54 protein-coding genes and 2 pseudogenes (2 of these 56 only partly in view) are annotated in these 56,001 nt (G+C 71.5%); 34 read left to right on the top strand and 22 right to left on the bottom strand.

Going from position 1 to position 56,001, the window contains the following annotated elements; translation table 11 throughout:
• Positions 1-682, bottom strand: partial view of a hypothetical protein gene (locus IF78_RS0108715; RefSeq protein WP_031480327.1) — the 5' portion only. It extends 59 nt beyond the left edge of the window; 682 of the gene's 741 nt are visible here — the first part of the coding sequence; it begins with the start codon at positions 680-682; the stop codon falls past the left edge of the window.
• A gap of 59 nt (positions 683-741) precedes the next feature.
• Between IF78_RS0108715 and IF78_RS0108710 the strand changes: the two genes are divergently transcribed.
• The gene (locus tag IF78_RS0108710; RefSeq protein ID WP_031480325.1) at positions 742-1,092 is read left to right on the top strand and encodes a DUF488 domain-containing protein; all 351 of its coding nucleotides are present in this window, start codon (positions 742-744) and stop codon (positions 1,090-1,092) included.
• 40 nt (positions 1,093-1,132) lie between these two features.
• Here the strand turns inward: IF78_RS0108710 and IF78_RS0108705 are convergent, their stop codons facing one another.
• Positions 1,133-2,806, bottom strand: coding sequence for an FAD-binding dehydrogenase (locus tag IF78_RS0108705; protein ID WP_031480323.1), 1,674 nt, complete (start codon positions 2,804-2,806; stop codon positions 1,133-1,135).
• A gap of 16 nt (positions 2,807-2,822) precedes the next feature.
• Entirely contained in the window at positions 2,823-3,449 is a 627-nt protein-coding gene (locus IF78_RS0108700; RefSeq protein WP_031480321.1) for a TetR/AcrR family transcriptional regulator, read from the bottom strand.
• 113 nt (positions 3,450-3,562) lie between these two features.
• Between IF78_RS0108700 and IF78_RS0108695 the strand changes: the two genes are divergently transcribed.
• The 4 genes from IF78_RS0108695 (at position 3,563) to IF78_RS0108680 (ending at position 7,552) form a co-directional block, all read left to right on the top strand.
• A complete protein-coding gene (locus IF78_RS0108695; RefSeq protein ID WP_031480319.1) occupies positions 3,563-4,192 on the top strand; it encodes an alpha-ketoglutarate-dependent dioxygenase AlkB in 630 nt (209 codons plus the stop codon).
• Between the two features lie 109 nt (positions 4,193-4,301).
• Positions 4,302-5,483 carry an acyltransferase family protein gene (locus tag IF78_RS0108690; RefSeq protein WP_037639918.1) on the top strand — a complete coding sequence of 394 codons (1,182 nt, stop codon included), beginning with the start codon at positions 4,302-4,304 and terminating at the stop codon, positions 5,481-5,483.
• A gap of 49 nt (positions 5,484-5,532) precedes the next feature.
• Positions 5,533-6,279, top strand: coding sequence for an MBL fold metallo-hydrolase (locus IF78_RS0108685; protein ID WP_031480315.1), 747 nt, complete (start codon positions 5,533-5,535; stop codon positions 6,277-6,279).
• A gap of 40 nt (positions 6,280-6,319) precedes the next feature.
• Complete coding sequence (locus tag IF78_RS0108680) at positions 6,320-7,552, top strand: DUF4032 domain-containing protein (protein WP_031480313.1); 1,233 nt, start codon at positions 6,320-6,322, stop codon at positions 7,550-7,552.
• 1 nt (position 7,553) lies between these two features.
• Here IF78_RS0108680 and IF78_RS0108675 read toward each other — a convergent pair whose 3' ends face one another.
• Entirely contained in the window at positions 7,554-8,426 is an 873-nt protein-coding gene (locus IF78_RS0108675; RefSeq protein ID WP_031480311.1) for a universal stress protein, read from the bottom strand.
• Positions 8,427-8,488: 62 nt separating this feature from the next.
• On the opposite strand from IF78_RS0108675, the gene IF78_RS0108670 reads away from it, so the two are divergent.
• From IF78_RS0108670 to IF78_RS0108655, 4 genes are all read left to right on the top strand, one after another.
• Complete coding sequence (locus IF78_RS0108670; protein ID WP_031480309.1) at positions 8,489-8,842, top strand: VOC family protein; 354 nt, start codon at positions 8,489-8,491, stop codon at positions 8,840-8,842.
• Positions 8,843-9,001: 159 nt separating this feature from the next.
• Complete coding sequence (locus IF78_RS0108665) at positions 9,002-10,678, top strand: NAD(P)/FAD-dependent oxidoreductase (RefSeq protein ID WP_031480307.1); 1,677 nt, start codon at positions 9,002-9,004, stop codon at positions 10,676-10,678.
• Positions 10,675-12,120, top strand: a complete 1,446-nt coding sequence (locus tag IF78_RS0108660; RefSeq protein WP_031480305.1) for an ATP-binding protein — start codon at positions 10,675-10,677, stop codon at positions 12,118-12,120. Before IF78_RS0108665 ends, IF78_RS0108660 begins: the two co-directional genes overlap by 4 nt.
• On the top strand, positions 12,117-12,470 hold the full coding sequence (locus IF78_RS0108655; RefSeq protein WP_031480303.1) for a UBP-type zinc finger domain-containing protein: 354 nt from the start codon (positions 12,117-12,119) through the stop codon (positions 12,468-12,470). Before IF78_RS0108660 ends, IF78_RS0108655 begins: the two co-directional genes overlap by 4 nt.
• Positions 12,471-12,485: 15 nt before the next feature.
• On the opposite strand, the gene IF78_RS0108650 is transcribed toward IF78_RS0108655, so the two are convergent.
• The 3 genes and pseudogenes from IF78_RS0108650 to IF78_RS0108640 all read right to left on the bottom strand — a co-directional run bounded on the left by IF78_RS0108650 (position 12,486) and on the right by IF78_RS0108640 (position 15,677).
• Entirely contained in the window at positions 12,486-13,679 is a 1,194-nt protein-coding gene (locus IF78_RS0108650; protein ID WP_031480301.1) for an SGNH/GDSL hydrolase family protein, read from the bottom strand.
• A gap of 20 nt (positions 13,680-13,699) precedes the next feature.
• Positions 13,700-14,478 (bottom strand): annotated as a pseudogene (locus tag IF78_RS0108645) (glycosyl hydrolase family 95 catalytic domain-containing protein); the annotation flags it as partial.
• A gap of 11 nt (positions 14,479-14,489) precedes the next feature.
• Positions 14,490-15,677 carry an ROK family transcriptional regulator gene (locus IF78_RS0108640; protein WP_031480297.1) on the bottom strand — a complete coding sequence of 396 codons (1,188 nt, stop codon included), beginning with the start codon at positions 15,675-15,677 and terminating at the stop codon, positions 14,490-14,492.
• Positions 15,678-15,884: 207 nt separating this feature from the next.
• Here IF78_RS0108640 and IF78_RS0108635 point away from each other — a divergent pair, with 207 nt between their 5' ends.
• The 7 genes and pseudogenes from IF78_RS0108635 to IF78_RS0108610 all read left to right on the top strand — a co-directional run bounded on the left by IF78_RS0108635 (position 15,885) and on the right by IF78_RS0108610 (position 24,006).
• The gene (locus IF78_RS0108635; protein ID WP_031480295.1) at positions 15,885-17,132 is read left to right on the top strand and encodes a serine hydrolase domain-containing protein; all 1,248 of its coding nucleotides are present in this window, start codon (positions 15,885-15,887) and stop codon (positions 17,130-17,132) included.
• A gap of 92 nt (positions 17,133-17,224) precedes the next feature.
• A complete protein-coding gene (locus tag IF78_RS0108630; RefSeq protein ID WP_031480293.1) occupies positions 17,225-18,604 on the top strand; it encodes a CAP domain-containing protein in 1,380 nt (459 codons plus the stop codon).
• 65 nt (positions 18,605-18,669) lie between these two features.
• Positions 18,670-19,347: an AIM24 family protein gene (locus tag IF78_RS0108625; protein ID WP_031480291.1), complete on the top strand. Its 678-nt coding sequence runs from the start codon at positions 18,670-18,672 to the stop codon at positions 19,345-19,347.
• A 203-nt stretch (positions 19,348-19,550) separates the two neighbouring features.
• Complete coding sequence (locus IF78_RS0108620; protein ID WP_051827555.1) at positions 19,551-20,645, top strand: tetratricopeptide repeat protein; 1,095 nt, start codon at positions 19,551-19,553, stop codon at positions 20,643-20,645.
• Entirely contained in the window at positions 20,642-21,712 is a 1,071-nt protein-coding gene (locus tag IF78_RS0108615; RefSeq protein WP_199921385.1) for a polyprenyl synthetase family protein, read from the top strand. Before IF78_RS0108620 ends, IF78_RS0108615 begins: the two co-directional genes overlap by 4 nt.
• A gap of 141 nt (positions 21,713-21,853) precedes the next feature.
• Positions 21,854-22,254 (top strand): annotated as a pseudogene (locus IF78_RS45845) (hypothetical protein); the annotation flags it as partial.
• A 156-nt stretch (positions 22,255-22,410) separates the two neighbouring features.
• Positions 22,411-24,006 carry a serine/threonine protein kinase gene (locus tag IF78_RS0108610; protein ID WP_031480285.1) on the top strand — a complete coding sequence of 532 codons (1,596 nt, stop codon included), beginning with the start codon at positions 22,411-22,413 and terminating at the stop codon, positions 24,004-24,006.
• On the opposite strand, the gene IF78_RS0108605 is transcribed toward IF78_RS0108610, so the two are convergent.
• Positions 24,007-25,443 carry a serine hydrolase domain-containing protein gene (locus IF78_RS0108605; protein WP_031480283.1) on the bottom strand — a complete coding sequence of 479 codons (1,437 nt, stop codon included), beginning with the start codon at positions 25,441-25,443 and terminating at the stop codon, positions 24,007-24,009. It abuts the gene before it with no gap.
• A 116-nt stretch (positions 25,444-25,559) separates the two neighbouring features.
• Between IF78_RS0108605 and IF78_RS0108600 the strand changes: the two genes are divergently transcribed.
• Both IF78_RS0108600 and IF78_RS0108595 read left to right on the top strand, forming a co-directional pair.
• Entirely contained in the window at positions 25,560-26,531 is a 972-nt protein-coding gene (locus IF78_RS0108600) for an LLM class F420-dependent oxidoreductase (RefSeq protein WP_031480281.1), read from the top strand.
• A gap of 115 nt (positions 26,532-26,646) precedes the next feature.
• Positions 26,647-27,690 (top strand): hypothetical protein, encoded by a 1,044-nt coding sequence (locus IF78_RS0108595; RefSeq protein WP_031480279.1) that lies wholly within the window; start codon positions 26,647-26,649, stop codon positions 27,688-27,690.
• A gap of 27 nt (positions 27,691-27,717) precedes the next feature.
• Here the strand turns inward: IF78_RS0108595 and IF78_RS0108590 are convergent, their stop codons facing one another.
• Both IF78_RS0108590 and IF78_RS0108585 read right to left on the bottom strand, forming a co-directional pair.
• On the bottom strand, positions 27,718-28,200 hold the full coding sequence (locus IF78_RS0108590; RefSeq protein ID WP_031480277.1) for a DUF6328 family protein: 483 nt from the start codon (positions 28,198-28,200) through the stop codon (positions 27,718-27,720).
• Between the two features lie 82 nt (positions 28,201-28,282).
• On the bottom strand, positions 28,283-29,266 hold the full coding sequence (locus IF78_RS0108585; RefSeq protein WP_031480275.1) for an aldo/keto reductase: 984 nt from the start codon (positions 29,264-29,266) through the stop codon (positions 28,283-28,285).
• 136 nt (positions 29,267-29,402) lie between these two features.
• On the opposite strand from IF78_RS0108585, the gene IF78_RS0108580 reads away from it, so the two are divergent.
• Positions 29,403-31,094: a cholesterol oxidase substrate-binding domain-containing protein gene (locus IF78_RS0108580; RefSeq protein ID WP_031480272.1), complete on the top strand. Its 1,692-nt coding sequence runs from the start codon at positions 29,403-29,405 to the stop codon at positions 31,092-31,094.
• 7 nt (positions 31,095-31,101) lie between these two features.
• Here the strand turns inward: IF78_RS0108580 and IF78_RS0108575 are convergent, their stop codons facing one another.
• A complete protein-coding gene (locus IF78_RS0108575; RefSeq protein WP_031480270.1) occupies positions 31,102-32,313 on the bottom strand; it encodes an FAD-dependent monooxygenase in 1,212 nt (403 codons plus the stop codon).
• 342 nt (positions 32,314-32,655) lie between these two features.
• Between IF78_RS0108575 and melC1 the strand changes: the two genes are divergently transcribed.
• Positions 32,656-33,030, top strand: a complete 375-nt coding sequence (gene melC1, locus IF78_RS0108570) for an apotyrosinase chaperone MelC1 (RefSeq protein WP_031480268.1) — start codon at positions 32,656-32,658, stop codon at positions 33,028-33,030.
• 32 nt (positions 33,031-33,062) lie between these two features.
• Positions 33,063-33,887, top strand: coding sequence for a tyrosinase MelC2 (gene melC2, locus IF78_RS0108565; protein ID WP_031480266.1), 825 nt, complete (start codon positions 33,063-33,065; stop codon positions 33,885-33,887).
• Positions 33,888-33,910: 23 nt separating this feature from the next.
• On the opposite strand, the gene IF78_RS0108560 is transcribed toward melC2, so the two are convergent.
• Together IF78_RS0108560 and IF78_RS0108555 are read right to left on the bottom strand one after the other, a co-directional pair.
• Positions 33,911-34,591, bottom strand: a complete 681-nt coding sequence (locus tag IF78_RS0108560; RefSeq protein WP_031480264.1) for a ribonuclease H family protein — start codon at positions 34,589-34,591, stop codon at positions 33,911-33,913.
• 47 nt (positions 34,592-34,638) lie between these two features.
• The gene (locus tag IF78_RS0108555) at positions 34,639-35,442 is read right to left on the bottom strand and encodes a VOC family protein (RefSeq protein WP_031480262.1); all 804 of its coding nucleotides are present in this window, start codon (positions 35,440-35,442) and stop codon (positions 34,639-34,641) included.
• 150 nt (positions 35,443-35,592) lie between these two features.
• Here IF78_RS0108555 and IF78_RS0108550 point away from each other — a divergent pair, with 150 nt between their 5' ends.
• The 5 genes from IF78_RS0108550 (at position 35,593) to IF78_RS0108530 (ending at position 41,351) form a co-directional block, all read left to right on the top strand.
• Positions 35,593-36,600 (top strand): zinc-binding alcohol dehydrogenase family protein, encoded by a 1,008-nt coding sequence (locus tag IF78_RS0108550; protein WP_199921389.1) that lies wholly within the window; start codon positions 35,593-35,595, stop codon positions 36,598-36,600.
• Between the two features lie 290 nt (positions 36,601-36,890).
• Positions 36,891-38,333, top strand: coding sequence for a family 2B encapsulin nanocompartment shell protein (locus IF78_RS0108545; protein WP_031480257.1), 1,443 nt, complete (start codon positions 36,891-36,893; stop codon positions 38,331-38,333).
• A gap of 16 nt (positions 38,334-38,349) precedes the next feature.
• Entirely contained in the window at positions 38,350-39,396 is a 1,047-nt protein-coding gene (locus tag IF78_RS0108540) for a family 2 encapsulin nanocompartment cargo protein terpene cyclase (RefSeq protein WP_031480255.1), read from the top strand.
• Between the two features lie 50 nt (positions 39,397-39,446).
• The gene (locus IF78_RS0108535) at positions 39,447-40,325 is read left to right on the top strand and encodes a geranyl diphosphate 2-C-methyltransferase (RefSeq protein WP_031480253.1); all 879 of its coding nucleotides are present in this window, start codon (positions 39,447-39,449) and stop codon (positions 40,323-40,325) included.
• A 117-nt stretch (positions 40,326-40,442) separates the two neighbouring features.
• Complete coding sequence (locus tag IF78_RS0108530) at positions 40,443-41,351, top strand: SGNH/GDSL hydrolase family protein (RefSeq protein ID WP_031480251.1); 909 nt, start codon at positions 40,443-40,445, stop codon at positions 41,349-41,351.
• A gap of 22 nt (positions 41,352-41,373) precedes the next feature.
• Here IF78_RS0108530 and IF78_RS0108525 read toward each other — a convergent pair whose 3' ends face one another.
• A complete protein-coding gene (locus tag IF78_RS0108525) occupies positions 41,374-41,856 on the bottom strand; it encodes a VOC family protein (RefSeq protein ID WP_031480249.1) in 483 nt (160 codons plus the stop codon).
• A gap of 122 nt (positions 41,857-41,978) precedes the next feature.
• On the opposite strand from IF78_RS0108525, the gene IF78_RS0108520 reads away from it, so the two are divergent.
• From IF78_RS0108520 to IF78_RS0108510, 3 genes are all read left to right on the top strand, one after another.
• Complete coding sequence (locus IF78_RS0108520; RefSeq protein WP_031480247.1) at positions 41,979-43,184, top strand: epoxide hydrolase family protein; 1,206 nt, start codon at positions 41,979-41,981, stop codon at positions 43,182-43,184.
• A 110-nt stretch (positions 43,185-43,294) separates the two neighbouring features.
• Positions 43,295-43,933, top strand: coding sequence for a ClpP family protease (locus IF78_RS0108515; protein WP_031480245.1), 639 nt, complete (start codon positions 43,295-43,297; stop codon positions 43,931-43,933).
• A 1-nt stretch (position 43,934) separates the two neighbouring features.
• The gene (locus tag IF78_RS0108510) at positions 43,935-44,537 is read left to right on the top strand and encodes a ClpP family protease (RefSeq protein ID WP_031480243.1); all 603 of its coding nucleotides are present in this window, start codon (positions 43,935-43,937) and stop codon (positions 44,535-44,537) included.
• 15 nt (positions 44,538-44,552) lie between these two features.
• Here IF78_RS0108510 and IF78_RS0108505 read toward each other — a convergent pair whose 3' ends face one another.
• From IF78_RS0108505 to IF78_RS43440, 3 genes are all read right to left on the bottom strand, one after another.
• The gene (locus IF78_RS0108505) at positions 44,553-45,014 is read right to left on the bottom strand and encodes a helix-turn-helix domain-containing protein (RefSeq protein WP_031480241.1); all 462 of its coding nucleotides are present in this window, start codon (positions 45,012-45,014) and stop codon (positions 44,553-44,555) included.
• Between the two features lie 61 nt (positions 45,015-45,075).
• Positions 45,076-45,531, bottom strand: a complete 456-nt coding sequence (locus IF78_RS0108500; RefSeq protein WP_031480238.1) for an ATP-binding protein — start codon at positions 45,529-45,531, stop codon at positions 45,076-45,078.
• Positions 45,532-45,630: 99 nt separating this feature from the next.
• Entirely contained in the window at positions 45,631-46,938 is a 1,308-nt protein-coding gene (locus IF78_RS43440; protein WP_234439791.1) for a DUF6777 domain-containing protein, read from the bottom strand.
• 179 nt (positions 46,939-47,117) lie between these two features.
• Here IF78_RS43440 and IF78_RS0108490 point away from each other — a divergent pair, with 179 nt between their 5' ends.
• Positions 47,118-48,413: a streptophobe family protein gene (locus tag IF78_RS0108490; protein WP_031480233.1), complete on the top strand. Its 1,296-nt coding sequence runs from the start codon at positions 47,118-47,120 to the stop codon at positions 48,411-48,413.
• Between the two features lie 12 nt (positions 48,414-48,425).
• On the opposite strand, the gene IF78_RS0108485 is transcribed toward IF78_RS0108490, so the two are convergent.
• The 4 genes from IF78_RS0108485 to IF78_RS0108470 all read right to left on the bottom strand — a co-directional run bounded on the left by IF78_RS0108485 (position 48,426) and on the right by IF78_RS0108470 (position 52,800).
• Entirely contained in the window at positions 48,426-49,424 is a 999-nt protein-coding gene (locus IF78_RS0108485) for a serine/threonine-protein kinase (RefSeq protein WP_031480231.1), read from the bottom strand.
• Entirely contained in the window at positions 49,414-49,959 is a 546-nt protein-coding gene (locus IF78_RS0108480; RefSeq protein ID WP_031480229.1) for a hypothetical protein, read from the bottom strand. The genes IF78_RS0108485 and IF78_RS0108480 overlap by 11 nt, the downstream gene beginning before the upstream one ends.
• A 10-nt stretch (positions 49,960-49,969) precedes the next feature.
• Positions 49,970-52,318 (bottom strand): FHA domain-containing protein, encoded by a 2,349-nt coding sequence (locus IF78_RS0108475; protein ID WP_031480227.1) that lies wholly within the window; start codon positions 52,316-52,318, stop codon positions 49,970-49,972.
• Between the two features lie 71 nt (positions 52,319-52,389).
• Complete coding sequence (locus tag IF78_RS0108470) at positions 52,390-52,800, bottom strand: hypothetical protein (protein ID WP_031480225.1); 411 nt, start codon at positions 52,798-52,800, stop codon at positions 52,390-52,392.
• Positions 52,801-53,137: 337 nt separating this feature from the next.
• Here IF78_RS0108470 and IF78_RS0108465 point away from each other — a divergent pair, with 337 nt between their 5' ends.
• A complete protein-coding gene (locus tag IF78_RS0108465; protein WP_031480223.1) occupies positions 53,138-53,539 on the top strand; it encodes a nuclear transport factor 2 family protein in 402 nt (133 codons plus the stop codon).
• A 71-nt stretch (positions 53,540-53,610) separates the two neighbouring features.
• Positions 53,611-53,898: a DUF1905 domain-containing protein gene (locus IF78_RS0108460; protein WP_031480221.1), complete on the top strand. Its 288-nt coding sequence runs from the start codon at positions 53,611-53,613 to the stop codon at positions 53,896-53,898.
• Here IF78_RS0108460 and mgrA read toward each other — a convergent pair.
• Positions 53,888-54,883 carry an L-glyceraldehyde 3-phosphate reductase gene (gene mgrA, locus IF78_RS0108455; RefSeq protein WP_031480219.1) on the bottom strand — a complete coding sequence of 332 codons (996 nt, stop codon included), beginning with the start codon at positions 54,881-54,883 and terminating at the stop codon, positions 53,888-53,890. The two genes, IF78_RS0108460 and mgrA, sit on opposite strands and share 11 nt — an antisense overlap.
• Before the next feature lie 136 nt (positions 54,884-55,019).
• Between mgrA and IF78_RS0108450 the strand changes: the two genes are divergently transcribed.
• On the top strand, positions 55,020-55,907 hold the full coding sequence (locus IF78_RS0108450) for a LysR family transcriptional regulator (RefSeq protein ID WP_031480217.1): 888 nt from the start codon (positions 55,020-55,022) through the stop codon (positions 55,905-55,907).
• Positions 55,908-55,932: 25 nt separating this feature from the next.
• A protein-coding gene (locus IF78_RS0108445; RefSeq protein ID WP_031480215.1) for a mycothiol transferase crosses the window boundary here: on the top strand, positions 55,933-56,001 show its start. Its footprint extends 438 nt past the window's final position; 69 of the gene's 507 nt are visible here — the first part of the coding sequence; the start codon lies at positions 55,933-55,935; the stop codon falls past the right edge of the window.

Raw genomic sequence — 56,001 nt, 5'->3', positions numbered from 1 at the left:
GCGCCAGGAGCAGCTCCCTCATGTGCTCCCGCGCGATGCTCACGCAGCCCTGCGTCGGCCCGTCGTGGTCGACGTGCAGCCATATGCCGCCGCCGCGACCGGCGCCCAGCGGGCGGGTCCAGTCGAGCGGTGACGTGCCGGGCTTGCGGTTGTAGTTGATGGCGATCACGTAGTCGAACGAGCCCGCGAGGGGCTCGCCCTCGAAGCCGGTGCCGGTGGCGGTGAACCCGGAGCCGTGGTCGTACGGCAGCTTCGTGCCGGGGTCACGGAGCAGGCCTCCGGCGTCGGTGAGTGTGAAGACCCCGACGGGTGAGCGCAGATCGCCGGCGCGGTGGTGGTCGGTCCACCCGCGCAGGGCGTTGTGGGCGGGCCAGCTGCCGCCGGCCTCCCAGCCGATGTCGCTGCGCTCGTACAGGACGACGGTGGACTGTGACGAGTTCCTGCCGCGCCCGGTCACGACGACGGCCTGACGCGCCTCGGAGGGCACCTTCGCCCAGGTCTCGGGCCCCAGACCGGGCAGCTGCTGCGGGGCCACCTCAAGGGCGACCTCCGGCAGCGGCGTGCTGGTCGTGGGCCGGGTGGCAGCGGGCTCGTGGTCCGGTGTCGCCACGGCACCGCCACCGCAGCCGGTGAGCAGCAGGGAGGCGGCGAGCAGGGCGACACGGGGCTTGTGCGTGATCATGCGTCGACCTTGGCCGAGACTTGTGAGGAACTCGTCAGGTCCACGAGAAAGGCCCGGCCATGAGCGTTCGCATCCGGCGCGTCTATGAAGCACCCGAACCCGAGGACGGCGTGCGTGTCTTGGTCGACCGGCTGTGGCCGCGCGGCCTGTCGAAGGACGCGGCGCACGTGAACGAGTGGCCCAAGGGGCTCACCCCGTCCACCGAACTGCGGCGCTGGTACCACGCGGGCGAGAGGTCGTACGAGGAGTTCGCCGACCGGTACGAGGCGGAGCTGGCCGCGCCCGAGGCGGCAGAACTCCTTGATCAGGTGAGGGAGTTGACGAGGAAGGGCGACGTGACGCTACTGACCGCGTCGAAGTCGCCGGAGCAGAGTCACGCCGCCGTGCTGGCCCGCCTCCTCCAGGCGTGAACCCCGATGCCGGCGTGAGGAGACGGGCCGCACGTCACCGTCAGCCCGTCTGCCGCGCCGCGGCCCGTCCCGCCGCCCGGCCCGAGAAGAGGCAGCCGCCGAGGAAGGTGCCCTCCAGGGCGTTGTAGCCGTGGACGCCGCCACCGCCGAACCCGGCGACCTCGCCGGCCGCGTACAGACCGTCGACGGGCGTCCCGTCGGCTGCCAGCGCTCGGGAGTCGAGGTCGGTCTGGATGCCGCCGAGGGTCTTGCGGGTCAGGACGTGCAGCTTGACGCCGATGAGAGGCCCGGCCGCCGGGTCCAGGACGCGGTGCGGGGTGGCGACGCGGCCGAGGCGGTCGCCGATGTAGCGGCGGGCGTTGCGGATGCCCTGGACCTGGGCGTCCTTGCTGTACGGGTTGGCGATCTGGAGGTCGCGGGCCTCGATCTGGCGCCGGATGTCCGCCGCGTCGAGGAGCGGCTTGTCGGTCAACTGGTTCATCTTCTCGACCAGTTGCTCCAGGTTCGGGGCGGTGACGAAGTCGGCGCCGTTGCGCAGGAACGCCGCCACCGGGCCCGGGGCGCCCTTGCCGAGCACCCGCTCCCTCAGGAATCCTGCGCGGTCCTTGGCGGTGATGTCGGGGTTCTGCTCGGAGCCCGAGAGTGCGAACTCCTTCTCGATGATCTTCTGGGTGAGGATGAACCAGGAGTGGTCGTACCCGGCGATGTCCTCGTCGGTGCGCAGGTACTTCAGGGTGCTCAGGGTGTCGTAGCCCGGCAGGCACGGGTCCGGCAGACGGCGGCCCAAGGCGTCGAACCACAGGGAGGACGGGCCGGGCAAGATGCGGATGCCGTGGCCGGGCCAGATCGGGTCCCAGTTCTGCAGGCCCTCGGTGTAGTGCCACATGCGGTCGCGGTTGACCAGGCGTACGCCCGCCTCCGCGCTGATGTCGAGCATGCGTCCGTCGACGTAGGCGGGGACGCCGGTGACCATCTCGGTGGGTGGGGTGCCGAGCCGCTCGGGCCAGTAGCGGCGGACGATGTCGTGGTTGGCGCCGATGCCGCCGGTCGTGACGATGACGGCCTGGGCGGTCAGCTCGAAATCGCCGACGCGGTCCCGGTTGGAGGCGACGCCCCGGGGCGAGTTGTCCTCGGTCAGGACCGTGCCGCGCACCCCGCGCGCTGAACCGTCCTCGAGGACCAGCTCGTCCACCTGGTGCCGGTGGTAGAAGGTGAGCAGCCCGTCGCGCGCGGCCTGCTTGGCGTACCGGACGAACGGCTCCACGACGCCCGTGCCGGTGCCCCAGGCGATGTGGAACCGGGGAACGGAGTTGCCGTGGCCGTGGGCGCGCAGGTCGCCGCGCTCGGCCCAGCCCACGGTGGGCAGGAACTTGATGCCGTGCGTGTCGAGCCAGGACCGCTTCTCGCCGGCCGCGAACTCGACGTACGCACGCGCCCAGCGCACCGCCCAGGAGTCCTCGTCGTCGACCCGGTCGAACTGGGCGCTGCCCTGCCAGTCGTTCCAGGCCAGGTCGAGGGAGTCCTTGATGCCCAGGCGCCGCTGCTCCGGGGAGTCGACGAGGAACAGTCCGCCGAAGGACCAGAACGCCTGCCCGCCGAGGTTGGCGGCGTTCTCCTGGTCCACCAGCGCGACCCTGCGGCCCCGGCTGGTCAGTTCGCTCGCGGCGACCAGGCCCGCGAGTCCCGCTCCGACGACGATGACGTCGGCATCCATGGCGACCGTCCCTTCCTCATACGGTGGTGTCGCTGCCGTCGGTGAGCAGCGCGGTGAGTATTTGTTTCAGCCAGGCGCGGGCGTGCTCGACGTCCTTGTCCAGCAGAAGTTGGGTGGTCACTCCGTCGTAGGCGGCGACCACGGCGTGGGCGGCACCGTCGATGTCGCCGAGCACGGCGGGCAGTGCGGTGTGTCCCCGCGCGCGGGCGAGCCGGTCGGCGATCGCGCCGCGCAGCCGGGCCCGGTGTTCCAGCAGGGTCTGGGCGACGGCTGGTTCTCGGGCGGCGTGCACCAGGAAGTCCGTCTTCACCAGCAGCCAGTCGCGGTCCAGGAGCAGCACGTCGGTCACCCGGTCCACGGCGGCGGGCACGTCCAGGTCCGGCCCGTCGAGGGCGAGCGCCCCGGACACCTGCTCCGCGATCAGGTCCGCGCGCTGCTGGTAGAGGGCGAAGAACAGCTCGTCCAGGCTGTCGAAGTTGGAGTAGAAGGCGCCCCTGCTGTAACCGGCGGCCTCGCAGACCTCCTCGATGGAGACGCGCCCGAAGCCCTTCGCGGCGAACACGGCGAACGCGGCGTCGAGAAGGTTGGCCCGCGTGCGGACGCGGCGCCTGGTGACGCGCTTGGTTGTGCTCTCGACCGCCATGCTTCGCCTCCATTCGATACATGAATGTATCCGATACAGCAATGTATCCAACAGGCCGGCCGAGCGGAAACCCAAATAGGAACAGACTTTCGATTCAGGGCTACGCTGGAACCATGGCCACGCACCTCCAGGGCTCCCTGTTCGACCAGACCGACGAGCTGCGGCTGGGCTCCCTCACCGGGGTCCGCCGCACGCGACTCACCCATGGCGCCTGGATCGACGTCCTGCCCGGCTGGCTCAGCGGGGCCGACGCCCTGTTCGAACAGCTGGCCGCGGAGGTGCCGTGGCGAGCCGAGCGGCGCACGATGTACGACCACGTCGTCGACGTACCGCGCCTGCTCGCCTTCTACGGCGCGGACGACGCACTTCCCCATCCCGTGCTCACCGACGCCCGCGACGCGCTGACCGCGCACTACGGCGAGGAGCTGGGCGAACCCTTCACGACGGCCGGGCTCTGCTACTACCGCGACGGCCGCGACAGCGTCGCCTGGCACGGCGACCGCATCGGGCGCGGCGCGCGGGAGGACACGATGGTGGCGATCCTCTCCGTGGGCGCGCCCCGGGATCTGCTGCTGCGCCCGATGCGGGGCGGCGGCGAGACGATACGGCGTCCGCTGGGGCACGGCGACCTGATCGTGATGGGCGGCTCGTGCCAGCGGACCTGGGAACACTCCGTGCCCAAGAGCACGCGCGCCACGGGACCGCGCATCAGCATCCAGTTCCGCCCGCACGGCGTGCAGTGAGGCGGAGAGGCGGCCGCTTCGGCTGCACGCGGGGGCTGCCTCCGGCGGACGGTGCCGGAGGCAGCCCTTCCTCTGGGCGAAGCCCTGTCCTGCCCCCACACTGGGGCGGGTGAGCGCGGAAACGCAGGCACCGGCCACCTCACCCCGACGCGGCGAACTGGACGCGCTGCGCGTCCTCGTGGTCCTCGGGCTGGTCTTCTTCCACTCCGGCCTCGTCTTCTCGCCGGACGACGACTTCTACGTCAAGAACGCGCAGACGACCGACGCCGTCACCGTGCTCGCCGGGTTCGCGGTGGTCTGGGCGATGCCCATCCTGTTCCTGGTCGCCGGGCTCGGCTCCCGGTACTCGATCCGCCGGCGCGGACCCGCCCGCTTCAGCCGTGAACGGCTGCTGCGCCTGGGCGTTCCGCTCATGTTCGCGACGCTCGTGCTGTGCCCACTCCCCCAGTGGCTGCGGCTGCGGGCCGCCGATCCCGGCTACGACGAGTCGTACTGGCGTTTCTGGCCCCGTTTCCTCACCGTCCACCCGGATCCGGCCGACTTCCCCTTCGTCCTCGACGGGGAGCACTTCGAGACCGGGCATCTGTGGTTCGTCGTGCTTCTGCTGGCCTTCAGCCTGCTCCTCGCCCCGGTCGCGGCACCGCTCGCGGCCTGGGCCGAGCGCGTGGGACGGACGGTGGAGCGGCGCCCGGCCCTGCTTCTCCTGCCCACCCTTCCGCTCGCCGCGATCAACGCGTTCCTGGGTATGGAGGAGGGCTTCGCGGGCTGGAACCGCTGGGCCTACCTGGTGTTCTTCCTCTTCGGCTACGCCCTCGCCGACGACGTACGCGTTCGCGCCGCGCTGCGCCGGCTCGCCGTGCCGGTGGGCGTGGCCGGACTGGTGCTGTTCGCGGGGACCGCGCCCGGGTTCCTCTCCCTGGACGACCCCTTCACCGAGTGGAACCCGTTCGCGCTGGTGACCCGGGCCGTGTTCGGGGCGGCGGGCTGGTGCTGGGTGGTGGCGATCCTCGGGCTGCTGGACCGGCCGCGCGAGGCCCGGCCGCCATCGCGCACGATGATGTATCTCGGGCTCGCCGCCCTGCCGTTGTACGTGCTGCACCAGCCGGTCGTGGTCGCCATCGCGTACGGCGTGGTGGGATGGCCGGCGCCGATCGTCGTCGAGTACGCGGTGATCGTGGCGGGTTCGCTCGCGGTGATCCTGGTGCTCTACGAGTGCGTGGTGCGCAGGACGCGGCTGACGCGATTCCTGTTCGGAATGCGTCCGGCCCCGCCGGACCCGCATTCATCCTGATCTGCTTTGCTGTCTCCGTCGGGCACGGACCTCACCACGCGGGACGATCATGCGGGCAGATGTGCAGCAAGTCGCGGACGGCACCCATCTGGTGCACGGCAGCAACACGAACTGGGTGATCCTCACCGAGGGCGACGCGGTCACGCTGATCGACACCGGCTATCCCGGGGACCGGCCCAGGCTCCTCGCCTCGCTCGCCGAGGTGGGGAGTTCGCCGGAGGCGGTCACGGCCGTACTGATCACCCACGCGCACACGGACCACCTGGGCAACGCCGAGTACCTGCGCGACACCTACGGCACGCCCATATACCTGCACGAAGTCGAAGTGCCGCACGCCCGCCGGGAGTTCCTGCACCAGGTCAGCGTCGGCACGGTCCTGAAGAACGGCTGGCGGCCGGGCGTCCTGCCCTGGGCCGTCCACGCCATCCGCTCCGGCGGCACCGAGCACGTCCCGGTCACCTCCCCCGAGCCGTTCCCCTCGCCCGGCCCGCTGGACCTGCCGGGCCGGCCCGTCCCGGTGCACACTCCCGGCCACACCGACGGCCACTGCGCCTACCACCTGCCCGACGCCGGGGTGGTGATCGCGGGCGACGCCCTGGTGAGCGGCCACCCCACCTCGCGGCTCGAGGGGCCGCAACTGCTGCCGGACATGTTCCACCGTGAGCGTGCCCAGGCCGTGGCCTCGCTGGCCGTACTCGAAGGCCTCAAGGGCGATGTGCTGCTTCCCGGGCACGGGCCGTCGCACCGCGGCTCGGTGCGGGAAGCCGCTCTTCAGGCCCGGGAGCGCGCACTTTAAGGTGAGGTGACGATCACCGCGAGGCGAGGACGAACGGCCCATGGCACTGCAGATCAGCGCGACGAACCCGGAGCACCCCGGGCTCCTGCTGGAGCTGCCCTGGCACCTGCCCCTGGAGGAGTGGCCGGAGGACGTCCTGGTCCCGCTGCCGCGCGGCATCTCACGCCACATCGTGCGCTACGCCCGGGCCGGCAACGAGGTGATCGCCGTCAAGGAGCTCGCCGAGCGCCCGGCGTTGCGCGAGTACGAGCTGCTGCGCGACCTGGACCGCCTCGGCATCCCGGCGGTCGACCCGCTGGCCGTCGTCACCGGCCGCACCGACGCGGCCGGCGGCCCGCTGGAGTCGGTGCTGGTCACCCGGCACCTTCGCGGCTCGCAGCCGTACCGCTCGATGTTCGAGACGACGATGCGCCCGGCGACCATGCACCGCCTGATGGACGCGCTGGCCGTGCTGCTGGTCCGCCTCCACCTCGCCGGGTTCGCCTGGGGCGACTGCTCGCTGTCCAACACGCTGTTCCGCCGTGACGCGGGCGCGTACGCCGCGTATCTGGTGGACGCCGAGACGGGCGATCTGCACTCGCAGCTCAGCACCGGCCAGCGCGACTACGACCTGGACCTCGCCCGCGTCAACATCAGCGGTGAGCTGCTGGACCTGGAGGCGTCCGGGGCGCTGCACCCCTCGGTGGACCCGATCGAGTTCGGCATGGAGATCTGCGCGCGCTACGGCGGCCTGTGGGAGGAACTGACCCGCACCTCGGTCTATCCGGCGGGCAAGTACCACTACATAGAGCGCCGGATACGCCGCCTGAACGACCTCGGCTTCGACGTCGCCGAGATGCAGATCGAGCACGCCACCAACGGCGACACCGTCACCTTCGTGCCGAAGGTCGTCGACGCCGGCCACCACCAGCGTCAACTGCTGCGCCTCACCGGCCTGGACACCGAGGAGAACCAGGCCCGGCGGCTGTTGAACGACCTGGAGAGCTGGATGGCCACCCAGGACGACTACGCCCCGGGCGACCCCCTCGGCGCCCGCCCGGAGGTCCTCGCCCACCGCTGGGTGCGCGACGTCTTCCGCCCCACCGTGCGGGCCGTGCCGCTGGAGCTGCGCGGCTCCATGGACCCGGCCGAGATCTACCACGAGTTGCTCGAGCACCGCTGGTACCTGTCCGAGCGGGCGCAGCACGACATCGGCCTCGACACGGTGGTCGAGGACTACATCAAGAACATCCTGCCCACGGCCCGGGAGACGCTCCAGCCCACCACCGACTGACTCAGGCCGGCGGTACCACCGCCACCGGGCAGTCCGCGTGATGCAGGACGCCGTGCGCCACCGAGCCGATGCGGGCGCCCACGGCCGTACGGCGGGCACGGCGCCCGACCACCATCAGCTGGGCCCGCCCGGCGACCGACAGCAGCACCTGCCCGGCGCTGCCCATCTCGACATGCTCGACGACCTGGACGTCCGGGAAGCGCTCCCGCCACGGCAGCAGGGCCTCACCCAAGGCCTTCTTCTCGTACGGCTCCAGGCCTCCGGCGTCGTCGAGGAGCTTCAGGGAGGCCGGGCTGTAGGCGAACAGCGGCGGCAGGGTCCAGGCCCGTACGGCGCGTACGGTCGCCCCGCGCGCGGCGGCCGTCTCGAAGGCGAACCGCAACGCGGCGGCGCTGTCGTCCGCGTCGCCGTGCTGACCGACGACGATCTCGCGCCCGGCAGCCTCGGCCGAGGCCTGGTCCCCGGCCCGTACGAGGACGACGGGCCGCGCGGACCCGGCGATCACCTGCTGTCCGACGGAGCCCAGCAGGAACCCGACGACCGCGGCGCGGCCCCGCGATCCCAGCACCAGCATCTCGGCCTCCGCCGCCGCGGCGACCAGCGTCTCGGCCGCCGGGCCGTCGAGGACATCGGTGGTGACGTCAAGGCCCTGGTGCCGCTCGGTGACGGAACGGGCGGCCTCGGTCAGTCCTTCGCGCACCCACCGTTCCTGGCTTTCCGGGTCCCCCGCGTCGATCGCCTCGTGCGGCTGGAACCGCCAGGCGTGCACCACCCGCAGGTCGAGCCCCCGGCGGACCGCCTCCCGGGCGGCCCAGGCCAGCCCGGCGAGACTCTCCTCCGATCCGTCCACCCCTACCGTGATCGGGCGCGTCATTCCGGCTGCCTCCTCAAGTCGCGATCTCGTCCGTGGGTCCCAGTCTTCACTACGCTGCGGCCATGGCTTTGGAGTGGGAGCAAGTGAACGTCGACGCGGCCGATCCCGTGGCCCTGGGGCGCTGGTGGGCCGAGGCGCTCGGCTGGGTCGTGGTGAACGACTCGGCCGAGGAGTACGAGATCCGGCCGGAGAAGGACCGTCTGCCCGGACTGCTCTTCGCGCCCGTTCCGGAGGGCAAGACCATCAAGAACCGTCTGCACCTCGACTTCCGCCCCGACGACCAGGACGCCGAGGTGAGCCGCCTGCTGGCACTCGGCGCGCGCCCCGCGGACATCGGCCAGGGCGATCAGCCCTGGGTGGTGCTCGTGGACCCGGAGGGCAACGAGTTCTGCGTGCTCGCCGCGCGTCACCGCTGACGGCGGCCGCTCCGGTCACTGCCAAAGATCTCCCCACCTCGCACGTACCTGAGCGAAGCGGGCGGATCGAACATACGATGGCCGGGAGTCGGCTCGGCGACCCGCGCCCTGAGGACGCTCGCCGCCGCGCCGAGACGCGACGCCCGGGGTGGGAGACGTATGGCACAGGCCGCCGAAACAGCGCGGACCGTCATCCTGACCGTGGACGACGACCCGGGAGTGTCCCGGGCGGTCGCCCGCGACCTGCGGCGGCGCTACGGCGAGTCGCACCGGATCGTGCGCGCGGAGTCCGGCGAGTCCGCCCTGCAGGCACTGCGCGAGCTCAAGCTGCGCGGCGATCTCGTCGCCGTGATCCTGGCCGACTACCGCATGCCGCAGATGAACGGCATCGAGTTCCTCGAACAGGCCCTGGACGTGTACCCGGGCGCGCGCCGGGTGCTGCTGACCGCGTACGCGGACACGAACGCGGCGATCGACGCGATCAACGTCGTAGATCTCGATCACTACTTGCTCAAGCCGTGGGACCCGCCGGAGGAGAAGCTGTACCCGGTCCTGGACGACCTGCTGGAGGCGTGGCGGCGCAGCGACTTCCGGCCGGTGCCCAGCACCAAGGTGGTCGGGCACCGCTGGTCGGCGCGATCGTCGGAGGTACGGGAGTTCCTGGCCCGCAACCAGGTGCCGTACCGCTGGTACTCGGCCGATGAGCCCGAGGGGCAGCGGCTGCTCGCCGCGGCCGAGCAGGACGGGCAGCGACTGCCGCTGGTGATCACGCCGGACGGCACGCCGCTCGTGGCGCCGGAGGCACCGGAACTCGCCGCGCAGGTGGGGCTGGCCACGACGCCGACGGCCGACTTCTACGACCTCGTCGTCATCGGCGGCGGCCCGGCCGGGCTCGGCGCCGCCGTGTACGGGGCGTCCGAGGGGCTGCGGACCGTGCTGGTGGAGCGGTCGGCGACCGGCGGGCAGGCCGGGCAGAGCTCCCGGATCGAGAACTACCTCGGCTTCCCGGACGGTGTGTCGGGGGCGCAGCTCACGGACCGGGCGCGGCGCCAGGCGACGAAGTTCGGCGCCGAGATCCTCACCGCCCGCGAGGTGACGGGACTGGAGGTCAGCGGCGCCGCGCGGATCGTCCGGTTCTCGGACGGCTCGGCGGTCGCCGCGCACAGCGTGATCCTGGCGACCGGCGTGTCCTACCGGCAACTGCGGGCGCCCGGCTGCGACGACCTGACCGGCTGCGGGGTGTACTACGGGTCGGCGCTCACCGAGGCGCCCGCCTGCCAGGGCCAGGACGTGTACATCGTCGGCGGCGCCAACTCGGCCGGACAGGCGGCGATGTATCTGTCGCGGGGCGCCAAGTCGGTGACACTGCTGGTGCGCGGCGAGTCGCTGTCGGCGTCCATGTCGCACTACCTGATCCAGCAGATCGACGAGGCGCCGAACATCTCGGTACGCGCCCGGACCGTCGTCGAGGCCGCGCACGGCTCCGGCCACCTGGAGCAGCTGACGCTGCGCGACCTGGACAGTGGGCGGACCGAACTCGTCGACGCCCAGTGGATGTTCGTGTTCATCGGCGCGGCCCCGCTCACCGACTGGCTGGGCGAGACGGTGCTGCGGGACGAGCGCGGCTTCATCCTGGCCGGGCCCGACCTGACGTCCGGCGGGCGGCCGCCGGCGGGCTGGGAGCTGGACCGGCCGCCGTACCACCTGGAGACCAACGTTCCCGGCGTGTTCGTGGCGGGCGACGCGCGCGCGGAGTCCGCGAAGCGGGTCGCGTCCGCCGTCGGGGAGGGAGCCATGGCCGTGATGCTCGTCCACCGTTATCTGGAGCAGTCATGAGCGGGCGGTTGATGCCGTGCAACCCCCAGGAGATCGGGTCGCTGTTCCTGTTCGAGAAGCTCACGCCCGAGCAGCTCGGCAGGCTGTGCAGCGAGGGACGGGTGGAGCAGTTCGAGCCCGGCCCCGTGTACACCGAGGGTGATCCCGCCACCTGCTTCTACGTGATGGTCGAGGGCACGGTCGTCCTGTCCAGGCGGGTCGGCGGCGACGACGTGGAGGTCAACCGGACCTCCCAGCGCGGGGTGTACTCCGGCGCCTGGCAGGCCTACCTCGGGGACCGGGTGCCGCAGGTCTACAACAGCTCGATGCGGGTCACGGAGCCGACGCGGTTCTTCGTCCTGCCCGCCGAGACCTTCGCGGCAGTGATCCGCGACTGGTTCCCGATGGCCCTGCATCTGCTGGAAGGCCTGTTCTTCGGCCAGAAGAGCACCCAGTTGGCGATCAACCAACGCGAACGGCTGCTGGCGCTGGGCTCGTTGTCCGCCGGTCTCACGCACGAGCTCAACAACCCCGCGGCGGCGGCCGTACGGGCGACGGCGACGCTGCGCGAGCGGGTCGGCAAGATGCGGCACAAGCTGGCCATCATCGCGCAGGGGTCGTACTCCCCCGAGGTCATGGCGAACCTCATCGACATCCAGGAACGCACCGCCGAGCGGGTCGCCAAGGCACCCACGCTCAGTCCGCTGGAGGCCGCCGACCGGGAGGACACGGTCACCGACTGGCTCGACGACCACGGCATCCCGCAGGGCTGGCGGATCGCGCCCACGTTCGTGCAGGCCGGTCTCGACGTGGACTGGCTGGACCAGGTCGCTGCGGCGGTCGACGAGGACATCCTGCCGAGTGCGATCGGGTGGCTCAACTACACCGTCGAGACCGAGCTGTTGATGGACGAGATCAACGACTCGACCGCCCGCATCTCGCAACTCGTCGACGCCGCCAAGCAGTACTCCCAGCTCGACCGCGCGCCCTTCCGGAACGCCGATGTGCACGAACTGCTCGACAGCACCCTGCTGATGCTGTCCGGCAAGATCGGCCGGCAGATCAAGGTCGTCAAGGAGTACGACCGTACGCTGCCGAAGATCCCCGCGTATCCGGCGGAGCTCAACCAGGTCTGGACGAACCTCATCGACAACGCGGTCTCCGCGATCAACAGCGCGGGCGGTGAAGGGACGTTGACCGTGCGGACGGCTCTGGATCACGACCGGCTGCTGGTGGAGTTCCGTGACACGGGGGTGGGCATCCCGGCGGAGATCCGGGGGCGGATCTTCGATCCCTTCTTCACCACGAAGCCCGTGGGTGAGGGCACCGGGCTCGGCCTCGACATCTCCTGGCGGATCGTGGTCAACAAGCATCACGGCCACATCCAGGTCGAGTCGGTGCCGGGTGACACGCGGTTCCAGGTGCTGCTGCCGCTTGCAGCGGTCGAGGAGGAGTCCGAATGACCAGCGACGACGGAATCGATCCGAGCGTGCCGCCCAGCGGGAGCGGGTGTGCCGAATGCGACGCGGTCGGGGGGTGGTGGTTCCATCTGCGGCGGTGTGCGCAGTGCGGGCACGTGGGCTGTTGTGACAGTTCACCCGCCAAGCACGCGACCGCGCACTTCCGGGACACCGGGCATCCGTTCGTGCAGAGCTTCGAGCCGGGTGAGGAGTGGTTCTGGAACTACGCCACGAACGAGATGTACGAGTCGGGGCCCGAGCTCGCGGCACCGGTGAGTCATCCCGCGGACCAGCCGTCGCCGGGGCCGGCGGGCCGGGTGCCGCAGGACTGGGCCAAGACGTTGCGCGCCTGAGGACTGCGGTGCCGGTCAGCCGGTGACGTCGCAGTCCAGGGCGCTCAGGTCGACCGCGTCGGCCATCGCCTGCATGCCCTTGTCGTTGGGGTGTATGTGGTCGCCGCCGTCGAGGGCGGGCAGCATCCTCGCCCGGTCGTAGGGGCTGCGCAGGATGCGGTCGAAGTCGGTGACCGCGTCGAACTCGCCGCTGGTGCGGATGAATTCGTTGACCTCCTGGCGTACGGCCTCGGCGGCCGGATCCCATTCGTGCCAGCCCTTGAAGGGGCCGATGGTCGCGCCGACGACGCACTTGCCGGCCGCGTGCGCCCGGTCGACGATCTCGCGGTAGCCCTCGATCAGGTCCTCGGCCGTGACGCCCGTGTGGGCCTTGATGTCGTTCACGCCCTGGAAGATGAACACGGTCCGCACGCCCGGCTGGGACAGCACGTCCCGCTCGAGCCGGTTCAGCGCGCTCAGGCCGGGCCCGTCCGCGAGGACCTTGTTCCCGGCGAGCCCCTCGTTGGCCACGCCCTTCACCGCCGTGTCGGCCCGTTGCAGGCGGCGGGCCAGGTAGTCGGGCCAGCGACGGTTGAGGTCGGAGGTGGACTGCCAGCCGTCGGTGATGGAGTCGCCGAGGGCCACCACCGCGCCGGTGTCCTTGGGGGCGCGTACGGAGACGGCGTCGAGGTAGAACCAGGAGCCGGTCGGGATCGTCCAGGCGGCGCCGCTCTCCTCGGCGGTGTGGTCGCCCTGCGTGGCGTACGACGTCTGCATGGCCATCCAGTGGCCGCTCGCCGGGCCGCCCGCGTCCGGGCTGTGCAGGCTGACGACCAGGTTGGTCGCGGCGGGCAGCCGGCCGGGCAGCGGGTCGCTCCACACGGTGCCGCCCGCCGGCACGGTGACCGTGCGCGCACCGCCGAACGTCAGGCGCCGGTTGCTGCCCGGCCGTAGCTCGGCGCCCTGCTTCTGGATGCCCGCGTAGACGCTGTCGAAGGTCAGCGGCCGGTCCCCGAAGGCGTTGGAGAGCCGGATCCGCAGATCGGTTCCGGCCGCGCTGGTGTGCACGACGAGGCGGTAGCCGCGGCCGGCGACACCGTCGCCCATGCGGTCGGCGCTCGCCGCCCAGGTGACGACACCGCTGCCGTCGGCGGTCGCCTCGACGCCGGGGGCGCTCTGGCAGGCGGCGACCGCCAGCAGGACGGCGGCCAGCGGGAGTGCGGGCCTCACCGGGCGAGGTCCTTCAGCGTGACGGAAGTGCCGGGCTGCAGGGTGACCGTGCGGGACACATCGCCGTAGACGACCGTCGTGGTCTCACTCAGGTTGTCCGGCGACATCCACTCCTCCAGCCACCCGGCGATCGTGTCCGCGTAGTCGGTGTCCCTCCGCAGCTCCGCTGCCGCGGTGCAGTAGTTCCCGAACAGTACCCACACCAGTTCCTGAGCATAGGTGATGCCCTGGGCGTCCTGCGGGCCGTGCTCAGGAGACCAGTCGCTGTCGTCGATGAGCACGAGGTAGCGGCCGAGCTGGAGGTAGGCGGCCTCCAGTTCGGGGTCGGGTTCCAGGTCGCGGGTGCGGGCGTGCAGGCGCTCCCAGGTGTCCAGTTCGCGTTGCGCGGACGTGGAGGTGCCGAGGGAGAGGCCGAGTCGTCCGTACAAGGCGCGGTAGTCGGCGACGTGGGTGCGGCGCAGGGCGCCGTAGCGCAGGCCGTTGGGGAGGGCCGCGCCGAAGGAGTCGGCGGCGGTGTGCTGTTCGCCGTGGGTGCCGGTCAGGGTGATGGTGCCGGTGTAGCGGCCGCCACCGCTCTGGGTGAAGTGCACGACGATGACGTCGTCGGGGGGACGTCGACGGTGAGCCAGGCGAGCAGCGTGAACGAGCCGAAGTCGGAGCGGCCGTAGGGGCACTGGCCGTCGTGGTCGAGGGTGCCGTTGAGGCCGCCGGTCCACATCGTGGCGTCGCTGATCAGCAGCAGTTCGCGGCCGGGGCCGTTGCTCGCGAGGGCTCCGATACGGCCGTTGCCGACGGGGAGGCGGGGTCGGTTCAGCGGCGCTGCCGCTGGTCGTCGGCTCTGATGAAGGACTGGATCGCGGTGGCCGCGGCCCCGCGCGCCCATCCCTCGAAGGGCAGCGGGCGGGTCTGTACGTCGCACTCGGCGGCGGAGCCGAACGCGGCCGCGGCGAACGCGTCGCGGATCTGTTCGGCGAACAGGTCGTGGGCGGCGAGACCCTCGCCGGAGATGATCACCCGCTCGGGGCCGAGCAGGTTGGCCACGGTGGCGATGCCACGGCCGATCGCCTCGCCGGCCCGGGCGTAGGCGTCCCGCGCCCCTGCGACGCCGCGGTGGGCGAGGGCAACGGCCTGCGCGGTGTCGGCGACCTCGGCGCCCGTCGTCTCGCGGATCCGCCGCAGGATCGCGGCATCCCCCGCGATGGCCTCCACGCAGCCGCGGTTGCCGCAGTGGCAGGGCGGGCCGGCCGGGTCGACTGTGACGTGGCCGATCTCCCCGGCCACGCCATGCGCGCCGGCGACCACCCGCCCGTGCACCACGAGGCCGCAGCCGATGCCCGCGCCGACCGTCACCACGGCGAAGTCGGACAGGCCCACGCCCGCGCCGAACCACTGCTCGGCGACGGTGAGGGCCCGTACGTCGTTGTCGACGATGACCGGCAACCCGGTGGTCGTGGCGGCGAGTTCGGCGAGGGGCACGTCCCGCCACGCCAGGAACGGCGAGTAGCGGACGACGCCCGCGCCCCGGTCGACGTCACCGGAGACCGCGATGCCGAGGCCGAGGACCGGGACCCCCAAGTCGCCCGCCTCCGCGAGCAGTTCGCCCGCCAGCTCGGCGACGGAGGCCAGTACGCCCTTCGGTTCCCGGTCCGGGAGCGGGGCGTGCCGGGCGACGCGGATACGGCAGCACAGGTCGGTGAGCACCGCGATGATCTCGTCGCCGGTCACCTTGACCCCGATGAACAGGGCCCGTCCCCCGTCGACCCGCACCGGGTTGGCGGGGCGGCCGAGCGCGGGGCGGGCCTGCTCGTCCGCGTCCTCCACCAGGTACCCGGCCTCGATGAGGGGCCGTACCGCCTTGGTGACGGCGGCCGGGGACAGTCCCGTGCGCCGGGCCACCTCGAGGCGGGTGAGGGGCCCATGGCTGAGGACCGTGGTGAAGATCTGCGAGACGGCCGGCGTGTTCGCCGGGAAGGTCTCGGCGCTGCGGATCGAGGACATGCCCGGGAACCCAGAGCCCTTATTTTCTGCCGTCAATAAAAGAAGCAGGATTCACCGACAGGACAGCCGAAGGACTCCTACCCGGTGATCCGGGACTGTCCAACTGTGCGTCGTCCGTGGCGATCTGACGTGGTGCGAGAAGGTTGCCCGGCGCGAGGCTGATCGTTCTCGTATCAGCGGCACATCGACAGAAACGGGAGAAGGCGCATGGTCTCAGCGACGACGGTGGTCAGGGGTACGGCGGTGGCGGCGGCCCTGGTGTCGCTCCTGGCGGTTCCGGCACACGCCGCATCACCGGTACCCGGCGCCACCAGGGTCGACGCCTCGGCGAGCGCCCTGCCCGAGCCCGATGTCACGGGGTTGTGGAACGTCCTGCGCACGGTGCGACGGCAGGGCGCTCCGGGCGCGATGGCACGGCTCGACGACCACGGCACGGTCCACTGGGCGGCCACGGGGGTCGCCGACCGCAGGACCGAACGGACCATCAGCAACGCCGACCGGTTCCGCATCGGCAGCGTCACCAAGATCTTCTCGGCCGTCGTCCTGCTGCAACTGGCCGACGAGAGGAAGCTGAAGCTCGACGCCCCGGTCAACCGCTATCTGCCGGGTCTGCTGCCCGACGACCGCATCACGGTGCGGCATGTGCTCAGCCACCGCAGCGGGCTGCACGACTACACCGACGAGATGTTCGCGCGGACGGTTCCCGGCTTCGAGGCGGTCCGCAGGAAAGTCTTCACCTACCGGCAACTGGTGAACCGGTCCCTGAGCAAGCCACGGACGACCGAACCCGGCGGCCGCTACTCCTACTCCAACACCAACTTCGTCGTCGCCGGAATGCTCATCGAGAAGCTGACCGGCCACTCCGTGCACACCGAGTACAAGAACCGCGTCATCGGCCCGCTGGACCTGCGCGACACCTTCTACGTGCACCCCGGCACGAAGATCCCCGGCCGCCACGCCCGTGGCTATCTCACCCCCGACGCGGCGGGCGCGGCGCTCGTCGACTCGACCGAGCAGACCGTGTCCTGGGCGCAGAGCGCGGGCGCCGTCATCTCCAGCACTAGCGACCTCAACACCTTTCTGTCCGCGCTGCTCGGCGGCCGGCTGACCTCCCGGGCACAGCTCGCCCAGATGCAGCGCTGGGTGCCGTCGGGGACGAACCAGGAGTACGGGCTCGGGTTGCGGCGACGCCAGCTGTCGTGCGGGATCCGGGTGTACGGTCACACGGGCGCCGTCCAGGGTTACTACACCTACGCGTTCGCGTCCGAGGACGGCAAGCGCAGCCTCACCGCACTCGCCAACACCTCCAACAACGGCACGGTGCTCAACTCCATGCTGGGCGCTGTGGAGTCCGCGTTCTGCGGCAAGCAGGCGAAGGCACGGCCGGCTGCCGCATCCGTCGAGCGGCGCGAGGGCACCGGCCCGGGGCGCACGCTGCGTCCGAACGCGGACTGAGCGCGCAGGTCGAGCGGGAACCCATGAGATCCGGCGGACGTTTTCCGGACGTCCCCTCCACCGGATCTCGAACCACCCACCTGGACGGCACGATGAGCGAGTTGGTTCCCGGGGGCAATCTGCCCCTCCCGGGCGGCAGCGTGACCGTCCGGGTGCCCGGCCCCTTCGACGTGTCCGCGCTCGTGACCGACGACAGCGGCAAGGTCCGGGGCGACGCCGACTTCGTGTTCTACAACCAGCCGTCCGCACCGGGCGCCCGCCTCCACGGCGACACCCTGACCGTCGACCCGACCCGACTGCGGCACGGGGCGACCCGGGTCACGGTGGTCGTCAGCCCCGCCGACCCCGGCACTCCCCTGGGCCGCCTGCCCGCACCCACGCTCCACGTCACCGGCCCCGGCGGCCGGGCCATCGCCCGGTTCGCCCCGCCGCGTCCGCGGCAGGAGACCGTACTGCTGCTCGCGGAGATCTACCGACGCGGCGACGGCTGGAAGCTGCGGGCCCTGGGGCAGGGGTACGCGGACGGGCTGGCGGGGATCGCGCGTGACTTCGGGGTGGACGTCGTCGAGGACGCGACACCGCCGCCCGCGCTGTCGACACCCACGCCGCCTGCAGTCGGCGCTCCGCCGACGCCCACCGCACGGCCCGCGATGCACACCCTGTCCGCCGTCGCCGCCCCGCCGGTCACCTCCGCCGACCCCGACGGCTTCCTCGGCCTGGTCAACTCCGCCCGCGCCAGGGCCGGTTCACCTACGGTCGCCCTCGACGCCCGCCTTGCCACCGCCGCTCAGGCCCACGCCGCCGCCATGGCCGCGGCAGGACGGCTCGGCGTCGAGGGCCGCGACGGCGTCTCGGTGTACCAGCGCGTCACCGCGACCGGGTACGCGTATCTCACCGTCGGCGAACACCTGGTCTCCGGCCCGCGCACACCCGCCGAGTTCGTCGCGTACTGCCTGCGCACCGAGCAGCCCAGTCGCACCCTGCGCGACCCGGCCTTCACCCACGCCGCCGTGGGGTACGTCAGGGGCGGCCCCTCGGGCGACACGTACTGGACCGCGCTGTGGGCCCGGCCGCTCACGCCGGAGGGCCTGTCCCGCACGGTGGCGGAGGTGGTCGGCCTCACCAACCGGGAGCGGGCCGGGGCCGGGCTGCCTCCCCTGGCCGTCGATCCCGCGCTCGGCACCGCCGCGCAGGCCTACAGCGCCGACATGGCGGCCCGCGCCTTCTACTCCCACACCTCGCCCGAGGGAAGCCGGCCCTGGGACCGGGCGGCCGCCGCGGGCTCCCGCATGCGCACGATCGGCGAGAACATCGCGTGCGGCCAGCGCTCCCCCGCCGAGGTCGTGGAGGGCTGGATGAACAGCCCGGGCCACCGGGCCAACATCCTCAAGCGGGACTTCACCTACATCGGGATCGGCTTCGCGGGCGGCGGCCCCGCGGGCACGTACTGGACACAGCTCTTCGGCGCGTGACCGGTTCGGGACGGACACACGATGCGAGCTGGCCGGAACGGCACCGTCCGGGACACGATGCCCCTATGAAGGGTGACCTCTTTTCCAGCGAGCACATGGTCCAGCCGGCCACGGCGCCGGGTATGACGATCGAGAACGCCAAGTGCATCAAGTACGCGGTGAACGGCGAGATGCACGCCCGCCAGGGCGCGATGGTGGCCTACCGCGGCAACCTCCAGTTCGAGCGCAAGGGCCAAGGCGTGGGCGGCATGCTCAAGCGGGCCGTGACCGGCGAGGGGCTGCCGCTGATGGCGGTGCGCGGACAGGGCGAGGCCTGGTTCGCGCACGAGGCGCAGAACTGCTTCGTCGTCGACGTCGACCCCGGAGACGAGTTCACGGTCAACGGCCGCAACGTCCTGTGTTTCGACTCCTCGTTGTCGTACCGGATAGCGACGGTGAAGGGATCGGGCATCGCCGGTGGCGGTCTGTTCAACAGCGTCTTCACGGGCCAGGGCAGGCTGGGGCTGGTCTGCGAGGGCAACCCCCTGGTGATCCCGGTCTCGCCCGAGTACCCGGTGTACGTCGACACGGACGCGGTGGTCGGCTGGACCGCCGGCCTGCAGACCTCGCTGCACCGCTCCCAGTCCCTCGGCTCGATGCTGCGCGGCGGCTCCGGGGAGGCCGTGCAGCTGATGCTGCAGGGCCAGGGTTACGTCGTCGTACGGCCGAGCGAGGCGACGCCGCCGAAGGCCCAGCAGCACTGACGGGCTCCGTGAGGTGATCTGCGCCTCACGAGCAACCCGGTCCGCCGAACCGGCGTCTTGATCGACAACAGGCGAACGACATCAGGTGATCGTCCGCAGATGACGCCCTGGCCCACTGGGCCAGGGCTGGTTTTCGACGCACTATACCGTCCGTCTATACACAATGCGTATAGATGGCGTGTATACCGGATCGAGAGGCATACATGTACGGCAAGGCATCCGCCCCGGAGTACCAGGGCGCCCTGACCACCCTGTCCGTCAACTCCTCGCTGACCGACGTACTGGCCGCCGGCACCGAGCAGTTGGCGGCGGCCGAGCGGGCCGGGCAGCACGGCGAGGCGGCGCGTTCGGGGCTCGCGGTCGCCGAGGCGCACCGCCGACTGGGGCAGATCGGGGACGCGGACCGGGCGTGGAAGGCCAGCTACCGTGCCGCCCGGGAGGCCGGCGACACGGGGGCGATGGCCTGGGCGCTGTGGAGCGGCGGCACCCTGGCCCGGCAGCGCGGTGCGTTCCGGCTGGCCCGGCGGCTGCTGCAGCTCGCGGCCGACCTCGGCGAGCGCGGCGGCGACATCGTCGTACGGGGCTACTCGCTGGCCGGTCTGGCGGAGACCGGGCGGATCCAGGGCGACTACGAGGCCGTCCACCGGCTGCACGAGCAGCTGCTGGCCGAGGCCCGGCGGCGCGGCGAGGCGCGGCACACGGTGTGGGCACTGGAGGGCATAGCCCAGATCCATCGCAACACCGGGTCGTACGACACCGCCTACGCCCTGTTCGAGGAGGCCGCCGAGATCGCCGCGCGCGCCGAGGACCGGCGGGGTCACGCCTGGGCGCTGCGCGGGCTCGCCGACATAGTCTCCGTCCGGGACGGGGACACGGAGCGGGCGCTGGGCCTGCTGTCCGAGGCCGAGGCCACCTGCCGTGCCATGAAGCTCTCCAGCGCGCTGGCCTACAACCACAAGATGCGCGGCAACGTCTTCTACCGCGCCGGGCGCTACGCCGAGGCCCGCGGCTTGTACGAGCTGGCGCTCACGGAGTTCCGTGCCATGAGTGAGCCGCGCGGGGAGGCGCTGTCCCGGCTCGGGCTGGTCAAGTCGCGGGCCCGGCTGGGGCGCGACCGTGCCGAGACCGCCGCCGAACTGGCCGAGCTGGCGGGGGTGTTGGAGCGGATCGGGCTGCGGCACGCGCGGGAGATGGTTGCCCGGGCGCAGGAGGAGTTCGGCGCCGGGGAGGGCGCCGCGAGCCAGGAGGACGTGGCGGCGATGGCCGGGGCGGGTGCCGGGGCGGTGACCGTACGGTGACGGCGTTCCCTTCGGCGGTGCGGACTCCGCTCGGCGCCCACCAGATCACCTCGTCGGCGCACGCTGCGGCCGACGCCCACCAAGTCCTCGATCGCTGCCGTGCCTTGGTGCGGCCCGCGTTGCGCGACGCTGTGGGACGGATGCATCCCTGGGTCGGTGAGATGGCCGCCTACTCCTTCGGCTGGTGCGAGGTGGGCGGTGCGTCGGCCGCCGCCTCCGGCGGGAAGGGCGTACGGCAGGCGCTGGCCGTGCTCGGGGCCGAGGCAGCCGGTGCTCCCGGGCATGTCGGGGTGCCCGGGGCGGTCGCGGTGGAGCTGGTGCACGCCTTCTCCCTGCTGCACGACGACGTCATGGACGGCGACACGACCCGGCGCCGCCGCCCCACCGTGTGGAAGGCGTACGGCACCGGACCCGCCGTCCTCGCGGGGGACGCCCTGTTCGCGCTGGCCGTCGAGACGCTCGCCGAGGCACCGATGGGTCCGCGGGCGGTGCGGCTGCTGTCCGTGGCGTTGCAGGACCTGGTGCGCGGGCAGGCGGACGACCTGCTGTTCGCCACGCGTCCGTGGACGGGGCCGGAGCGGGTACGGCCGGCCGAGTACCGGGCGATGGCCGAGCACAAGACGGGCTCCCTGCTGGGCTGCGCGGCGGCGCTGGGTGCTCTGCTGGGCGGAGCGCCGCCGGCTTCCGTCGCCGCCCTCGACCGTGCGGGACGGCATCTGGGCGTCGCCTTCCAGGTGGTCGACGATCTGCTGGGCATCTGGGGCGACCCCGCCGTCACCGGCAAGCCGGTGCACGGCGATCTGCGGGAGCGGAAGAAGACGTTCCCGGTGCTGGCCGCGCTCGGCTCCCCCGCTGCCGGTCGTCTCCCCGCCCTGCTGGAGTCGGCCACTGACCCCGCCGATGCGGCCGCGCTGATCGAGGAGTCGGGTGGCCGCTCGGCCGCGCTGGCCGAGGCTCGGCGTCATGTGATCGCCGCGGAGGCGGCGCTCGCCGATGTGCCGCTGGAGGCGGGGGCCGCCGGCGAGCTGAGGTCGCTGATCGACTTCCTCGTGCGGCGCGACCTGTGAAGGCTCGGTTCACAGCCGTGCGCCCGTGATCGGCACGTCACCGTGTCGCGCGCCGCGCAACCGAGTTGACCGGCGCGACCTCCCGCGTCAAGGTGCCAAGCGGTGCGGATCATCGCCGGCCGCACCGGAAGGGTCACTGCCTTGATCGGGATCTCGGACATCGAAGCCGCGGCCGACCTCATCGCCGGACACGTCGTACGCACACCGACCGTACCCAGCCCGGGCCTCACGGAACTGCTCGGCGTCCCGGTCGTGGCGAAGCTGGAACTGCGCGGCGTCGAGATCGCCCGGGACGCCGGAGCATCCGTGCATCTGACCGACGACATGGACAGCGCGTTCACGCTCGTCGGGCGGTGCGCGGTGTGCTCGACCTCGCCGGACACGCCAAGGTGTGGGCCGAGCCGGCCGCCGGCTGTCTGCTGCCCGCGGCCCGGCGCGTGCTGGAGCGGGTCGGGGAGGGCGCGCGGCTCGGGCTGGTCCTGTGCGGTGGCAACGCGACGACCTCGGACGTACTGCGCCGGGCGGCGGATTTCGGTCTCCGCTGCAGCACGCTCAATTCCCCCGGGCTTTTCCGTTGCTTACTCGCGCGTAAGAAACAAATGAAAAGAGAATCCCTTTAGTTGAGGATTTCGTTGAACGCTTCGCGCCACGTCTCTCGTACTTCCTGTGAGAAATGAGAGCCAGGGGTTCAGCGAGGGATGGCCATGGTCAAGGCGCGCGTCTCCACAGCCGAGTTGGTCGCCGGAAGGTATCGGCTCGTCGATGTCGTGCATCGCGAGACGAACCGCGTCAGTTACTACGGCGAGGACATCGAGACCGAACGCACGTGCCTCCTCACCCAGGTCGGGCTGCCCGACGACACCGGCCCGGACGACCGGCGCCGGGCGACCTCCCGGATCCTGCGGACGTCCGAGCGGATCGGCCTGCTGCGTCCTGGCCGGGTCGCCACCGTTCTTGCGGCCGTCGAGGAGTCAGGGAGCCTGTGGATCGTCACCGAGTGGATCGAGGGCACGCCCCTGGGTGAACTCCTCACCCAGCAGGGCACGTTCAACTACGTCCGGGCCGCCCGCATCGGCCTGGAACTGCTCGACGTGCTGGAGGCCGCGCACGTGGCGGGCATCACGCACGGCGAGCTGAGCCCGGGCCAGGTGTTCGTGCACGAGGACGGCTCCGTCGTCGTCACCGGCTTCGGGCTGGCCGGCGCGACCCTCGCACCCCGGGTCGCGGCGCCGTCGTACGCCTCGCCGGAGCAGGCCCGCGACGAGCGCATCGGCCCGGCGTCCGATCTGTGGGCGCTCGGCGCGCTCCTCTACACGATGGTCGAGGGGCGTCCGCCGTATCGCGAACGGGACCGGCCCGAGGCCACCTTGAAGGGGGTGGACCGGCTGCCGCTGCGCGCCCCGGTGCGTGCCGGGCCGCTCACCCAGGCCGTGCAGGGGCTGCTGCGCAAGGACTCCAGGGAGCGGCTGAGCAGACCGGTGGTCCGCGACGCGTTCGTGCGTGTCCTCAACGAGGACCCCGAGGCGGCCCTTCAGGAGATGCCGCGCCCCCGTGTGCGCGGTCGGTGCGCCGTCGGGCCGGCCTGGGGCCGACGCGCCATGGTCGCGGGTACGGCCCTGGCCGTGGTCAGCGTCGCGGCCGCCGTACTCGTGGTGACCAACGGCCGGCCGGACGACTCGGGCTCGTCGGCGGCCGGTGCCGCGCCCAGTCCGTCGACCTCCGCGGGGGCGCCGACCGGCTCCCCCGCCACCCCCACGGGCAGCCCGTCCCCCACACAGGAGGCGACGGAGGCAGGAACGCCCCCCGCTTCCCCCGCGGACCCGGCCCTGCCCGACGGCTACCGGACGTACACATCACCGGACGGCTTCTCCGTCGCCCTGCCCGAGGGCTGGAAGCCGCTGCGCACCCAGCGCGCATCGGACCTGGCGTACCGCGTCTTCTTCAGCGCCGACGGCGATCCGCGCAAGCTGGCGATCACCTACAGCGAGCGCCTGGGCCCGGACCCCGTCGCCGTGTGGCGCGACGACGTCGAGCCGGGACTGGAGGAGTGGAGCGGTTTCCAGCGGATCGGCGAGATCGAGGCGACCACGTACCAGGGATACAAGGCCGCCGACATGGAGTGGCTTTCGGAGAAGGACGGCACCCGGGTGCGCACCTTCGGCCGGGGGTTCCTCATCGCCGAGCACCGTGGCTACTCACTGCGCTGGACGACCCCGGCGGGCGACTGGGACGACCCCGGGAACCAGGAGGCCCTGGACGTCTTCCTGCGGACCTTCCGGGTGCCCGGGGACTGATCAGGCCGACGCGCGGGGCGCCCGCATCGCCCGCAGGGGCAGGCCGTGCAGCGGGTCCGTACGCCAACTCGCCCTGAACGTACGGGCCTTGAGGGAGCACGTCACGTCCAGGTGGTGCGGCGTCTCCAGGAAGGCCAGGTCCACGACGAGGGTGTCCGGACCGGTCCAGCCGCCGCTCACCGCGGTGGGTACCGGCTCCTCGGCGACGGTCCACCCGGTCTCCCCGAGCCGCACGCGCAGCGGGTGGCCGTCCTCGGTGAGCGTCAGCGTCCAGCCGTCCGTGTCCTGCGCGAGGTCGATGGCGGTCAGCTCGGGCACATGGCCGCACACCCCGCCGTCCGGGGTGAACGTGGCGGCGGACCAGGCCTCGGCCTGCTCGTGCGGTGCGGGCTTGCCGGCCGCGGGTGGCAGGGCGAGGCCCGCCAGCCGCTCGGCCAGGGCCTCGTCCCCGGTCTCGCCGCCGGTCACGGGTGCGGGCCGGAACGCGGGCAGCAGATGCTCCCAGACCAGGTTCAGCACGGTCTGCATGTCCCAGGTGTCCGCCGTCGTCGCGATCACGGCGTCCTGCTCGGGCAGCACGATGCAGAACTGGCCGAACGCGCCGTCACCGCGATAGCCGTGCCGGGACATCCAGAACTGGAAGCCGTACCCCTGCTGCCAGTCCTCCCCGGGCAGGACACCGGCGTTCGGGATCTGCGGGCGCGTGGCCTCGGTCACCCACCACTCGGGCAGCAGCCGCTCGCCCTCCCACACCCCTCCGCGCAGATACAGCTGGCCGAGCCGGGCGATGGCGTCGGTGGTGGCGTGCAGCCCGCTGAAGCCGAGCTCCCGGCCGCTGCGGTCCGACAGCCACGCCACGTCGCCGATGCCGAGCGGGTCCAGCAGGCGGGGCCGGAGATACTCGGTCAGCGACTGGCCGCCGGCGCGCCGCACGATGGCGGAGAGTGTGAAGGTGGCGGGCTGGTTGTAGGCGAAGACGGTGCCCGGGTCACGGGGCGGCGGTACCAGCAGGAACCCGCGCACCAGGTCCTCGCTGTCGAGGTCGCGCGCCTCGAAGAGGGTGTCGCTCTCGTGCCCGCTGGCCATGGACGCCACGTGCCGCACGAGCATCGCGCGGCTGCGCGGGTCGGTGATGTCGGCGTCGAGCTCGGGGAAGTACGAGATCACCGGGTCGTCGAGCCGTATCAGCCCCTCGGCGGCGGCGATCCCGGCGGCGGTCGCGGTGAAGCTCTTGCTGATCGAGTAGAGCAGATGCGGGCGTTCGGGCGTGTACGGCGCCCACCAGCCGGAGGCGACGAGGTGGCCGTGCCGCAGGATCATCAGGCTGTGCGGCTCGATGTCGGGGGCGGAGTCGAGGGCGTCGAGGAAGGCGTGAACACCGGAGGCGTCGACGCCCTGGGCGGCGGGGGTGCTCGAGGGCAGAGGGCGAGCAGGCATATGGGCATCCTCTCCCGGCACTCGTTCGGCGAGCGAGAGAGTTTCGCACCGCGAACTCCGGCAGCCCACCCCATCCGTCCCGTTTTCACCGCCGGTGTCCCGGGGACTCGGCCCGCATGGTGCAGATCGGATACACAATGATGACCGAGCAGGCCGGCCCCCGTGAGCTGGTGGACCACCTGGTCCGCGCCGAGGAGGCGGGCTTCGACTTCTCCGTGACCTCCGACCACTACTTTCCGTGGCTGGCATCGCAGGGTCACTCGCCGTACGCGTGGAGTGTGCTCGGTGCTGCCGCCCAGGCCACGTCCCGGATTCCGCTGATGACCTATGTGACGTGTCCGTCGTTCCGCTACCACCCGGCCGTGGTGGCGCAGAAGGCGGCCACGATGCAGTTGCTGTCCGAGGGCCGGTTCCGGCTGGGGCTCGGCTCGGGCGAGAACCTCAACGAGCATGTCGTCGGCGGCGGTTGGCCGTCCGTGGACGTGCGGCACGAGATGCTCGAGGAAGCGGTGGAGATCATCCGGGCGCTCTTCGAGGGCGGCCATGTGAACCGTCGCGGCACGCACTTCGACGTGGAGTCGGCCCGCCTGTGGGACCTGCCGGACCGGCCGACGCCCATCGGGATCGCCGTGTCCGGGGAGCAGTCCTGCGAGCTCGCGGGCAGGCTCGGCGACCTCGTGATCGCCACGGAGCCCAAGGCGGACCTGCTGGCGGCGTTCGACCGGCACGGCGGCGCGGGCAAGCCGCGCGTCGGGCAGCTGCCGGTCTGCTACGACCCCGACCGGGACACGGCGATCAAACGCGCCCACTCCATGTTCCGCTGGTTCGGCGGCGGCTGGAAGGTCAACTCGGAGCTGCCGCACCCGGATTCCTTCGACGCGGCGACGCAGTTCGTCACCCCTGACGATGTCGCCGAGTCGATCCCGTGCGGCAACGACCCGGACACCTTCGTCGAGGCCGTCCGCCCGTACGCGGAGGCCGGGTTCACCGAGATCGCCCTGGTACAGGTCGGGGGCGAGGAGCAGACGCCCTACATCGACTGGGCACGGACCACACTGCTGCCCGCGCTGCGGGACGCGCTCGGCTGACCGCTCGCGTACCGCACCGGGCGACGCGGGGACACCGCGGCGGCGTCGTCCACGGGTGCCATAAGCTGCCGGTCTGCACTTCTGCCGACCGAGCAGCCCTACAGGAGAGCCGCCCGTGACCCTTGCGTTCGTCCCGCCCGAGACATCCCCCGCGCCCGAGACCCCGCTGTCCGACCTCGTGGCGCGGGACGCGCGTGAGTTCGGGGTCTACGCGCGGACCGGAGGGTGGGCCTTCGGCCTGATGGTGGCCCGCAGTGTGCGGCCCGGCGGCCAGGGCGCGGACGAGACGCCGAAGGTGTCCGCGAAGGAGTTCGCCGAGCTCGCCGGTTGCTCCGCCGAGCGCGTCATGCGCTACTACAAGGCGTGGGACCGGGCCGCCGACGACGGCATCGTCCCGCACTTCGAGGCGCTCGCGCCGGGCCAGGAGGTGGAACTGCCGGACGCCGACGTGTGGCTGAGCTACTACATCTCCCGCAACAGCGCCACGTCCGAGCGCGGCACCGCCATCGCCGAGGCCGCCGAGGCCGAGGGCATCCGCCCGACGAAGGCTCTGGAGGTCGCCGAGAACCCCACCGCGCTGCGCGCCGCGATCCTCGCCGACCCCTCGACCGCCCGCGCGGCCCGCCAGGCACTCCTCGACCGGGTCCGCGAAGACCCGGAGCTGCAAGCCGAGTTGGCGCGGGACGTGGTCCGCACCGAGGAGCTGAAGAAGGCCGTGGCCGGCGAGAGCCGGGCGGCCGACCGGATCGACTACGTCCGCCAGATCGCCGAGTCCGGCCAGATCAAGACGCCCGCCGGGCAGACCGTCGACGCGCCGGTGGACCTGCGTCAGGAGGCCGAGCGGCACCTGTCGCTCATCGACGAGCTGGAGGACGACGAGGACCCCGGCGAGTGGGCCACCGAGGCCTACGGCACCATGAAGTCGCTCGTCGTCGAGGCCGTGGAGGCCGATCCCGAGCTGCGGGTGCAGGAGCGGCGGACGAAGTTCTACAGCAGCCTGCAGAAGGCGACGAAGGTCTTCGAGGAGCTGACCTTCGACGATGTCCAGGAGTTCGTCGAGGACGACATGGTCCAGCAGTTGGAGGAACTCCAGCAGGCCATCGCCACGTGCATCGCCGCACTGCGCGGGGCACCGGCAGCCTCGGCGCGACCGGAGTAGGCGTTCGTCCCGCCGACGCGCCGCCGCTCACTCCGTGTAGCGGCGGCGGGTCCACAGCGGCAGCACGAACCAGCACAGCAGGTACCAGACGACGACGCCCGTGACCAGCCAGGGCACATAGCCGTCGTGGGTGGCCACCCTCAGGATCAGCAGGAGCGAGGCCGCCATCACGGCGAGGAGCAGGATCAGGCCGACGAAGGTCAGACGGGAGGCCCAGGTCACCGCCTGCGGCTTTATGCGCCGCCCGGACACCAGACGGTGCAGGGACACGGGACCGATCAGGGCGCCGGTGGCGGCGGCACCCAGGACGACGGTCACGATGTAGATGGTCTGCTCCGTGCCGTCGAGCGTGTCGTACTTCGGCGTGAACACGACGGTGAGCAGGAAACCGAACAGGATCTGTACGCCCATCTGGGCCACGCGGACCTCCTGGAGGAGTTCACCCCACATCCGGTCGGCGCGCTCGTCCGCGGTCTCGTCGCGTCCCGTCCGTCTTTCCCTCTCGGTCATGCGAAACGGGTAACCCCGGCGCTGAGGCCTCAAACGACGGGGCTCCGGGAGCAGCGGGGTGCCGCTCCCGGGCCGTCCGCGACTACCAGCGGTTCTCGACCTGGTCCTTGATCCGCCGGTCGTAGAGGTCCTGGATGGCGGCGAGCGTCTCGTCGGACAGTTCCGGCAGCGCGGCGGCCGCCGCGTTGGCGTGGGCCTGCTCCGGCGAGCGGGCGCCCGGGATCACGGTGGTCACGCCCGGCTGCTGGATGATCCAGCGCAACGCGAGCTGGGCCGGGGTGAAGCCCTCGGGAGCGAGGGCGGAGAACTCGGCGGCCGCCTCCACTCCGGAGTCGTAGTCGACGCCGGAGAAGGTCTCGCCCTGGTCGAAGGACTCGCCGTGCCGGTTGTAGGTGCGGTGGTCGTTGGCGGGGAAGACGGTGTCCTTCGTGTACTTGCCCGACAGCAGGCCGGAGGCCAGCGGGACGCGGGCGATGATGCCGACGCCCGCCTCCTGGGCGGCGGGCAGCACCTCGCGCAGGGGCTTCATGCGGAACGCGTTCAGGATGATCTGCACGCTGGCCACGCCGGGCCGGGCGATCGCGGTCAGCGCCTCCTCGCAGGTCTCCACGCTGACGCCGTACGCCGCGATGCGCTCCTCCGCGACCAGGGTGTCCAGGGCGTCGAACACCTCGTCCGTCGAGTAGACGGGCGTCGGCGGGCAGTGCAGCTGGACCAGGTCGAGGCGGTCCACGCCGAGGTTGCGCCGGGAACGGTCGTTCCAGGCGCGGAAGTTGTCGAGAACGTAGTTCTCGGGGATCTGGTCGACGCGGCGGCCCATCTTGGTCGCCACGAAGATGTCCAGCTCGGGCCTGCCGCGCAGGAAGGCGGCGATGGTCTGCTCGCTGCGTCCGTCGCCGTACACGTCGGCCGTGTCGAAGAAGGTCACCCCGGACTGGACCGCCGCGTCCAGCACCGCAAGGGCTTGCTTGTCGTCGACGTCTCCCCAGTCCGCACCCAGTTGCCACGTACCGAGTCCGACGACGGATGCCCGACGGCCCAACCTACCGATTACACGCTCGTCCATGGCGTCAGTGTGTCATTGGTCCGGCACGTGCGCGGAACGGGCCCCTCCGGCCCGCTCGCTGTGAATCTGTCACCCACAAGAGTGAATCAGCCGGACGAGCAAGCGCTTGCCGTCGGACCGATCCTAGCTTGGGCCTGTGATCGACGAATTCAGCCGCCGGGGCTTCCTGCGCACCGCCGCCGCCCTGGCCGCCCTACCCGTTCTGATACCGGCCGATCCGGCCGTCGCGGCACAGGAGTTGCCGGACTTCCCGGCGGAAGTGGCCCTGTACCGCTCCGCGTACCGCAACTGGGTCGGCGAGATCACCGCGGACGGGCTGTGGGCGTGCGCACCGGCCACCCCGGACCAGGTGGTCGCCGCCGTCAACTGGGCCTGGCGACACGGCTGGAGAGTCCGCGCCCGGGGTGCCTCGCACGGCTGGTCACCGCTGACGATCCCCCGGGGGATGCCGTCGGACACGCCGGTCCTGCTCGTGGACACCGCCCCTCATCTCACCGGCCTGTCCCTGGAGTCGCCGGACTCCGTACGCGCCGGCACCGGCGTCACCCTGGAGGCGCTGCTCACCCACCTGGAGGAGCACGGCCTCGGCGTGACCGCCGCGCCGGCACCCGGCAACCTCACCCTGGGCGGGGCCCTGGCCATCGACGCGCACGGCACCGCGATACCGGCGCGGGGCGAACAGCGGCCGCCCGGGCACACGTACGGCTCGCTCAGCAATCTCGTACTGTCGCTGACGGCGGTCGTCTGGGACGAGGCGAGGGGCGCGTACGCGCTGCGCACCTACGACCGTGACGAGGCGGACTGCGCCGCGCTGCTCACTCATCTCGGCCGCTCGCTGGTGACCGAGGTGGTGCTGCGGGTGGGCGCGAACACCGACCTGCGGTGCGTGAGCCGTACGGACATCCCGGCCGCCGAGCTCTTCGCCGCGCCCGGCACCGAGGGACGTACCTTCGAGAGCTTCCTGGACCGGACCGGGCGGGTCGAGGCGATCTGGTTCGCCTTCACCGAGTTTCCCTGGCTGAAGGTGTGGAGCGTCTCCCCCACCCGGCCGCTGACCTCGCGGCATGTGAGGACGCCGTACAACTACCCGTTCTCCGACAACGTCCCGCGCCCGGTGGCGGACCTGGTCGGGCGCATGGTGTCGGACGGGGCCTGGTATCTGGCGCCGGTACTGGGCAACGCACAGTACGACCTGGCCGCGCTCGGGCTGGTGGCGACCGTGTCCGCGGACCTCTGGGGGCCGTCCAAGAACACGCTGCTGTACCTGCGGCCGACGACGCTGAGGATCGCAACGAACGGCTGCGCGGTGCTGACGAGCCGGTCCCGAGTGCAGCGCGTGGTCGCCGAGTTCACGGCCTTCTACCGGGAGCGGCTCACGGCGTACGCCGCGCGCGGGCGGTTCCCGGTCAACGGCTCGGTGGAGATCCGGGTGACCGGCCTCGACGATCCGGCGGACGTCGGTACGGACGGTGCGCGGACGCCGCTGCTGTCCGCCCTGCGGCCGCGCGAGGACCGTCCCGAGTGGGACACGGCCGTGTGGCTGAACATCCTGACGCTGCCAGGGACGCCGTACGCGGAGGCCTTTCTGCGCGAGATCGAGCAGTTCGTGCTGCGTACGTTCGACGGCGGGTACGCCATGCCCCGGGTCGAGTGGTCGAAGGGCTGGGCCTACACGGACGAGGCCGCCTGGAGCGACGACGAGGTGCTGGGCTCGGTCGTGCCCGGCAGCTTCGGGGAGACCGGCTGGCGCGAGGCGTCGGGAACCCTGGACCGGCTGGATCCCCACGGCGTGTTCGGCAACGCCTTCCTCGACCGGCTGTTCGGGTGAGGCTCGGCTACTTCCTGGACGCCCTGGCGTGCACGGTGCGCGCGATCCTCGGTCCCAGCCAGCGTTTGAGCCGGCGCAACGCCTCCAGTTGCCCGGCTGCCCTGTCGATCCGGTAGTACAGCTGGGGCGGCAGGTAGGGCAGCAGGGGTGAGTGACGCTGGCCGAGCAGGGCGAACATCCGGTGCGGGGGCAGATCGATGTAGCGGGGCAGGTTCTCGTACCACTGGGCGCTGTGGCGGGCCGCGCTCTGGACGGGCAACAGGGCCTGTCGGCGCTCCTGTTCGTAGCGGGCGAGAGCCTGTGGAAGAGCGGGCTGCTCGTGCAGTGCGCCGGCGAGGGCGATGGCGTCCTCCAGGGCGAGGGTGGTGCCGGCGCCGATGGAGTAGTGGGTGGTGTGGGCGGCGTCGCCGATCAGGACCAGGTTGTCGCGGTGCCAGGTGCGGTTGGTCACGGTGCGGAAGGTCCGCCACTGAGCGCCGCCGTCGGCGCCCGAGCGGCCGATGAGTGGATGGCCGTCGAGGACGTCGGCGAAGAGCTTCTCCAACAGGGCCAGTCCGTCGGCCTCGTTCGCGGTGTCGAGGCCGAGGCCGGTCCAGGTCTCGGCGGCGCATTCGACGACGCAGGTGCCGGCCTCGGGACCGAAGCCGTAGCCGTAGCACCAGATCCAGCCGTGCCCGGTCTCGACGAAGGCGAAGGTGAAGGCGTCGAAGACCCTGCTGGTGCCGAGCCAGGTGTAGCGGTTGCGGCCGGCTCTGATGCGGGTGCCGAAGTGGTCGGCGTGGCGGCCGCGCAGGGCGCTGTGGACTCCGTCGCCCGCCACGACCAGGTCGGCGTCGGGCAGGTTCTCCGGTGTGACCCGGTGCTCGAACTCGAGCCGGACGCCCAGCGAGCGCGCGCGGGTGGCGAGGATCTCCAGCAGCCGGTGGCGGCCGATGCCGCGCCCCTCGTCGCCGGGCCGACGGGTCGTCAGGTTCCGTACGTGGGCGACGCCCTCGCTCCAGCGGACCGAGCTCTCGTCGATGGCGCGGGCCGACTCGGGGTCGTGCTGGTGCAGTGTGTCGAGCAGTTCGCGCCAGTATGTGACGCCCCAGCCGTAGGTGGCACCCTCCGGGTCGCGCTCGTGAACGGTGATCTCGTGGGACGGGTCCCGCAGCTTCAGCAGGATCGAGAGATACAGGCCGGCGGGCCCGCCGCCGACGCAGGCGACCTTCACGCACACCCCTAGGAAGTACCCAAATCGGTCATTTCGGATCCGCAGGGTAGCAGGGCGAGCCTCGGGCGCCGCGACGTTCCGGATCGCGCCAGTTTCAGCGGGTGGGACAGACCACTGCGACCACGGCGACCCGCCAAGGACCACCGGCAACGCGATCTCCAGGAGAAGGAATTCCCCATTCCGGCCATTCGGGCGCCTTACGAGCAGCAAGATCATCTTTGTTCAATCTTGCATGACATGTAGGCACTTGTCCGGATCGTAGCCAACCACTACCGACCGATTTCTCCCTCTCTCGTCCCGCCCGATAGGCATGCGGAGTCATCAACCGAACGTATTCAGGAGCTCCGTATGCCACAACTCAGCCGTCGCCGTGCGCTCACCGCCGCTGCCGCCCTCGCCACCGCGGCAGGTGTCCAGACGGTCGCCGCCCCCGGCGCGTCCGCCGCCGGGCACGGCGACCACCACTCCCCGGGGTCCTTCGACGAGGTCTACAAGGGCCGCCGGATACAGGGCCGGCCGGCCTCGGGCGGCGGTCACCAGCATCACGGCGGCGGATACGCCGTGTTCGTCGACGGCGTGGAGCTGCATGTGATGCGCAATGCCGACGGCACTTGGATCAGCGTCGTCAGTCATTACGACCCGGTGCCCACGCCGCGCGCCGCCGCCCGAGCCGCCGTCGACGAACTGCGGGGCGCCGCACTTCTCCCCTTCCCCGCCAACTGACCGGCCGTACCCGCACTCTGGAGCACCGCACCATGACCGTCCGCAAGAACCAGGCCCTGCTGACCGCCGACGAGAAGCGACGGTTCGTCGCCGCCGTTCTGGAGCTGAAGCGCAGCGGCCGTTACGACGAGTTCGTCACGACGCACAACGCCTTCATCGTCGGCGACACCGACAACGGCGAGCGCACCGGCCACCGCTCGCCGTCCTTCCTGCCCTGGCACCGCAGATTCCTGCTCGACTTCGAGCGCGCGCTGCAGCAGGTGGACGCCTCGGTCGCGCTGCCGTACTGGGACTGGAGCACCGACCGTTCCATACGGTCGTCGCTGTGGGCGCCCGACTTCCTCGGCGGCACCGGGCGCAGCCGCGACGGGCAGGTGATGGACGGGCCGTTCGCCGCGTCGACCGGTAACTGGCCGATGAACGTGCGCGTCGACGGGCGTACGTTTCTGCGCCGCTCACTCGGCGCCGCCGTGCGTGAGCTGCCGACGCGGGCCGAGGTGGAGTCCGTGCTCGCCATGGCGACGTATGACATGGCGCCCTGGAACAGCGCGTCGGACGGCTTCCGCAACCACCTGGAGGGCTGGCGGGGCGTGAACCTGCACAACCGGGTCCATGTGTGGGTCGGCGGGCAGATGGCCACCGGTGCGTCGCCCAACGACCCGGTGTTCTGGCTGCACCACGCCTACATCGACAAGCTCTGGGCGGACTGGCAGCGGCGGCACCCCGGCTCCGGCTATCTGCCGGCCGCCGGGACGCCGAACGTGGTCGACCTGGGCGACACGATGAAGCCGTGGAACGACGTGCGTCCGGCCGATCTGCTGGACCACACCGCGCACTACACCTTCGACGCGGCCTGAGTCACCGCCCCCTGCCGCCCGGGTCAGGCCTCGGCGGTGCGGCACTCCGGGTGGCCCCAGCCCCGGGTGTTCTTGGCGATGGGCTCGCCCGCCGCATAGCTGCGTCCGCAGAGACAGCGGCCGGGGAACTTGGCCTTGATGGTGCGCGAGGAGCTGCCGTTCTTCCGGGACGCCGTGGCCTTGCGGCGCGGGGCCTTGGCCGGCGGGGTGTCCGGGGCGGCCGGCGGCTCCGGTGAGCCGAGGCCGCTGCCCGCGGGCTCCTGGACACTGGCCGCCTGGCTGGCGGCGCGGTCGGCGAAGTCGTTCAGCGGGTCGCCGTCGACCTGGTGGGCGGGGACGTAGCGGAACTCGACCGTGCGGCCGGCGAGCAGTTCGTCGATGCGCACGACCAGGTCCTGGTTGGCCACCGGCTTGCCGGCGGCCGTCTTCCAGCCGTTGCGCTTCCAGTTCGGCAGCCAGGTGGTGACGGCCTTCATGGCGTACTGCGAGTCCATCCGGATCTCCAGCGGCACGCCGGGGTCGGTCGCCGTGAGCAGGCGTTCCAGCGCGGTGAGTTCCGCGACGTTGTTGGTGGCCCGGCCGAGCGGGCCCGCCTCCCAACGGGTCGGAGTCTCCTTCTCGTCGGCGACGACCCAGGCCCAGCCCGCCGGTCCGGGGTTTCCCTTCGAAGCCCCGTCGCACGCGGCCACAACACGTTCACGCATGTGCCGATCATGCCATGGGCGGGCCGGGCGCCCGGCCGCGGAGCCGGTCAGGAGACGTCGCTGAGCTTGGGCATGTCGCCCTCGGTGGTACTGGTGTCGATCACCGAGAAGCTCGCGCCCTGCGGGTCGCTCAGCGCGGCGAATCGGCCGAAGGGGCTGCTCATCGGGCCGAAGCGGAGCACGCCGCCGAGCTTGGTGGCCTTCGCCACGGCGTCGTCGCAGTCGGGGACGTTGAAGTAGACGTTGATGTACGGCGGGACCTCGGGCGGGAACTCCTCGGTCATCGTCATCCGGCCCAGGGCCATGGTGTCCTTGCCGAGGGTGTAGAGGCGGAAGTCGATCGCGTCGTCCTCCATCTGCTGCTGCCCATAGCCGAAGACGGCGGGGAAGAAGGTGTCGGACTTCTCCGGTGTGCGGGTGAAGACCTCCGCCCAGCAGAAGCCACCCTGGTCGTCCATCGCCGTCTCGAAGCCCTCGTGGGTGCCGGCCTGCCACACACCGAAGACGACACCGCCCGGGTCGCGGGCCAGGCACATGCTGCCGAAGTCACCGACCGCCATCGGCTCCATCAGGATCTCGCCGCCGTTGTCGCGGATCTTCCCCGCGGTGGCGGCGACGTCGGGGGAGGCGAAGTACAGGCACCACTGCGACATGCCCTCCTGGCCCGGCATGGGCGGGACGACCGCGGCGGCGGCCTTGCCGCCCGCGTAGGCCTGGGTGTAGTTGCCGTACTCCGACGACTCCTCGCCGAACGTCCAGCCGAGGACATCGCCGTAGAAGCTCTTGGCCCCCTCGATGTCGCTGAACATCGCGTCGGCCCAGATGGGGGTTCCTTCAGGTTTCGCGGCCATGTCTGCGGCCCTCTCCCGGATCGATGAGTTGTCCGGTTTCTCACGCTAGCCACCCGGAGGTCCGGCCGCGCGCCGAATGGTTGGTTCCGTTCGAGACTGGGGTCAGACGGCGGCCGGGCGGCGAAGGGGCACGGGATGGCGTACGGGACGATGCGCGCGTGGTCGGTGTCCGAGCCGGGGCCGGTCGAGTCGGGGTCCCTGCGGCTGGTCGAGAAGCCGGTGCCGGTGCCGGGCGACGACGAGCTGCTGGTATGTGTGCGGGCGTGCGGGGTGTGCCGTACGGATCTGCATGTCACGGAAGGGGATCTGCCGGTGCACCGGCCGGGAGTCACACCCGGGCACGAGGTCGTCGGCGTGGTCGCCGGGTTCGGGGCGGCGGTGCGCGGCTTCGACGTCGGGGAGCGGGTGGGGGTGGCCTGGCTGCGGCGTACCGACGGCACGTGTGCGTACTGCGCGCGGGGCGCCGAGAACCTGTGCCCGGCCTCGCGGTACACGGGATGGGACGCCGACGGCGGTTACGCCCAGTACACGACCGTACCGGCCGCGTTCGCCTACCGGCTGCCCGGCGGCGTCGACGACGTGACGCTCGCGCCACTCCTGTGTGCCGGGATCATCGGCCGGCGCGCGCTGCGGCGGGCGGCGCTCCCTGCGGGCGGGCGGCTCGGGCTGTACGGCTTCGGTGGCAGTGCCCATCTGACCGCGCAGGTGGCGATGGCCGAGGGCGCCGTCGTGCATGTGCTGACGCGGGGCGCGGCCGCCCGCAGGCTCGCGCTGGACCTGGGGGCCGCCTCGGCGCGGGACGTGACCGAGATGCCGCCGGAGCCGCTGGACAGCGCCATCCTGTTCGCGCCGGTCGGCGACCTGGTCCCGGTGGCGCTGCGGGCGCTCGACCGGGGCGGCACACTGGCGATCGCGGGCATCCACCTCAGCGACGTCCCGGCGCTGCGCTACGAGACCGACCTCTTCTACGAGAAGCAGCTGCGCAGCGTCACCTCCAACACGCGCGAGGACGGCCGTGAGTTCCTGGCGCTCGCCGCCGAACACGGCGTACACGCCACCACGCACCCCTATCCGCTGTCACGGGCCGACCAGGCGCTGCGGGACCTGAAGGCGGGCCGGTTCGACGGGGCGGCGGTGCTGGTGGACGACCTGTCGTGAGCGCCACTGAACGGGCGTAACGACCTGTCGTGAGCGCCACCACACAGGCGTGGCGACCTGTACCTGGCGGCGCCACGCAGACGTGGACGACCTGAACCGAGCGGCGCCACGCAGGCGTGCGGGGGCACGGGAGGGGTGTGTGATCACCCACGGTGCGTCCGCAGCCCCATACGGCAGGTTTGCACCTCCAGGGCCTGAAGCCGCCCCATTCACGCCCTGATCCGGGTGCCTCTCCGGCTGTTTGGCTGGTGCACGCGCTCGGCCAGCCCGCTCACCTCCCGGGAGGGAATGTGTCCACACCGGACAGCGCCACCGGTCCCGCCATCGACGAACCCGATCCCGAACCGAACTCCGACGCTCCGCTCACCAGTCTCAGCACCCAGGCGGCCCGGCAGCTCGCCACCACCACCAAGTCCGAACCCCAGATGCAGGCCATCAGCTCGCGCTGGCTGCTGCGCATGCTGCCCTGGGTGGACGTCAAGGGCGGCACCTACCGGGTCAACCGGCGTCTGCAACTGCGCGTGGGCCGGGGCCGGGTGCAGTTCGACCAGAACGGCGCCGACGACATCAAGGTCATCCCCGAGACCCTCACCGAACTGCCGGTCCTGCGCGGCTACCCCGACATGGACGTGCTCAGGGAGGTCGCCACCCGGTTCCGGGTCCGGGAGGTCCGGGCCGGCCAGGTACTCGTCGAGGCCGGGCAGCCCGTCACGGAGGCCTACCTCGTCGTGCACGGCCGGTTCACCCGCTTCACGGAAGGCAAGTACGGCGAGGAGGAGATCCTCGGCGTCGTCACCGACGGCGACCAGCTCGGCGACGAGGCCATCGGCCAGGCCGACCCGCTGTGGCTGAGCTCGGTGCGCGCGGAGACCGCCGGCGTGCTGCTCATGCTCCCCTGGAGCGTGGTCGAGGAGTTCACCGACCGGGTGCCGTCCCTCGCGGCGCACCTTCAGGCCTACGCCGACCGGCAGAGCTTGCCCATGAACCGCAAGGGCGAGGCCGACGTACCGGTGCAGGCGGGCCATGTCGGCGAGCCGACCATCAGCGGCGGCTTCGTCAACTACGAACTCGCGCCGCGCGAGTACGAGTTGTCCCTGACGCAGACCGTGCTGCGCGTGCACACGCGGGTCGCCGACCTCTACAACAACCCGATGGACCAGACCGAACAGCAACTGAGGCTGACCATCGAGGAGATCCGCGAACGCCAGGAGTGGGAGCTGGTCAACAACCGGGAGTTCGGGCTGCTGCACAACGTCGACTACGGGCAGCGCATCAGCACGTTCACCGGGCCGCCGACGCCGGACGACATGGACGAGCTGCTGTCGATGCGCCGCAAGACGAAGCTGTTCATCGCCCATCCGAAGGCGATCGCGGCGTTCTTCCGGCAGTGCAACCGGCGCGGGCTGGTGCCCGGCACGGCGAGCGTCGAGGGGCACGAGATCCCCGCCTGGCGCGGGGTCCCGATCTTTCCCTGCAACAAGATCCCGGTCAGCCCGCAGCACACCAGCAGCATCATCGCGCTGCGCACCGGGGAGGGCGACCAGGGCGCCATCGGGCTGTACCAGACCGGGATCCCGGAGGAGTACCAGCCCGGTCTGAACGTGCGGTTCATGGGCATCGACGCCAACTCGATCATCCGCTACCTCGTCACCGCCTACTACTCACTGGCGATCCTCGTGCCCGACGCGGTCGGGATCCTCGAGAACGCCCAGATCGGCCGGACGGCCGAGTGACCGTGTGGAGCACGCCATGAGCACGTCGTCCCCCTTCTCGCTGCCGGGCCCGCCGAACATGGCGAGCCAACTGCGCGCCCGGCGCGGCGGGGCGATCCCGGGGCTGCGGTACCGGCAGGTCGAGCCCGCCGACCCCGCCAAGGCCGCGGAGGTCGACCGCAGGCTGGAGGCCTGGGCGCGGCGCCTCGATCTGTTCCCCGAGGCGTGGAACGGGGACTTCGCGGGGTTCCAGTTCGGGCGGGCCGTAGTGCTCCAGCATCCGGAGGCGGCCGATCTGGAGCGGCTGACGGTCGCCGGGGAGCTGCTGCTCGCCGAGAACGTCGTCGACTCCTGCTACTGCGAGGAGGACGAGGGCCGGGGCGGGGCGCGCCGGGGCCTCGGGGGCCGGCTGATCATGGCCCAGTCGGCGATCGACCCCTTCCACGGCGTTCCGGAACTCGAGGAGGAGTGGCGGCAGGGGGTGCGGGCCGACGGTCCGCTGCGCTCGTACCACTTCGCCCTGCGGGACTACGCCGCCCTCGCCACGCCCAGCCAGACCGACCGCTTCGTGCACGACATCGCCCGGCTGCACCTGGGCTACCTCGCCGAGGCCGCCTGGGCGGAGACCCGGTATGTGCCCCGGGTCTGGGAGTACCTGGTGATGCGGCAGTTCAACAACTTCCGTCCCTGTCTGTCGATCGTGGACGCCGTGGACGGCTACGAACTGCCCGAGGCGCTCTACGCACGGCCCGAGATCCAGCGGATCACCGCGCTCGCCTGCAACGCGACCACGATCGTCAACGACCTGTACTCCTTCACCAAGGAGCTGGCGAGCGACCCGACCCACCTCAACCTGCCGCAGGTCGTCGCCGCCAACGAGCGGTGCGGGCTCAAGGCCGCCTATCTGAAGTCCGTCGAGATCCACAACCGGATCATGGAGGCCTTCGACGAGGAGTCGGCCCTGCTGTCCGCCACCTCGCCTCTCGTCGAGCGCTACGCCCAGAGCCTGTCCGACTGGGTGGCCGGCAACCACGAGTGGCACGCCACCAACAGCCACCGCTACCACCTGCCCAACTACTGGTAAAGCGCGGCCGAATGACAGAACGTCACACGCACCAGCACGAGGAGTCACCGTTGACCATCGCCCCCGAAGCCGGCACCACCCGCCTCCCGGTGCCGTCCCAGTCCACGTACCAGACCCGCGTCGCGGACTACTGGAACGCCGAGGAGAACCCGGTCAACCTCGAACTCGGAAAGATCGACGACCTTTACCACCATCACTACGGCATCGGCGACGCCGACCGCTCCGTGCTCGACGAACCCGACCCCGTCCGGCGCCGGGAGCGCATCACCGCCGAACTGCACCGGCTGGAGCACGCCCAGGCGGAGCTGCTCGCCGAGCGGCTCGGCCCGCTGACGCCCGACGACCGGGTCTTCGACGCCGGCTGTGGACGCGGGGGCGGCAGTGTCGTGGCGCATCTGCGCCACGGCTGCGAGGCCGACGGCGTCACCCTCTCCGAGAAGCAGGCCGCGTTCGCCAACGAGCAGGCCCGCAAGCGGGGCATCGACGACCGGGTGCGCTACCACTGCCGCAACATGCTCGACACCGGGCTCCCGTCCGGGGCGTTCGCGGCCTCCTGGAACAACGAGTCCACCATGTACGTCGAGCTCGACCTGCTGTTCGCCGAGCACGCCCGGCTGCTGCGCCGCGGCGGCCGCTACGTCGTCATCACCGGCTGCTACAACGACACTTACGGACGCGCCTCACGCGAGGTGTCCCTCATCAACGCCCACTACATCTGCGACATCCACCCCCGCTCGGCGTACTTCCGCGCCATGGCCCGCAACCGGCTCGTCCCGGTCCATGTGCAGGACCTGACCGAGGCGACCATTCCCTACTGGGAGCTGCGCCGCGAGGCCGACCACCTGGTCACGGGCATCGAGGACACCTTCCTGACCGCCTACCGCAACGGCAGCTTCCAGTATCTGCTGATCGCGGCGGACCGCGTCTGAACGACCGTCGGACCCGTGTCGGCCGGGGCGCTCCCTGGCCGACACGGGTCTTCCCCCTCGGTCCCGGCTGTGCTTGCCTGGGGAGCCGTTTTCGGTGTCCGGGGCGGGAGTTGCCGTATGCGCAAGCCGTGGCTCGTCGGGGTGTTGCTCGCCGCCGTGCTGCTCGGCGCGTGCGGGGATCCGGCGTCGGAGCCGGGGGCCGGGACCCCGCCGGAGATGCCGGGTGCGTCGGCCACCACGCAGCAGCACGCGCCCGCCTCGCCGAGCGCTCCGGGGAAGACCGCGAGCGTCCCCGCGAAGGCACCGACCGTGCTGTATCTGGGCGACTCGCTTGCGATGGAGGCGCAGGAGGTGGTGGGGCGGGAGCTGCGCCGCGACGTGCGGGCTGCGTACAGCAGCGCTCCGTATTCGGGGACCACGCTGTGCGACTACCTCGAGGGCACGGGCGAGCGGTCGCTCGTGCCGGACAAGGACAAGGCGGCCGCCCTGGTGCGCAGGCTGCGGCCGGACTTCGTGGTGATGCAGTTCTGGGGCAATGCGTGGGACTACACGTGGTGCATGGACGGGATCACCCACGACGCCGCCCCTGAGACGTACTTCAAGCGGTACGCAGCCGACCTGAAGCGGCTCACCGACCAGATCGCCGCGGCCTCGGACGCCCGGATCGTCTGGGTGCTGCAAGGCCCGGACCCGATCACCCCCGACCGGGTCCGGCGCGTCAACGCCCTCTACGAGAAGCAGGCCGCCGCCTCCGGCGACCTGGTCGCCGACGCCGGCAAGGCGGTGAGCGCGGCCGGCGCCCGCTACTCCTGGGTCCAGTACCTGCCGTGCACGGGGTACGAGCGCGACCACGCCGAGTACTGCACCCAGCCGGGCCGGGACCGGACGGCCCTGCACCGCGACGACGACTACCTGCACTTCTGTCTGGCGCCCACGACCTCGACGCCGAAGCCGTGCCCGGTCCGCTCCCCCGGGATCCGGCGGATCGCCCTGGAGATCACCCGGGTGATCCGCGAGAACCTGTAGAGCGGAAGGCGAAGGGTGGGGCTCACTCCCCCGCGTAGGCCTTCTCCAGGGCTGCGATGTCGAGCTTGTGCATCGACAGCATCGCCTGGGTGGCACGTGTGGCCTTCGCCGGGTCCGGGTCGGTCATCATGGCGTCGAGCCGGTCCGGGATGACCTGCCAGGACACGCCGTACTTGTCCTTGAGCCAGCCGCAGGGGCCCGGCTCGCCGCCGTTCTCGGTGAGCTTGGTCCAGTAGTAGTCGATCTCCTCCTGGTTCTCGCAGAAGATCATGAAGGAGATCGCCTCGTTGAACTTGAACTCGGGACCGCCGTTCAGCGCCAGGAACTTGTGGCCGTTGGCCGTGAACTCGACGGTCAGCACGGTGCCGGCGGGGCGGGGGGCGCCCTCGGGGTAGCGGGCGACCTTGCCGATGCTGGAGTTCTTGAAGATCGAGACGTAGTGGTGGGCGGCTTCCTCGGCCTCGTTGTCGAACCACAGACACGTGGTGAAACCGTCGGTGGCCATGTGTACCTCCTGGGTGGTGGAAGCGGTCACCTGTGTCGACCGATCCTCGCCGCGAAACTCATCGGTCGCATGCCGACCGAATTCAGATGGCCGTTACACCGTTCGGAACTAGCATCCCGGCCATGACATCTTCGCCCGCCGACCACGGCATCCACCCCTTCCGTATCGACATTCCGCAGAGCGACCTCGACGACCTGCACGACCGCCTCGACCGGACCCGGTGGCCCGACGAGCTGCCCGGCGTGGGGTGGGCGTACGGCGTGCCGTCGGGCTATCTGCGCGAGCTGGTGCGCCACTGGCGGCACGCGTACGACTGGCGGGCGGCGGAGGCGCGGCTGAACGAGTGGCCGCAGTTCACGACCGAGATCGACGGCGCGCATGTGCACTTCGCGCACATCCGCTCCCCCGAACCGGACGCCACCCCGCTGATCATCACGCACGGCTGGCCGGGTTCGATCGTCGAGTTCCTGGACATCGTCGGTCCGCTCACGGACCCGGCCGCACACGGCGGCGACCCCGCCGACGCCTTCCACCTGGTGCTGCCGAGCATTCCGGGGTTCGCGTTCTCCGGGCCCACCCGGCAGACCGGCTGGGAGTCACGGCGGATCGCGGACGCGTGGGCCGAGCTCATGTGGCGCCTCGGCTACGAGCGGTTCGGCGCCCAGGGCGGCGACTGGGGTGCGGCCATCTCCCGCGAACTGGGCCGCGTCCACCCCGACCGGGTCATCGGCATCCACCTCAACCTGCTGCCCGGCGCACAGGCGGCCACCGAGCCGACCTCTGAGGAACTGGCGGCGCTGAGCCCAGAGGAGCGGGAGCGGACGCTCACCTCATGGCGCCGGTGGGCGGACTGGTTCCGGGACGGGACGGGCTACTTCCACCTGCAGTCCACCCGGCCGCAGACCCTGTCGTACGCGCTCACGGACTCGCCCGTAGGCCAACTCGCCTGGATCGTCGAGAAGTTCCAGGAGTGGACGGACTCCGAGCACCTGCCCGAGGAGGCCGTCGACCGGGACCTGATGCTCACGAACGTGATGGTGTACTGGCTGACGGGCACGGCGGGTTCGTCCGCCCGGGTCTACTACGAGCGCGCCCACGCCGCGGGCGACCGGGTCGCCGCCCCGCACGAGCCCTCGACCGCTCCGACCGCGGTGGCCTCCTTCGCCGGCGACCCGCAGATCCCGCTGCGCCACAAGGCGGAGCGGACGGAGAACATCGTGCGCTGGACGGAGTTCGACCGGGGCGGCCACTTCGCGGCGATGGAGGAGCCGGATCTGCTGGTGGGGGACGTACGGGCGTTCTTCCGGCAACTGCGCGAGAAGGTCTGAGCGAGCCGCTCTGCCCGTAGCGAATCTGCCGCGGGCAGAGAATCCGCATCCCGGCGTCGTGCGAAGTCAAGAGTGGAGTCGACGGCATCCCGCCACCACGAGGAGAACCGATGACTCCACTCACCGCACTCGCTCCACGCGCCGAGGAGGGCGACGCACCGCCGACGCGGTTCGACGACCATCTCGCCGCCCAACTGCTCGGCCAGCGCATCGTGTTCCTCGGCACCGAGGTCACCGAGGCCTCCGCCAACCGGGTCTGCGCCCAGCTGCTGGTTCTGTCGGCGGAGGATCCCCGTACCGACATCAGCCTGTACATCAACAGCCCGGGCGGCTCCGTGTACGCGGGCCTCGCCATCTACGACACGATGCGGCTCATCCCCAACGACGTGTCGACGCTCGCCATGGGCTTCGCGGCCAGCATGGGCCAGTTCCTGCTCTGCGCCGGCACACCCGGCAAGCGGTACGCGCTGCCGAACGCACGGATCATGATGCACCAGGGATCGGCGGGCATCGGCGGCACCACCGCCGACATCGAGATCCAGGCGGAGAACCTGGACCACAGCAAGCGGACCATGGAGCGGCTCCTCGCCGAGAACACCGGCCAGACGCCGGAGACGATCGCCCGGGACGGCGACCGCGACCGCTGGTTCACGGCCGAGGAGGCCAGGGAGTACGGCATGGTGGACCAGGTCGTGGCGTCGCTCGCCGACGTCCGCCCGGCCGCCTCGAAGCGACGGATGGGGCTGTGACATGGGGAACTACACGATTCCGTACGTCGTCGAGCGGACCGCGCACGGCGAGCGGTCCTCCGACGTGTTCAGCCGGCTGCTGTCGGAGCGGATCATCTTCCTCGGCACCGAGATCGACGACGGCGTCGCCAACGTCGTCATCGCGCAGCTCCTCCATCTGGAGTCGGCGGCGCCGGAGAACGAGATCGCGATCTACATCAACTCCCCCGGAGGCTCGTTCACCTCGCTCATGGCGATCTACGACACCATGACGTACGTGCAGGCGCCGATCTCCACGTTCTGCGTGGGCCAGGCGGCGTCGACGGCCGCCGTACTGCTGGCCGGTGGGGATCCGGGGCGGCGGTTCGTGCTGGAGCACGCGCGCGTGCTGCTCGGTCAGCCCGCCAGCGGAGGCAGCCGGGGCGCGATCTCCGACCTCACCCTCCAGGCGAAGGAGATGGTCCGGATCCGCTCGCAGGTCGAGGAGGTGCTGGCCCGGCACACCCACCACGACATCGCGACGCTGCGCGCGGACATGGACCGCGACAAGGTGTTCACCGCGCCGGAGGCCGTGGCGTACGGCCTGGCCGACGAGGTGGTGAGCCGGCGCCTCGTGGCGGTCTGAGACGCCGGCACGGCGTCAGGCGGCCAGGCACAGCCCGTCGTACGACGAACCCGCCCTGCCGCGCCCGCTGTCGGGTACTCGGCGGCCGGCGAGCCGGACCAACTCGCCCTGCGCCAGGGACAGCAGGTCGCCGAGGCCGAGCCCCAGGGCGTGGGCGGCGGCCGCGAGGACCTCCGAGGAGGCCTCCTTGCGGCCGCGCTCGACCTCCGAGAGGTACGGCATGGAGATCCGGGCCGCGTCGGCCACGTCCTTGAGCGTGCGCTCCTGGGCGAGCCGTTCACGGCGCAGGACGTCACCGATCAGGTCGCGCCACAGGGGCTCCTTGGGCGCGGGTGCGGAGGGCTGCGGTGTCCGGGGCACGGCGGAGGGGGTGGCGGCGGGCGCGGGTGCCGCGGTGGCAGGGCGTTCGGACGCGGGGCGGGTCGTTCCCCGGCGCAGGGGGATGACGCGGGCTTCGTTCGTCGCTGGTTTGCTCACCCGCCCAGCCTAGAAGCGTGGGAAACCTGGGCAAGGGATCAGCGTTCCGCCCTGGGGGAAATCACGCGTCGCTCAGCCGCAGCACCGCACGGACCCGCTTGCCGACCGGCACTCGTTCCACGGCGACCTCCGCCGCCAGCGCGTGCACTATCTCCAGACCGTGCCGACCGATGCGTTCCGGATCCCTGGGGAAGCGGCGCGGCAGGGCGGAGCTGCTGTCGTACACGCAGACCGCCACCGCGTCGTCGGTGCCCTCCAGATCCAGGATGTACGGGCCGTTGCTGTGCCGGTCGGCGTTGGTGACCAGCTCGCTGACCACCAGGAGCACTTTGTCCTCGGCGGACTCGCCGATCGTGGCGCACCACTCGGTCCTGAGCCGGCCGAGGAACAGCGCGGCGAAGGACCGCGCCTCGGCGATGCATCCGGGTTCACCGCTGTAGTGCGCCGCCCGCCGAAGCGGTTCCACGGGCACGTCGAAACCAGTCGGAATCACTGCCCCGTCCACGTGCTCGATCATGCGTATCTCTCTCGGAAGCCGGAACTGGCCGGACACTACTGCACCAGTCCTCGTACCCAGAGCGGGGCCGCACAGTCACCGCGCAGGTGGCGCCGTACGTCACAGCGACGGCGACTGCGGCGCACTCGTGGTGTACGCCGACTGCGACGTCATGGTCGTGCCCGGGCCCGACGGCGGCGGCGCGGAGGTGAACGTCTCGGGCGACTGCGGCTTCGTGGTCGTGGGCTCCATCGTCGTGGGCTCCGTCGTCGTCGGCTCCTTGGTCGTCGGCTCCTTCGTCGTCGGCTCCTCGGTCGTCGGCTCCTTCGTCGTCGGCTCCTCGGTCGTCGGCTCCTTCGTCGTCGGCTCCTTGGTCGTCGGCTCCTTCGTCGTCGGCTCCTTCGTCGTGGGTTCCTTCGTCGTCGTCTCGGAGCTGGGCGACGGCGAGGTGGGGGTGGTGGACGGGGAGCTGGGCGATGTCGGCGTCGACACGCTCACCGAGGGCGAGGGCCGCGGCGGCGGCTGGGTCTTCTTGTCCTTGTCGCCGTCGTCGCCGCGCGGGCGGGAGATCCACTCCTCGCGGTCGTGGTCGTAGATCACGAAGGCCTTGACCGTGGTCCTCGCGGGCGAGACCACCACGACGTCGGAGGATCGGTACGACGGCCAGTGGTCACCCGTCCGCCTGGGCGTGCCCTGCTGGGCGACCGGCGGAGTCAGCGGATTGCCGCAGGCGCAGCGCACCTGGGGCACCCCGCGGTCGTCGACGAGGACCGCCGTGCCGGCCTGGAGGACGGCCTGGTAGCTGGTGGCGGCACCGTCGCGGTAGCCGTGGTTGGTGACGCGGGTGTCCATGCGCAGTTGCACGGGGGTGAGCGAGCGCAGATAGGAGGGGACATCGGACGGCTCGACGCGGGCGACCGAGGCGAACGCCCGGTTCTTCTCCGGGGCCTGCTCCAGGTACCTGATCTGCTTCTCCACGTCGCAGGCCGCGACCTTGCGGGTGCCGCCGTACAGGCCGGGCGCGCCGCCGTCGACGCCTCGTACCGCGTTCGACGGCGCCGTCTCGGTCGCCGGGGACGGGCTGACGGGCGGGGCGGAGCTGTCCGTCGCCGTGGACTCGGTGAACGGGTCGGGGCCCGTGTTGCCCGCGGCCTGGAGGAAGACCTCGCCGCCCTGGGCGGTGCCGCCGCCTCCCCCGCCGCGCGACAGGACGACGGCGACGACCACCGCGGCCACCACGACCGCGGTGAGCGCCGCGATGCGGGGGACGGACTTCCACCACGGGTGGTGGGGTTCGGGGCCCGGTGCTCCCCCACCCGTGCCCGACGGGGGCTGTGCGGGCGGGCCGGAGGGCGGCTGGGAGGGTCCCGACAGGGGGCCCGAGGGCGGTCCTGTGGGGCGGCCGGACGACGGAGGTTCGACGCTCACGAGGCCTTCTTCCCGACGCTGGATTCCTGCGACAGTTAGTGGTTCTTCGCGGCTTTTGCCTCTTTAGCGGCTTTCCGCAGTATTCCCATTCTGTGCGTGCGCCCCACGCCGCTCGCAAGCCGACGCGGACGGACCTCCCCGACGGGCGCGCCCCAGGTGTGCTGCTTAGCGTGGGCAGGGTGAGCGTGCTGACCCCCTCTCGTCCGGTGCTGGCCCGGCACGGCTGGGTGCAGGCCGTGGCCGTGGTGCTGGCGGGGCTGGTGGCGATGGGCGTGCTCGCCGCGCTGGGGCTATGGGCGGCCGGGGCCGCCGACCTCCCGGACGGCGCCTTTCCACGGGTCGTCGCCGCGACCGTGGTCACGGCGGTCGGCGGCACGATCGAGCTCTCGGGCGACGCCGGGGGGCTGGCCGAGTCCGATGCGGGGCTGACCGTGATCCCGCTGTCGGTCACGCTCACCGGCGCCCTGGTCCTGGCCGCCGGTTTCCTGCGGCCGCTGCGGCACCGGGCGGTCGCGAGCATCCGGGAGCTGGCCGGGTGGGCCGCCAGGATCGCCGTGCTGTGGCTGGCCGCGCTCCTGGCGCTGTCCTTCGCCGCCCGCCAGACCTTCTCCCTCTCGCTCAGCGACCTCGGGGCGGACGAGCTCGGCGACCTCGGCGACCTCGGCGACCTGTTCGGCGTCTCCTTCGAGGTCGGCTTCACCACGGACGTCCCCGCGACGGTGTTCTTCGGCCTGCTGTGGCTGGCGGGTGTGCTGGTGCTGGCCCTCCTGGTCGCGCGCGGGGCTCCGCTGCCCGGCCGGCTGCTGCGCTTCCAGGAGTCGGTGCGGCCGGCCGCGTACGCCATGGTGGTGATGCTGCTGGCGTGGGTCGCCCTGGGGGCCGTCGTCGGTGTGGTCGTCGCGGCGACGCGCGGGCACGCGGCCGAGACCTTCGCGGTGATCCTGCTCGGCCTGCCGAACGTGGTGTGGCTCGCCCTGACGCTCGGGCTCGGCGCGACCTGGAACGGCCGGGTGGACGGGCCGTTCGGGCTGCCCATGCCGCATGTGCTGGACGAGGTGCTGCGGGGCGAGGAGGTCGCCGCACTCAATCTGCGCACGCTCGCCGAGCACGACGGCAGGGTGTGGTGGCTGGTCGCCGTCGACGCGCTCCTGCTGCTGGTCGCCGCGTTCGTGATGGCGAGGCGGTCGCCGGCCCGGATGCGCCCCTGGGAGCACCCGCTCCACCTGGCCACCGCGCTCGCGCTCACGGTGCTGATGATCTGCCTGGTGGGACGCGTCTCGGCAGAGTACGGCCTGTCGGTCCTGGGCATCGGCGACCTGGGCGGGGATCTGGGCGGCGAAGTGTTCCTGCGGCCCGAGTTGTGGGCCGCTGTCGGACTGGCGCTGGCGTGGGGGCTGGTCGCCGGGCTCGTCGCCAGTCTGCTGGCGCTCCGGGTGCGGCACAGGGGCGAGGTCACGACACACGCGGAGGGATGAGCGGGCCGGCGTTCACCGCCGGAAGACCGGCTCGGCCCAGCGCGGCGGCGGCCTCGGCGTGAATGCGAGGGACTCCTTCGGGCCTCCTGCGGCCCCGAGGTCCACCTGCGTCGACGTCCGTCCGGCCGTCGCACCACCGGAGACGGCGGCGCGCAGGTCGGCGACGAAGGCGCGGCAGGAGTCGTGGCGGTCGTCGGGGCTCTTGGCCAGCGCCATGGCGAACACGACGTCGACAGTCGGGGCGAGGTCGGGGCGCTCCTCGGTCAGGGGCGGGGGCTCGTCGTACTGGTGGGCCCACAGCAGGGCCATGTCCTCGTCCCGCTGGAACGGCGGGTGGGCCACCAGGCACTCGTAGACCACGCAGGCGAACCCGTAGACGTCGCAGCGCGCGTCGACCGGCTTGCCCGAGATCTGCTCGGGCGCCACGTAGTCGAGGGTGCCGACGAACTGGCCGACGGTCGTGAGGCCGGTCAGGGACAGTGACTTCTTCGTCAGGCCGAAGTCGGTGAGGTAGACGTGCTCGGGGTGGTCCCTGTCGGTGCCGCGCGCGACGAGGATGTTGCCCGGTTTCACGTCCCGGTGGACGAGCCCGTGCTCGTGCGCCGCGTCGAGGGCGGAGGCGACCTGGGCGGCGATGCGCAGGGCCGTCGGGGCCGGCAGGGGGCCCTGGCTGTCGAGGAGATGGCGCAGGTCGCTGCCGGAGACGTAGCGCATGGCGATGTACAGCACGCCGTCCGTTTCCCCCGCCTCGTAGACCGGCACGATGTGCGGGTGGTCGATGGCGGCGGCCGCCCGGGACTCATGGGTGAAGCGGCGGCGGAAGGTGTCGTTGCGGGCGAGCTCGGGGGCCAGGAGCTTGAGGGCGACGGTGCGGTCCAGGCGAAGGTCCGTCGCGCGGTAGACCACGGCCATGCCGCCCCGGCCGATCTCGTGCTCGATGCGGTAGCTCGCGACCTGCCGGCCGATCAGCTCGGAGGGCCGGCCCGAGAAGAAGCTCGTGTCATGGGCCATCGGGGCTCACTACCTGGGTCGGGCCGCGGCCGGGGTCCGCGGTGGCTCGGGGTCCGTCGTCCGCGGCGTAGGTGCTCAGCCGCGTGCCGTCCGCGTAGGCCCACCGCGCGTCCTCTGCGTCGTAGAGCCATATGGACTCGCCGTCGACGACCACGCCGATCCGCAGTTCGGAGGTGCGGGCGCGGAAGGTCTCGCCGTCCAGTCCGCCGGCCGCCAGCTCCTCGACCGCGGCCCGGTAGTCGGCCAGTGCCCGCTCGACCCGGCCGAGCAGCGGGCGCGGATCGGCGGCGCCGGTGAGCGGGCCGCCGTCGGCGGTGGGCGGGTCTTCGGGTACCGCGATCAGGAAGCGGCCGTCGACCCAGGCCGCCCAGCCGTTGGCGCACAGGATGTGAGCCCAGTCGCCGCGCCGTTCGACGAGCCGGACCGGCAGGAAGGCGTCGAGAGGCACGGTGGGCCGGGCGGGGTCCGGGGCCTCCCAGGCGGGCATGCCGTCGCGGGGAACGACGTGGGTGGGCCGGAAGGCGGGGGACGTCATGGACGCGCGCCTACTTCCGCATCACGACGGGTTCGTGCCGGCGCAGCAGCCGGGAGACGACGAAGCCGAAGGCCGCGGAGAGCATGATCAGCATGGCCACGTTGAGCAGCCACCAGCCGGCCGAGTGCTCGAACAGCGGATCGCCGGTCAGGTCGCCGGGCACGATCCGGGACAGCTCGACGGTGCCGGCCATCGCGGCGAACGCCCACCGCGAGGGCACCAGCCAGGACAGCTGTGCCAGAACGGGCAGGCCGTCAAGCTTCAGCAAGGCGCCGCAGAAGACGACCTGGACGATGGCGAGCAGCACCAGCAGCGGCATCGTCACCTCCTCCTTGCGCACCAGCGCGGAGACGACCAGGCCGAGCATCATCGCGGTGAAGCCCAGCAGAGCCACGATGACGGTGATTTCCACCAGGGGAGGCATCAACACACCTTGGCCGTCCGGGGCGTTGAGGTCCACGCCGAGCAGGGCGACCAGGGTCAGCACGACCGCCTGCAGCACCGTGATCGTCCCCAGGACCACCACCTTGGACATCAGATACGCCGATCTGGGCAGGCCGACCGCCCGTTCCCGCTGGTAGATCACACGCTCCTTCACCAACTCGCGCACCGCGTTCGCCGCGCCCGTCAGAACCGCGCCGACGCACAGGATCAGCAGCGCCGCCGGCGCCTTGTCCCGGGTCAGTTCGGTGCCCGTCAGCGCCCGTGTCAGGCCGCCCATCACGAACGGCAGGGCGATCATGACGGCGAGGAAGGTGCGGTCGGCGCTGAGCGCGGTGGTGTAGCGGCGGATCAGCGTGCCGAGCTGGGCACCCCGGCTGCGCGGCCGGGGCGGTCGGGCCACGGCCACCGGGCCCGGGTGGGGGTGGCGGGGCTGGCCGGTCGCGTCCGCGATGTACTGCCGTTGCAGGAGCGAGGCCCGGTAGTCCCCTGCCCAGTCCCGCTCCTGGTCGTGTTCGAACGCCTCGAAGGCCTCCGGCCAGTGCTCGAAGCCGAAGAAGAGCAGCGCTTCCTCGGGCGGGCCGTAGTAGGCGATCCGTCCGCCGGGCGCGAGCACGAGGAGCCGGTCGCAGACGTCCAGGCTCAGGACGCTGTGGGTGACGACGATGACGGTGCGGCCGTCGTCGGCCAGGCCGCGCAGCATGTGCATCACGGAGCGGTCCATGCCGGGGTCGAGCCCGGAGGTCGGCTCGTCGAGGAACAGCAGCGACGGCTTGGTCAGCAGTTCCATGGCGACGCTCACGCGCTTGCGCTGCCCGCCCGAGAGGCTGTGCACGGGCTGCCCGGCGCGCTGTTCCAGGCCCAGCTCGCGGATCACCTCGTCGACCCGGGCCTGGCGTTCGGCCTTGGCGGTGTCCTGCGGGAAGCGCAGTTCGGCGGCGTAGGACAGGGCGCTGCGGACGGTGAGTTGCGCGTGCAGGATGTCGTCCTGCGGGACCAGGCCGATGCGCTGGCGCAGTTCGGCGTAGTCGCGGTAGAGGTCGCGGCCGTCGTAGAGCACGGTGCCGTGGTCGGCGGGGCGCTGCCCGGTCAGGGCGTTGAGCAGTGTGGACTTTCCGGCGCCGCTGGGGCCGACGACGGCGAGCAGGCACTTCTCCCCCACCGGGAAGGAGACGTGGTCGAGCAGGGTCCGGCGGCCGCGGTCGACGGCGACCGCGAGGTCCTGCACCTCCAGGGAGATCTCCCCGGTGTCGACGTACTGCTGCAGCTGGTCCCCGACCAGGCAGAACGCGGAGTGGCCGATGCCGACGATGTCACCGGGGGCGATCGAGGCGGCGGTGACCGGGCTGCCGTTGAGGTAGGTGCCGTTGTGGCTGCCAAGATCGGCGATCTCGTACGTGCCGTCGGGCAGGGCGCGCAGTTCGGCGTGGTGGCGGGAGACGATCAGGTCGTCGATGACCAGGTCGTTGTCGGCGGCGCGGCCGATGCGGACGCTGCGGGAGGGCAGCGGCCGGACGGTGGTGGGCCGGCGGAACGTGCCGGTGAGACTGGGCATGGAGACCGACGAGGGGCGTTCCGCCGCGCCCGAAGGGGCGGGGCGGCGGTCGAGCAGGACCGCGCGGGGGCCGTCGGACGGGTTGCCGAAGCGGATGACGGTGCCGGGGCCGACATCCCGCTCGTGGACGCGGTGGCCTTCGGCGTAGGTGCCGTTGGTGCTGTTCTCGTCCTCGAGGGTCCAGTGGTCGGCCTCGGGGCGCAGCACCGCGTGGTGCCAGGAGACGCGGGCGTCGTCGATGACGATGTCGCTGAGCGGGTCGCGTCCGACGTGGTAGTCACGGCCGGGGGTCATCACGGTGGAACCCGACTCGGTCTCCAGGACCAGTACGGGCGCCGTCGGTGCGACCGGCCGCTCCGCCATGTCAGGATTCTATCGATCTATGCCCTTGTGCGCCGCTTGCACCGGGGCCGGTGATCACCCCGGGGCGGGGCTCAGGCGACGGGCACGACCAGTGCCGGGATGGTCCGCTGCATCCGCAGGGCGTCCACGGACTCGGCGAGCAGTTCGTACTCGGTGGTGTCATCGCTCACGGCGATCCGCACCAGCCGCCCGGCCGCCAACTCATCGGCGACCAGCTCCTGTTGGCCGACGTCACCGCACCAGGCGCGCAGCACGGCCGGTACGTCGAGCACGGTGTCGGCGACCGGGACGAGTGCGCTCGGCGGGAAGTGCTCGGCATCGGGCTGCGGGTCTAATCGCTCGGCGATCCAGGACGCCCGGTCGCGTAACCACCACAGGGCCAGGGCCAGGGTGGGCGCCCGGTACGTCCCCAGGGGTACACCGATGCGCCGACCTCCGCAGACTCCGTATGCGGTGACATGGCAAAGGAACTCGTCGTGCACGTAGCCTCCCCCGTGTTGCCGTTTTCGCCTGCCGGCGGGCCTCGCTTTCCATGCGGCTCGTGAGCGGTGTGTGAGGGGGCCGTCGCCCCATGTGAGGCTCCCTCGTAGTGAGTATGTTCACTACTGAAACACTGTCACCATGACTTTCCGGCCAGTCTCCTGGCATATTCACAGCCGGTATTGGCCGAAACACGACGAGTGCACGTCAACGCCGTTTCATTACCCCGGCGGTAATCGAGCTTCCCTACGAGTGCGGGCATCGTGGCGGTACCGGGTCACCGCGACCGGGACCCGCTTTCCGACAGGCAGTGACGACCTGATGGGAGGCTGATCCACCATGCCCGCGTCCACCGACCGATACCAGATCGCCGTCGCCCGCTACTTCGAGGCCTGGAACGCCCGCGAACCCGGGGCACTGGCCCGGGCGGTCGCCACCGCGTGGAATCCGCTGGGCGGCTACACCGACCCCCTGGCCGACGTCCACGGGCACGAGGGGATCGCGGCCGTCGTCGCGGCGGCGCAGGCGCGCTTCCCCGGCTTCACCTTCCGACTCACGGGCTCCGTCGACGGCCACCACGACACGGCACGCTTCTCCTGGGAGCTGGTGAGCGAGACCGGGGATACCTCCTCGACGGGACTACCGGCGCCCGTGGCCGGGACCGATGTGATCACGCTGGACCGCGAGGGACGGATCTTTTCCGTCCTCGGGTTCCTGGACCGGGTGCCCACCGAGGCCTGAGCGATGAGTTCCGTGCCGCGCGGCGGTCTTGACCAGTGAAGGCCGAGGAGACCGCCGCGAAGGAGCACACCATGACCACCAGCGGGAAACTGGACGCGGAGTTCACCGCCGTCCTGCGCAAGAGCCCGAGCGACGGCGGCTGGACCTATGTCGTCTGGCCGGAGTCCGTCGACTTCTTCGGTACCCGCGGACTGGTCAAGGTCCGCGGCACCGTCGACGGACATCCGTTCCAGAGCTCGTTCATGGCCCTCGGGGACGGCACCCACAAGCTCCCCGTCAAGGCCGAGGTGCGCAGGGCCATCGGGAAGCAGGAGGGCGACTCCGTCACCGTTCGTCTGACGGAACGGCTCAGCCCTTGATCACCGCGTCGATGTGGGCCAGTTCCTCCGCGTCGAAGTCCAGGTTGCCGGTCGCGGCGACACTGTCCTCGATCTGCCGCGCGCTGCTCGCGCCGACGAGCGCGGAGGTCACCCGGCCGCCGCGCAGCACCCAGGCCAGGGCCAGCTGGGCCAGGGTCTGCCCACGGCCCTTGGCGATGTCGTCCAGGGCGCGCAGCCTGCCGACCAGATCCTCGGTGACCGCGTCGGACTGCAGGAACGGGCTGTCGCTCGCGGCCCGTGAGTCCTCCGGGATGCCGTCGAGGTAGCGGCCGGTCAGCAGACCCTGCTCCAGCGGGGAGAAGACGATGGAACCGACCTGGAGCTCGTCCAGGGCGTCCAGGAGGCCCTCGTCCTCGGGGCGGCGGTCGAGCATCGAGTAGCGCGGCTGGTGGATCAGGAGCGGTGTGCCCAGGTCGCGCAGGATGCGGGCGGCCTCGCGGGTCTGCTCGGCCGAGTAGTTGGAGACGCCGACGTACAGCGCCTTGCCCTGCTGCACCGCCGAGTGCAGGGCGCCCATCGTCTCCTCCAGCGGAGTGTCCGGGTCGGGGCGGTGCGAGTAGAAGATGTCGACGTAGTCCAGGCCCATCCGCTTCAGGCTCTGGTCGAGCGAGGACAGCAGGTACTTGCGCGAGCCCCACTCGCCGTACGGGCCCGGCCACATCAGATAGCCGGCCTTGGTGGAGATGATCAGCTCGTCCCGGTACGGCGCGAAGTCCGCCTTCAGTGCCTCACCGAACGCGGACTCGGCGGACCCGGGCGGCGGCCCGTAGTTGTTGGCCAGGTCGAAGTGGGTGACGCCGAGGTCGAAGGCGCGGCGCAGAATGGCCCGCTGGTGCTCCACCGAGCGGTCCGCGGGCCCGAAGTTGTGCCACAGTCCGAGCGAGATCGCCGGAAGTCGGAGGCCGCTGCGTCCGGTGCGCCGGTAGGGCATGTCCGTGTAGCGGTCGGTGTGTGCGGTGTACAACGCGACTCCAGAGGGGTTGGCACACGAGGGACGGCTCCGAAGAGCCGTCCTGCAGTCGCCGTCCACTCTGTCGTGACCTGCGGGCAGTGGTCCAACAGGTAAATCAGATGGGATTCAGCGGCTAGGCTGCTCAATCATGGAACTGCGCCATCTCCAGCACTTCGTGGCGGTCGCCGAGGACCAGCACTTCACCCGGGCGGCCGAGCGCCTGATGGTCTCCCAGTCGGGCCTGTCGGCATCGATCCGGGCGCTGGAACGGGAGTTGCAGACCCCGCTGTTCGTGCGCACGACCCGCCGGGTGACGCTCACCCCGGCCGGCCGTGCCCTGCTGTGCGAGGCGGAGCGGATCCTGGCGCAGGTGCGGGCCGCCCATGAGGCGGTGGCCGCGGTGCAGGGCGTGCTGCGCGGGATGCTGGCGCTCGGGTCCGAGCAGTGCATCGCCGGGGTGCATGTGGCGGGGCTGCTCGCGGCTTTCCGGCGGCAGCATCCGGATGTGGAGATCTGTCTGCGGCAGGCGGGCTCGGGCGCGCTGGCGGAGGAGGTCGCGGCCGGGCGCCTGGACATGGCCTTCGCCGTACGGGCCGCTCAGGAGGACACCGACCAGCTGCGGGTGGTACCGCTGACCGGCGAACCGATGACCGTCCTGTGCCATCCGAGCCACCGGCTCGCGGCCGCCGGGGCCGCGGTCACCCCGGAGGATCTCGGTGGGGAGGTCTTCGTCGACTTCCACCCGGACTGGGGGCCGCGCCGCACCACCGACGCCGTGTTCGCCGCGGCGGGGGTGCGGCGGAGCGTCGCCCTGGAGGTCAACGACGTGCACAGCCTCCTGGACCTGGTGGACGAGAACCTCGGCGTCGCCGTCGTACCGCGCCACTTCCGGCACAAACGGCGGTCACTGACCGCGCTGCCCGTCAAAGGCGCCGGCGAGACCGTCTACGAGACGGTGGCCCTCCTTCCGCCGCCGCAGGCCACGAGCCCGGCCGCCCGGGCGCTCATGGCGCTGCTGGAGACGGAAGGCGCGTGACGGACGGTTGCGCGATGGTGGAGCCATGCATGCCAAGGACATCCTCATCGACGGTTACAACCGCATCCAGGAAGAAGTCCACGCCGCCGTCGAC

Origin of the sequence: Streptomyces bicolor, assembly GCF_000719285.1 — a bacterium.
Lineage (GTDB): Bacteria > Actinomycetota > Actinomycetes > Streptomycetales > Streptomycetaceae > Streptomyces > Streptomyces bicolor.
The sequence above is the reverse complement of the archived record's forward strand: the minus strand, read 5'-3'. Positions and strand labels throughout refer to the sequence as shown.

Bases quoted from the DNA above. Each gene is read 5' to 3' on its own strand.
- IF78_RS0108660 (WP_031480305.1), top strand. From the start codon at position 10,675: ATGAGCGGGCGGTTGATGCCGTGCAACCCCCAGGAGATCGGGTCGCTG.
- melC1 (WP_031480268.1), top strand. From the start codon at position 32,656: ATGCCACAACTCAGCCGTCGCCGTGCGCTCACCGCCGCTGCCGCCCTC.
- IF78_RS0108630 (WP_031480293.1), top strand. From the start codon at position 17,225: ATGAGCGAGTTGGTTCCCGGGGGCAATCTGCCCCTCCCGGGCGGCAGC.
- IF78_RS0108625 (WP_031480291.1), top strand. From the start codon at position 18,670: ATGAAGGGTGACCTCTTTTCCAGCGAGCACATGGTCCAGCCGGCCACG.
- IF78_RS0108705 (WP_031480323.1), bottom strand. From the start codon at position 2,806: ATGGATGCCGACGTCATCGTCGTCGGAGCGGGACTCGCGGGCCTGGTC.
- IF78_RS0108585 (WP_031480275.1), bottom strand. From the start codon at position 29,266: ATGGACGAGCGTGTAATCGGTAGGTTGGGCCGTCGGGCATCCGTCGTC.
- IF78_RS0108655 (WP_031480303.1), top strand. From the start codon at position 12,117: ATGACCAGCGACGACGGAATCGATCCGAGCGTGCCGCCCAGCGGGAGC.
- IF78_RS0108670 (WP_031480309.1), top strand. From the start codon at position 8,489: ATGGCTTTGGAGTGGGAGCAAGTGAACGTCGACGCGGCCGATCCCGTG.
- IF78_RS0108675 (WP_031480311.1), bottom strand. From the start codon at position 8,426: ATGACGCGCCCGATCACGGTAGGGGTGGACGGATCGGAGGAGAGTCTC.
- IF78_RS0108590 (WP_031480277.1), bottom strand. From the start codon at position 28,200: ATGACCGAGAGGGAAAGACGGACGGGACGCGACGAGACCGCGGACGAG.
- IF78_RS0108540 (WP_031480255.1), top strand. From the start codon at position 38,350: ATGAGCACGTCGTCCCCCTTCTCGCTGCCGGGCCCGCCGAACATGGCG.
- IF78_RS0108525 (WP_031480249.1), bottom strand. From the start codon at position 41,856: ATGGCCACCGACGGTTTCACCACGTGTCTGTGGTTCGACAACGAGGCC.
- IF78_RS0108450 (WP_031480217.1), top strand. From the start codon at position 55,020: ATGGAACTGCGCCATCTCCAGCACTTCGTGGCGGTCGCCGAGGACCAG.
- IF78_RS0108515 (WP_031480245.1), top strand. From the start codon at position 43,295: ATGACTCCACTCACCGCACTCGCTCCACGCGCCGAGGAGGGCGACGCA.
- IF78_RS0108600 (WP_031480281.1), top strand. From the start codon at position 25,560: ATGGTGCAGATCGGATACACAATGATGACCGAGCAGGCCGGCCCCCGT.
- IF78_RS0108500 (WP_031480238.1), bottom strand. From the start codon at position 45,531: ATGATCGAGCACGTGGACGGGGCAGTGATTCCGACTGGTTTCGACGTG.
- IF78_RS0108485 (WP_031480231.1), bottom strand. From the start codon at position 49,424: ATGGCCCATGACACGAGCTTCTTCTCGGGCCGGCCCTCCGAGCTGATC.
- IF78_RS0108620 (WP_051827555.1), top strand. From the start codon at position 19,551: ATGTACGGCAAGGCATCCGCCCCGGAGTACCAGGGCGCCCTGACCACC.
- melC2 (WP_031480266.1), top strand. From the start codon at position 33,063: ATGACCGTCCGCAAGAACCAGGCCCTGCTGACCGCCGACGAGAAGCGA.
- IF78_RS0108480 (WP_031480229.1), bottom strand. From the start codon at position 49,959: ATGACGTCCCCCGCCTTCCGGCCCACCCACGTCGTTCCCCGCGACGGC.
- IF78_RS0108555 (WP_031480262.1), bottom strand. From the start codon at position 35,442: ATGGCCGCGAAACCTGAAGGAACCCCCATCTGGGCCGACGCGATGTTC.
- IF78_RS0108695 (WP_031480319.1), top strand. From the start codon at position 3,563: ATGGCCACGCACCTCCAGGGCTCCCTGTTCGACCAGACCGACGAGCTG.
- IF78_RS0108550 (WP_199921389.1), top strand. From the start codon at position 35,593: ATGCGCGCGTGGTCGGTGTCCGAGCCGGGGCCGGTCGAGTCGGGGTCC.
- IF78_RS0108710 (WP_031480325.1), top strand. From the start codon at position 742: ATGAGCGTTCGCATCCGGCGCGTCTATGAAGCACCCGAACCCGAGGAC.
- IF78_RS0108685 (WP_031480315.1), top strand. From the start codon at position 5,533: ATGCGGGCAGATGTGCAGCAAGTCGCGGACGGCACCCATCTGGTGCAC.
- IF78_RS0108665 (WP_031480307.1), top strand. From the start codon at position 9,002: ATGGCACAGGCCGCCGAAACAGCGCGGACCGTCATCCTGACCGTGGAC.
- IF78_RS0108640 (WP_031480297.1), bottom strand. From the start codon at position 15,677: ATGTCCTCGATCCGCAGCGCCGAGACCTTCCCGGCGAACACGCCGGCC.
- IF78_RS0108560 (WP_031480264.1), bottom strand. From the start codon at position 34,591: ATGCGTGAACGTGTTGTGGCCGCGTGCGACGGGGCTTCGAAGGGAAAC.
- IF78_RS0108530 (WP_031480251.1), top strand. From the start codon at position 40,443: ATGCGCAAGCCGTGGCTCGTCGGGGTGTTGCTCGCCGCCGTGCTGCTC.
- IF78_RS0108700 (WP_031480321.1), bottom strand. From the start codon at position 3,449: ATGGCGGTCGAGAGCACAACCAAGCGCGTCACCAGGCGCCGCGTCCGC.
- IF78_RS0108460 (WP_031480221.1), top strand. From the start codon at position 53,611: ATGACCACCAGCGGGAAACTGGACGCGGAGTTCACCGCCGTCCTGCGC.
- IF78_RS0108635 (WP_031480295.1), top strand. From the start codon at position 15,885: ATGGTCTCAGCGACGACGGTGGTCAGGGGTACGGCGGTGGCGGCGGCC.
- IF78_RS0108520 (WP_031480247.1), top strand. From the start codon at position 41,979: ATGACATCTTCGCCCGCCGACCACGGCATCCACCCCTTCCGTATCGAC.
- IF78_RS0108680 (WP_031480313.1), top strand. From the start codon at position 6,320: ATGGCACTGCAGATCAGCGCGACGAACCCGGAGCACCCCGGGCTCCTG.
- IF78_RS0108605 (WP_031480283.1), bottom strand. From the start codon at position 25,443: ATGCCTGCTCGCCCTCTGCCCTCGAGCACCCCCGCCGCCCAGGGCGTC.
- IF78_RS0108610 (WP_031480285.1), top strand. From the start codon at position 22,411: ATGGCCATGGTCAAGGCGCGCGTCTCCACAGCCGAGTTGGTCGCCGGA.
- IF78_RS0108510 (WP_031480243.1), top strand. From the start codon at position 43,935: ATGGGGAACTACACGATTCCGTACGTCGTCGAGCGGACCGCGCACGGC.
- IF78_RS0108475 (WP_031480227.1), bottom strand. From the start codon at position 52,318: ATGGCGGAGCGGCCGGTCGCACCGACGGCGCCCGTACTGGTCCTGGAG.
- IF78_RS0108465 (WP_031480223.1), top strand. From the start codon at position 53,138: ATGCCCGCGTCCACCGACCGATACCAGATCGCCGTCGCCCGCTACTTC.